This is a genomic window from Thermoanaerobacter sp. CM-CNRG TB177, from assembly GCF_018588165.1.
GTDB lineage: Bacteria > Bacillota > Thermoanaerobacteria > Thermoanaerobacterales > Thermoanaerobacteraceae > Thermoanaerobacter > Thermoanaerobacter thermocopriae.
The window spans coordinates 1-57671 of the sequence record NZ_JAFCAC010000065.1; the positions used below are offsets into that span (position 1 = coordinate 1).

At 34.2% G+C, this 57671-nt stretch carries 61 protein-coding genes, 2 pseudogenes and 1 riboswitch (1 of these 64 running past the window's edge); of the genes and pseudogenes, 8 read left to right on the forward strand and 55 right to left on the reverse strand.

Annotation, left to right across the window (positions count from 1 at the left end):
- Positions 1 to 51: 51 nt before the first annotated feature.
- Both I4N53_RS07555 and pdxS read right to left on the reverse strand, forming a co-directional pair.
- Positions 52 to 273 (reverse strand): annotated as a pseudogene (locus I4N53_RS07555) (pyridoxal 5'-phosphate synthase glutaminase subunit PdxT); the annotation flags it as partial.
- Between the two features lies 1 nt (position 274).
- Complete coding sequence (gene pdxS, locus I4N53_RS07560) at positions 275 to 1153, reverse strand: pyridoxal 5'-phosphate synthase lyase subunit PdxS (RefSeq protein ID WP_012995317.1); 879 nt, start codon at positions 1151 to 1153, stop codon at positions 275 to 277.
- A gap of 399 nt (positions 1154 to 1552) precedes the next feature.
- Between pdxS and hydE the strand changes: the two genes are divergently transcribed.
- Positions 1553 to 2590 carry a [FeFe] hydrogenase H-cluster radical SAM maturase HydE gene (gene hydE / locus I4N53_RS07565; RefSeq protein ID WP_012995318.1) on the forward strand — a complete coding sequence of 346 codons (1038 nt, stop codon included), beginning with the start codon at positions 1553 to 1555 and terminating at the stop codon, positions 2588 to 2590.
- Positions 2591 to 2612: 22 nt separating this feature from the next.
- On the opposite strand, the gene I4N53_RS07570 is transcribed toward hydE, so the two are convergent.
- From I4N53_RS07570 to pta, 23 genes and pseudogenes are all read right to left on the reverse strand, one after another.
- Positions 2613 to 3341: a hypothetical protein gene (locus tag I4N53_RS07570; RefSeq protein WP_012995319.1), complete on the reverse strand. Its 729-nt coding sequence runs from the start codon at positions 3339 to 3341 to the stop codon at positions 2613 to 2615.
- Positions 3341 to 4606: an NAD(P)/FAD-dependent oxidoreductase gene (locus I4N53_RS07575; protein ID WP_214495967.1), complete on the reverse strand. Its 1266-nt coding sequence runs from the start codon at positions 4604 to 4606 to the stop codon at positions 3341 to 3343. The genes I4N53_RS07570 and I4N53_RS07575 overlap by 1 nt, the downstream gene beginning before the upstream one ends.
- Entirely contained in the window at positions 4603 to 5052 is a 450-nt protein-coding gene (locus I4N53_RS07580) for a 4Fe-4S dicluster domain-containing protein (protein WP_013150361.1), read from the reverse strand. Before I4N53_RS07580 ends, I4N53_RS07575 begins: the two co-directional genes overlap by 4 nt.
- 11 nt (positions 5053 to 5063) lie before the next feature.
- Positions 5064 to 6569, reverse strand: a complete 1506-nt coding sequence (locus I4N53_RS07585; protein ID WP_013150362.1) for a glutamate synthase-related protein — start codon at positions 6567 to 6569, stop codon at positions 5064 to 5066.
- A complete protein-coding gene (locus tag I4N53_RS07590) occupies positions 6566 to 7690 on the reverse strand; it encodes a glutamine amidotransferase family protein (protein WP_214495968.1) in 1125 nt (374 codons plus the stop codon). Before I4N53_RS07590 ends, I4N53_RS07585 begins: the two co-directional genes overlap by 4 nt.
- Before the next feature lie 364 nt (positions 7691 to 8054).
- Positions 8055 to 8765 carry a type 1 glutamine amidotransferase gene (locus I4N53_RS07595; protein ID WP_214495969.1) on the reverse strand — a complete coding sequence of 237 codons (711 nt, stop codon included), beginning with the start codon at positions 8763 to 8765 and terminating at the stop codon, positions 8055 to 8057.
- Positions 8766 to 8784: 19 nt separating this feature from the next.
- Positions 8785 to 9046 (reverse strand): annotated as a pseudogene (locus I4N53_RS07600) (transposase); the annotation flags it as partial.
- A 124-nt stretch (positions 9047 to 9170) separates the two neighbouring features.
- Positions 9171 to 9509 carry a P-II family nitrogen regulator gene (locus I4N53_RS07605; RefSeq protein WP_013150364.1) on the reverse strand — a complete coding sequence of 113 codons (339 nt, stop codon included), beginning with the start codon at positions 9507 to 9509 and terminating at the stop codon, positions 9171 to 9173.
- A 46-nt stretch (positions 9510 to 9555) separates the two neighbouring features.
- A complete protein-coding gene (locus I4N53_RS07610) occupies positions 9556 to 10896 on the reverse strand; it encodes an ammonium transporter (RefSeq protein ID WP_013150365.1) in 1341 nt (446 codons plus the stop codon).
- 320 nt (positions 10897 to 11216) lie between these two features.
- Positions 11217 to 13316 carry a glutamine synthetase III gene (locus I4N53_RS07615; RefSeq protein ID WP_013150366.1) on the reverse strand — a complete coding sequence of 700 codons (2100 nt, stop codon included), beginning with the start codon at positions 13314 to 13316 and terminating at the stop codon, positions 11217 to 11219.
- Between the two features lie 398 nt (positions 13317 to 13714).
- Positions 13715 to 14455: a ribonuclease III gene (gene rnc, locus I4N53_RS07620; protein WP_028991679.1), complete on the reverse strand. Its 741-nt coding sequence runs from the start codon at positions 14453 to 14455 to the stop codon at positions 13715 to 13717.
- Entirely contained in the window at positions 14427 to 15656 is a 1230-nt protein-coding gene (fabF, locus tag I4N53_RS07625; protein ID WP_012995328.1) for a beta-ketoacyl-ACP synthase II, read from the reverse strand. The genes rnc and fabF overlap by 29 nt, the downstream gene beginning before the upstream one ends.
- Positions 15657 to 15719: 63 nt before the next feature.
- Complete coding sequence (gene acpP, locus I4N53_RS07630; RefSeq protein WP_012995329.1) at positions 15720 to 15947, reverse strand: acyl carrier protein; 228 nt, start codon at positions 15945 to 15947, stop codon at positions 15720 to 15722.
- A 42-nt stretch (positions 15948 to 15989) separates the two neighbouring features.
- Entirely contained in the window at positions 15990 to 16733 is a 744-nt protein-coding gene (gene fabG, locus I4N53_RS07635; RefSeq protein ID WP_012995330.1) for a 3-oxoacyl-[acyl-carrier-protein] reductase, read from the reverse strand.
- 4 nt (positions 16734 to 16737) lie between these two features.
- Complete coding sequence (gene fabD, locus I4N53_RS07640) at positions 16738 to 17667, reverse strand: ACP S-malonyltransferase (RefSeq protein ID WP_012995331.1); 930 nt, start codon at positions 17665 to 17667, stop codon at positions 16738 to 16740.
- Positions 17668 to 17671: 4 nt separating this feature from the next.
- Positions 17672 to 18613, reverse strand: coding sequence for an enoyl-[acyl-carrier-protein] reductase FabK (gene fabK / locus I4N53_RS07645; RefSeq protein ID WP_012995332.1), 942 nt, complete (start codon positions 18611 to 18613; stop codon positions 17672 to 17674).
- 12 nt (positions 18614 to 18625) lie between these two features.
- Positions 18626 to 19621, reverse strand: coding sequence for a beta-ketoacyl-ACP synthase III (locus I4N53_RS07650; protein WP_013150370.1), 996 nt, complete (start codon positions 19619 to 19621; stop codon positions 18626 to 18628).
- On the reverse strand, positions 19614 to 20612 hold the full coding sequence (plsX, locus tag I4N53_RS07655; protein WP_013150371.1) for a phosphate acyltransferase PlsX: 999 nt from the start codon (positions 20610 to 20612) through the stop codon (positions 19614 to 19616). Before plsX ends, I4N53_RS07650 begins: the two co-directional genes overlap by 8 nt.
- The gene (gene fapR, locus I4N53_RS07660; RefSeq protein WP_012995335.1) at positions 20596 to 21198 is read right to left on the reverse strand and encodes a transcription factor FapR; all 603 of its coding nucleotides are present in this window, start codon (positions 21196 to 21198) and stop codon (positions 20596 to 20598) included. Before fapR ends, plsX begins: the two co-directional genes overlap by 17 nt.
- 120 nt (positions 21199 to 21318) lie before the next feature.
- Positions 21319 to 21501: a 50S ribosomal protein L32 gene (gene rpmF / locus I4N53_RS07665; RefSeq protein ID WP_012995336.1), complete on the reverse strand. Its 183-nt coding sequence runs from the start codon at positions 21499 to 21501 to the stop codon at positions 21319 to 21321.
- A gap of 17 nt (positions 21502 to 21518) precedes the next feature.
- Positions 21519 to 22004, reverse strand: coding sequence for a DUF177 domain-containing protein (locus tag I4N53_RS07670; protein ID WP_013150372.1), 486 nt, complete (start codon positions 22002 to 22004; stop codon positions 21519 to 21521).
- 70 nt (positions 22005 to 22074) lie between these two features.
- On the reverse strand, positions 22075 to 23280 hold the full coding sequence (locus tag I4N53_RS07675) for an acetate kinase (protein WP_214495970.1): 1206 nt from the start codon (positions 23278 to 23280) through the stop codon (positions 22075 to 22077).
- A 25-nt stretch (positions 23281 to 23305) separates the two neighbouring features.
- Complete coding sequence (pta, locus tag I4N53_RS07680; protein WP_012995339.1) at positions 23306 to 24298, reverse strand: phosphate acetyltransferase; 993 nt, start codon at positions 24296 to 24298, stop codon at positions 23306 to 23308.
- Positions 24299 to 24431: 133 nt separating this feature from the next.
- Between pta and I4N53_RS07685 the strand changes: the two genes are divergently transcribed.
- Positions 24432 to 25637, forward strand: a complete 1206-nt coding sequence (locus I4N53_RS07685; RefSeq protein ID WP_013150374.1) for a nucleotidyltransferase — start codon at positions 24432 to 24434, stop codon at positions 25635 to 25637.
- 75 nt (positions 25638 to 25712) lie between these two features.
- Positions 25713 to 26894, forward strand: coding sequence for a sporulation integral membrane protein YlbJ (gene ylbJ / locus I4N53_RS07690; protein ID WP_214495971.1), 1182 nt, complete (start codon positions 25713 to 25715; stop codon positions 26892 to 26894).
- Here the strand turns inward: ylbJ and I4N53_RS07695 are convergent, their stop codons facing one another.
- The 8 genes from I4N53_RS07695 to I4N53_RS07730 all read right to left on the reverse strand — a co-directional run bounded on the left by I4N53_RS07695 (position 26895) and on the right by I4N53_RS07730 (position 33832).
- On the reverse strand, positions 26895 to 27359 hold the full coding sequence (locus tag I4N53_RS07695; protein ID WP_012995342.1) for a hypothetical protein: 465 nt from the start codon (positions 27357 to 27359) through the stop codon (positions 26895 to 26897).
- 18 nt (positions 27360 to 27377) lie between these two features.
- Positions 27378 to 27857, reverse strand: coding sequence for a pantetheine-phosphate adenylyltransferase (coaD, locus tag I4N53_RS07700; RefSeq protein WP_012995343.1), 480 nt, complete (start codon positions 27855 to 27857; stop codon positions 27378 to 27380).
- The gene (rsmD, locus tag I4N53_RS07705) at positions 27854 to 28408 is read right to left on the reverse strand and encodes a 16S rRNA (guanine(966)-N(2))-methyltransferase RsmD (RefSeq protein WP_214495972.1); all 555 of its coding nucleotides are present in this window, start codon (positions 28406 to 28408) and stop codon (positions 27854 to 27856) included. The genes coaD and rsmD overlap by 4 nt, the downstream gene beginning before the upstream one ends.
- A gap of 221 nt (positions 28409 to 28629) precedes the next feature.
- A complete protein-coding gene (locus I4N53_RS07710; RefSeq protein ID WP_214495973.1) occupies positions 28630 to 28857 on the reverse strand; it encodes an alpha/beta-type small acid-soluble spore protein in 228 nt (75 codons plus the stop codon).
- Between the two features lie 115 nt (positions 28858 to 28972).
- Positions 28973 to 29815, reverse strand: a complete 843-nt coding sequence (locus I4N53_RS07715) for a DegV family protein (protein WP_214495974.1) — start codon at positions 29813 to 29815, stop codon at positions 28973 to 28975.
- A gap of 17 nt (positions 29816 to 29832) precedes the next feature.
- A complete protein-coding gene (recG, locus tag I4N53_RS07720) occupies positions 29833 to 31878 on the reverse strand; it encodes an ATP-dependent DNA helicase RecG (protein ID WP_214495975.1) in 2046 nt (681 codons plus the stop codon).
- A 12-nt stretch (positions 31879 to 31890) separates the two neighbouring features.
- Positions 31891 to 33471, reverse strand: coding sequence for a DAK2 domain-containing protein (locus tag I4N53_RS07725; RefSeq protein WP_214495976.1), 1581 nt, complete (start codon positions 33469 to 33471; stop codon positions 31891 to 31893).
- A 10-nt stretch (positions 33472 to 33481) separates the two neighbouring features.
- A complete protein-coding gene (locus I4N53_RS07730) occupies positions 33482 to 33832 on the reverse strand; it encodes an Asp23/Gls24 family envelope stress response protein (protein WP_214495977.1) in 351 nt (116 codons plus the stop codon).
- A gap of 184 nt (positions 33833 to 34016) precedes the next feature.
- Between I4N53_RS07730 and rpmB the strand changes: the two genes are divergently transcribed.
- The gene (gene rpmB / locus I4N53_RS07735) at positions 34017 to 34205 is read left to right on the forward strand and encodes a 50S ribosomal protein L28 (protein WP_012995351.1); all 189 of its coding nucleotides are present in this window, start codon (positions 34017 to 34019) and stop codon (positions 34203 to 34205) included.
- A 35-nt stretch (positions 34206 to 34240) separates the two neighbouring features.
- Here rpmB and I4N53_RS07740 read toward each other — a convergent pair whose 3' ends face one another.
- The 21 genes from I4N53_RS07740 to I4N53_RS07840 form a co-directional block, all read right to left on the reverse strand.
- Positions 34241 to 34423: a hypothetical protein gene (locus I4N53_RS07740; RefSeq protein WP_012995352.1), complete on the reverse strand. Its 183-nt coding sequence runs from the start codon at positions 34421 to 34423 to the stop codon at positions 34241 to 34243.
- 60 nt (positions 34424 to 34483) lie between these two features.
- Complete coding sequence (locus I4N53_RS07745; protein WP_214495978.1) at positions 34484 to 35119, reverse strand: thiamine diphosphokinase; 636 nt, start codon at positions 35117 to 35119, stop codon at positions 34484 to 34486.
- Positions 35116 to 35766: a ribulose-phosphate 3-epimerase gene (rpe, locus tag I4N53_RS07750; protein ID WP_012995354.1), complete on the reverse strand. Its 651-nt coding sequence runs from the start codon at positions 35764 to 35766 to the stop codon at positions 35116 to 35118. The genes I4N53_RS07745 and rpe overlap by 4 nt, the downstream gene beginning before the upstream one ends.
- Before the next feature lie 3 nt (positions 35767 to 35769).
- On the reverse strand, positions 35770 to 36651 hold the full coding sequence (rsgA, locus tag I4N53_RS07755; RefSeq protein WP_012995355.1) for a ribosome small subunit-dependent GTPase A: 882 nt from the start codon (positions 36649 to 36651) through the stop codon (positions 35770 to 35772).
- A complete protein-coding gene (pknB, locus tag I4N53_RS07760) occupies positions 36652 to 38538 on the reverse strand; it encodes a Stk1 family PASTA domain-containing Ser/Thr kinase (protein ID WP_214495979.1) in 1887 nt (628 codons plus the stop codon).
- Positions 38535 to 39278, reverse strand: a complete 744-nt coding sequence (locus I4N53_RS07765; RefSeq protein WP_009052438.1) for a Stp1/IreP family PP2C-type Ser/Thr phosphatase — start codon at positions 39276 to 39278, stop codon at positions 38535 to 38537. The genes pknB and I4N53_RS07765 overlap by 4 nt, the downstream gene beginning before the upstream one ends.
- Before the next feature lie 7 nt (positions 39279 to 39285).
- The gene (rlmN, locus tag I4N53_RS07770) at positions 39286 to 40314 is read right to left on the reverse strand and encodes a 23S rRNA (adenine(2503)-C(2))-methyltransferase RlmN (protein WP_214495980.1); all 1029 of its coding nucleotides are present in this window, start codon (positions 40312 to 40314) and stop codon (positions 39286 to 39288) included.
- A 94-nt stretch (positions 40315 to 40408) separates the two neighbouring features.
- Positions 40409 to 41743, reverse strand: a complete 1335-nt coding sequence (rsmB, locus tag I4N53_RS07775; RefSeq protein WP_012995359.1) for a 16S rRNA (cytosine(967)-C(5))-methyltransferase RsmB — start codon at positions 41741 to 41743, stop codon at positions 40409 to 40411.
- Positions 41744 to 41761: 18 nt separating this feature from the next.
- Positions 41762 to 42445 carry a zinc metallopeptidase gene (locus I4N53_RS07780; protein WP_214495991.1) on the reverse strand — a complete coding sequence of 228 codons (684 nt, stop codon included), beginning with the start codon at positions 42443 to 42445 and terminating at the stop codon, positions 41762 to 41764.
- Between the two features lie 5 nt (positions 42446 to 42450).
- On the reverse strand, positions 42451 to 43203 hold the full coding sequence (locus tag I4N53_RS07785) for a DUF116 domain-containing protein (protein WP_214495981.1): 753 nt from the start codon (positions 43201 to 43203) through the stop codon (positions 42451 to 42453).
- 22 nt (positions 43204 to 43225) lie between these two features.
- Positions 43226 to 44155 carry a methionyl-tRNA formyltransferase gene (gene fmt / locus I4N53_RS07790; RefSeq protein WP_214495982.1) on the reverse strand — a complete coding sequence of 310 codons (930 nt, stop codon included), beginning with the start codon at positions 44153 to 44155 and terminating at the stop codon, positions 43226 to 43228.
- A 3-nt stretch (positions 44156 to 44158) separates the two neighbouring features.
- Positions 44159 to 44638 (reverse strand): peptide deformylase, encoded by a 480-nt coding sequence (def, locus tag I4N53_RS07795; protein WP_013150390.1) that lies wholly within the window; start codon positions 44636 to 44638, stop codon positions 44159 to 44161.
- 19 nt (positions 44639 to 44657) lie between these two features.
- Positions 44658 to 46856, reverse strand: coding sequence for a primosomal protein N' (gene priA, locus I4N53_RS07800; protein WP_214495983.1), 2199 nt, complete (start codon positions 46854 to 46856; stop codon positions 44658 to 44660).
- Between the two features lie 50 nt (positions 46857 to 46906).
- Entirely contained in the window at positions 46907 to 48106 is a 1200-nt protein-coding gene (coaBC, locus tag I4N53_RS07805; protein ID WP_003868206.1) for a bifunctional phosphopantothenoylcysteine decarboxylase/phosphopantothenate--cysteine ligase CoaBC, read from the reverse strand.
- A gap of 11 nt (positions 48107 to 48117) precedes the next feature.
- The gene (gene rpoZ, locus I4N53_RS07810) at positions 48118 to 48330 is read right to left on the reverse strand and encodes a DNA-directed RNA polymerase subunit omega (protein ID WP_003868205.1); all 213 of its coding nucleotides are present in this window, start codon (positions 48328 to 48330) and stop codon (positions 48118 to 48120) included.
- Complete coding sequence (gene gmk / locus I4N53_RS07815) at positions 48327 to 48950, reverse strand: guanylate kinase (protein WP_214495984.1); 624 nt, start codon at positions 48948 to 48950, stop codon at positions 48327 to 48329. Before gmk ends, rpoZ begins: the two co-directional genes overlap by 4 nt.
- A gap of 9 nt (positions 48951 to 48959) precedes the next feature.
- Positions 48960 to 49250, reverse strand: a complete 291-nt coding sequence (remA, locus tag I4N53_RS07820; RefSeq protein ID WP_003868203.1) for an extracellular matrix/biofilm regulator RemA — start codon at positions 49248 to 49250, stop codon at positions 48960 to 48962.
- Between the two features lie 12 nt (positions 49251 to 49262).
- Entirely contained in the window at positions 49263 to 50135 is an 873-nt protein-coding gene (locus tag I4N53_RS07825; RefSeq protein WP_214495985.1) for a YicC/YloC family endoribonuclease, read from the reverse strand.
- A gap of 45 nt (positions 50136 to 50180) precedes the next feature.
- Complete coding sequence (gene dapF, locus I4N53_RS07830; RefSeq protein WP_214495986.1) at positions 50181 to 51005, reverse strand: diaminopimelate epimerase; 825 nt, start codon at positions 51003 to 51005, stop codon at positions 50181 to 50183.
- A gap of 91 nt (positions 51006 to 51096) precedes the next feature.
- Positions 51097 to 52227: an MFS transporter gene (locus I4N53_RS07835; protein ID WP_028991657.1), complete on the reverse strand. Its 1131-nt coding sequence runs from the start codon at positions 52225 to 52227 to the stop codon at positions 51097 to 51099.
- Between the two features lie 15 nt (positions 52228 to 52242).
- Positions 52243 to 52770, reverse strand: a complete 528-nt coding sequence (locus tag I4N53_RS07840) for a Chromate resistance protein ChrB (protein WP_214495987.1) — start codon at positions 52768 to 52770, stop codon at positions 52243 to 52245.
- A gap of 198 nt (positions 52771 to 52968) precedes the next feature.
- Here I4N53_RS07840 and I4N53_RS07845 point away from each other — a divergent pair, with 198 nt between their 5' ends.
- On the forward strand, positions 52969 to 54681 hold the full coding sequence (locus I4N53_RS07845) for an NFACT family protein (RefSeq protein ID WP_214495988.1): 1713 nt from the start codon (positions 52969 to 52971) through the stop codon (positions 54679 to 54681).
- Between the two features lie 24 nt (positions 54682 to 54705).
- Here the strand turns inward: I4N53_RS07845 and thpR are convergent, their stop codons facing one another.
- The gene (gene thpR, locus I4N53_RS07850) at positions 54706 to 55254 is read right to left on the reverse strand and encodes an RNA 2',3'-cyclic phosphodiesterase (protein ID WP_214495989.1); all 549 of its coding nucleotides are present in this window, start codon (positions 55252 to 55254) and stop codon (positions 54706 to 54708) included.
- Positions 55255 to 55617: 363 nt separating this feature from the next.
- Positions 55618 to 55740: riboswitch (SAM riboswitch) on the forward strand.
- 70 nt (positions 55741 to 55810) lie between these two features.
- On the opposite strand from thpR, the gene I4N53_RS07855 reads away from it, so the two are divergent.
- The 3 genes in view from I4N53_RS07855 to I4N53_RS07865 are tightly spaced (at most 32 nt apart) and all read left to right on the forward strand, a layout consistent with a single transcriptional unit that may run on beyond the window.
- Positions 55811 to 56845 (forward strand): methionine ABC transporter ATP-binding protein, encoded by a 1035-nt coding sequence (locus tag I4N53_RS07855; RefSeq protein ID WP_013150400.1) that lies wholly within the window; start codon positions 55811 to 55813, stop codon positions 56843 to 56845.
- Positions 56838 to 57491 carry a methionine ABC transporter permease gene (locus I4N53_RS07860; protein WP_214495990.1) on the forward strand — a complete coding sequence of 218 codons (654 nt, stop codon included), beginning with the start codon at positions 56838 to 56840 and terminating at the stop codon, positions 57489 to 57491. Before I4N53_RS07855 ends, I4N53_RS07860 begins: the two co-directional genes overlap by 8 nt.
- A gap of 32 nt (positions 57492 to 57523) precedes the next feature.
- Positions 57524 to 57671, forward strand: the 5' portion of a protein-coding gene (locus I4N53_RS07865) for a MetQ/NlpA family ABC transporter substrate-binding protein (protein WP_003868193.1). The gene runs 689 nt beyond the window's last position; only the first 148 of its 837 coding nucleotides appear in the window; it begins with the start codon at positions 57524 to 57526; its stop codon lies off the right edge, out of view.

Below are 57671 nucleotides of genomic sequence, written 5' to 3' on the forward strand. Positions count from 1 at the left end.
CATCCATACCCCATTTTCCTGCTTCATCACCTACTGAAATTTTACACTATCTATGGGAATTTTCCTCTCATTTAGCTTTAAAATAACATCTTTGAGTCCAAAATCCACAATCATTTTCCCTATTGCAGTGCTTTCGCCCCCAGGTATAATCAATGCATCTAAACTTAGCAGAGTATTTTTGTCTTTTGCCAAAACAGCTTCTACACCCATAAGCTTTAATTTTTCAATATGTTCTCTAACAGAGCCTTGAATTGCCAATACTCCGACACGCAAACTACCATCCCCTTGAAGCATATAGATCTTTTTCATCAAGTTTTCTTATATCAATGCTCTGCATGGCTTCTCCCAATCCTTCTGAAACTTCTGCCAATATTTCTGGTTTGTCGTAATAGGTTACCGCTTTTACTATAGCTTCTGCCATCTTTTCGGGATTTTGTGACTTGAATATTCCAGAACCAACAAAAACACCATCTGCACCAAGCTGCATCATAAGTGCAGCATCTGCCGGTGTGGCAATCCCTCCTGCCGCAAAATTTACAACCGGAAGTCTCCCATTTTGTGCAACATATTTTACAAGTTCATATGGAGCTTGTAGCTCTTTAGCAGCAGCCATAAGTTCGTCTTCCCTCAAAGTAGTAAGCCTTTTTATTTCAGCATTTATTATCCTCATATGCCTTACTGCTTCCACGACATTTCCTGTACCCGCTTCTCCTTTAGTCCTTATCATAGAAGCACCTTCCCCTATGCGCCTTAGTGCTTCTCCAAGATTTCGCGCCCCGCACACAAAAGGTATCTTAAATGCCCACTTATCTATATGGTACATCTCGTCTGCAGGAGTTAAAACTTCACTCTCATCAATAAAATCTATCCCAAGTGCCTCTAAAATCTGTGCTTCCACAAAATGCCCAATTCTAACTTTTGCCATAACAGGGATTGATACTGCCGCCTTTATCTCCTTTATTATTTTAGGATCTGACATTCTTGCTACTCCGCCTCTTGCCCTAATATCAGCTGGAACTCTCTCTAAAGCCATAACTGCAACAGCCCCTGCCTTTTCAGCAATAACCGCCTGTTCTGGTGTTGTCACATCCATTATGACTCCACCCTTTAGCATTTGGGCTAAATTTTTATTTAATTCATACCTTTCATTCATTGTTTTATGCCTCCTTACAATTGTATTAATATTTTGCATATCTTAATATCAATTGTATCTATTAAATCATAACAAGTCAATCATAACATTATAGATACAAAAAAGAATGCATAATAATAGGATGCTGCCAACCATTGCTCATGCTTTGAAAGAAGTGGTAGAGGTAACGCCAAAAAATCCTCTTTTCTTTTAGAGCATTAAATGTTAAACTCATATTGTGAAAGTTTCGCCTTCTATCAATGTTTTTAATTTTAACAGTTAAACATTAGAGAAATGCGACACTTTTATAGATATTTCAAAAAAACTGCTCATCTTTATTTAGCCACAAAAAACTTCGCTTCTTTTTAACAATTTTATTTGCCAATTTGAAGCTTAAATTTATTGAGGTAGGTGAACTTTTTGTTAGAACTAATAAAAAAAGCTGAAGAAACACACACTCTCACTAAGAAAGAAATAGTTGAGCTTTTAAAGGATGATCAATATAACGATGAATTATTTAAAGCTGCGGATAGAGTAAGAAAAAAATATGTGGGAGATGAAGTGCATTTAAGAGGACTTATTGAATTTTCTAATATATGTAAGCAAAATTGCTTATATTGTGGTCTAAGAAGAGATAACAAAAATATAAAACGTTATAGATTAAAGCCAGAACAGATAATTAATTTTGCCAAAAATGCCCGCAATTTAGGATATAGAACTGTAGTATTGCAGTCTGGCGAAGATGATTTTTTCAATGTTGAAAGGATGACTAAAATTATAAAATCAATAAAAGAACTCGATGTTGCAATAACTCTAAGTATAGGCGAAAAAACAAGAGAAGAATATAAGGCATATAAAGAAGCTGGAGCAGATAGATATTTGTTAAGAATAGAAACAACGGATAAAGAACTTTATGAAAAACTCGATCCTAATATGAGTCATGAAAATAGAAAAAGATGTCTTAAAGATCTAAAAGAATTAGGTTATGAAGTTGGAACCGGATGCCTCATAGGACTTCCTGGACAAACTATAGAATCTATTGCAGATGACATTCTATTTTTTAAAGAAATTGATGCTGATATGATAGGGGTTGGCCCATTTATCCCGAATCCCGATACTCCATTAAAAAATGAAAAGGGAGGTACCTTTGAACTCAGTTTAAAAGTTATGGCCATAACAAGGCTTTTGATGCCCGATATTAATATTCCGGCAACTACAGCAATGGAAAGCCTCAATATTAATGGAAGATTGATAGCACTTCGCAGTGGAGCAAATGTTGTAATGCCAAATGTTACAGAAGGGGAATACAGAAAATTGTACGCATTATATCCAGGCAAAATATGTATAAATGACACTCCAGCCCATTGCTTTAGCTGTATTACTGGTAAAATAAATAGTATAGGAAGACCAATTGCGAAAGATTATGGTTATAGGAAAAAGGTTATGTCAAAAAAGTAAGGGACGGGGTCTTCCCCGTCTTTTATGCATACATATTTCCATAGGGTCTTTTGTCTATCGGATGCAATTTGATAAAAGAATGATTCATAATCTTTTGAAAATCATAATCAAAATATTGACAAAAATTTTCAACATACTTTTGGATAAACGCGTAATCCTTGTCATCTATTTTTTCTTTAATAACTTCTTTCCCAAGTTTATAGTCTTCTACATCTCCTCTCAAATATATAACTCCCCCGTGCATACCTGTACCACAATATTCTCCGACTATATCTTCATCATTTTTTAAGTTTAGTACAATCATGCATCCACCTGCCATATATTCACCAAAAAAGTCTCCCGCACTTCCTCCAATAACTATTACAGGAACTTTATCTTTGTATTCTTTCATGTGTATGCCGACTCTATAACCAACATTATCTTTTATATAGATAGATCCACCTCTCATCCCATAACCAATGACATCACCTGCATGTCCATGTATAATAATATTCCCATCGTTCATTGTATTTCCTATTGCATCCTGTCCATTACCAAAAACTTCTATTGTAAGTCCATCCATGAAGGCTGCCATGTCATTCCCAGGTGTACCTTCGATATTTATTTTGGTAGTCCCAGATAGATTATCTCCTATATATCGTTGACCATTAACATTTTTCAAATTAATTATATCTTCACCAGACCGAACTAACTCTTTAATTATTTCATTAAGGTCTCTATAATAAATTCCCGACGCATTTATGGTTTTCATCATACCACCTCCAGGTCAAGCATTTTTGCTCTTCTTAATTCTTTTGGCAAATATATAAATCCAAAATCATCATTTAAAAGATATTTCTTAAATGGAGTTATATCTGTTTCATTTTTTATAAATCCAGTAAATAATCCAGCCCTATCAATATCATTAATTAATATAAAACCTACTAACCTATTTTCTTTTACCACAAATTTTTTATAAGACCTTCTGTTATGATCAATTTTATAGATAATCTCAAATTCCTCCTGCTGGGGATTTGTTATACCAGCCGTTATCACATTTGTATTTTTATAACCTATTGAGTTCATAGGGAAAATCCCTTTAAAAGTTTTATTAATACCAATCATGTTGAGCCCTGCAATTTCTCCTTGCATGTATGCATTTGGCCATATTGGCACAACCCTATTTGACTCAACAAGCATATCATAACCTTCGGCTACGTCTCCTGCTGCATACACATCTTCAGCACTTGTTTTCATAGTGTTATCTACTAAAATACCACGGTTTATAGAAATTGATGTGTTTTTTACAACATCAACGTTTGGCACAACACCTATCGCGATGATAAGATTATCGGCTTCTAATTCCTGCCCATTTTTGAGCAAAACCCCTTTAACATATTCCTCTCCTATGATTTTATCCACTGTTGTTCCCGTAATTATTTTTATTCCGTCATTCTGAAGACTTTGAGATACCAAAGATGCTCCTTCTGCATCAAGAATTGTACTTAAAATTCTATCGGCAAGTTCAACTATTGTTACATCTACCCCTAAATGGCGAAGACCTTCTGCTGCTTTGAAGCCGATTAGGCCACCCCCTACAATTACAGCTTTTGAACCCGGCTTGGCAACTTCCTTTAATTTTTTAGCATCGTCCATTTTTATAAAAGTATGAACATTTTTTTTGTTCAATCCTTCTACTGGAGGTATTATAGGTTTCCCGCCCGTTGCAATGAGAAGTTTGTCAAAAGTTATGCTATCCCCGTTTTCAAGATAAACTTCTTTTTTTCTTTCATCAATAGAAACAGCTTTAATACCAAATATAGTTTCTACCTTATTTTTGCGATAAAAGTCTTTCTCTCTATATATCATTTTGTCCTCAGACACTAAACTTCCGAGATAATAAGATATAAGAGGCCTTGAATACACATGATAGGGTTCATCCGAAATAACAACTATTTCAGAACTTGTATCATATTTCCTTATTGCCTCTACTGCACCTACCATTGCAGCAGAATTACCAATTATTACTATTCTCATACAGAAATGCCTCCTTCACTATAGACAAGTGCCTCATTAGGACAATTCTTGACACACGCCGGTTCTCCTGTTTCAGCACATAAGTCACATTTTGATGCAACCTTATTATTTACATCTCTTATGATTGCGCCAAACTCACACACAAGCACGCAAGTCCAACATCCAACACATTTATCTGTATCACAAGTTACAACGCCCGTTAACGGATCTTTTCGCATTGCTCCTGTAATACATGATTTGACACATGGTGCATCATCGCAATGCCTACATTGGAGTGAAAAAGATACAGGTTTATTTTCTTCAATAACAATTCGTGGTGTCGGCCTCTGGGTTTCCAACTTATATGCTTTTAAAACATCTTTATACTTTGAATGAGATGTAATACAGTATACTTCACATAATCTACATCCAACACACACATCTTCTTTCACATAAACCTTTTTCACAAAAATCCCCCCTATTCGCCGGCAGCTAGAATGCCAAGTATATCAAGTTCCTTTTGTGTCATTCCTATGCCACGAAGCATTAACCTATTTCCTTTAAGACTTTCAATATCATTTATACCCATTCCACCAAGCATTTCTTTTATTTCATGACTCCATGCTTGAACAAGGTTAACAAGACGTTTATATCCGATTTCTGGGTTTAATCTTTTTACAAGGTTAGGATCTTGAGTAGCAATTCCCCAATTGCACTTACCAGTATGGCATTTTTGGCACATATGACATCCCAAAGCAATCAAAGCAGCTGTTGCAATGTAAACAGCATCTGCGCCAAGAGCTATCGCTTTGACTATGTCTGCACTGTTTCTAATACTACCCGCTGCCACCAAAGATATTGTATGTCTTATACCTTCAGATCGGAGTCTTGCATCTACAGCAGCTATTGCAAATTCAATTGGAATTCCTACATTATCCCTTATTCTTTTTGGAGCAGCCCCCGTACCGCCTCTAAATCCGTCTATTGCTATATAATCTGCTCCAGCTCTTGCTATTCCCGAAGCTATTGCCGCCACATTATTGACTGCTGCAATTTTAACACCAACAGGTTTTTGATAATTGGTAGCTTCCTTCAATGCATATATTAATTGTGCAAGGTCTTCAATTGAATAGATATCATGATGCGGTGCAGGAGATATAGCATCACTTCCAGGTGGTATCATCCTTGTTGCCGAGATATCTTCACTCACCTTTTCACCGGGTAAATGACCACCTATCCCAGGCTTTGCACCTTGACCAATTTTTATTTCAATAGCCGCTGCAGTATTGAGGTATTCTCTATCAACACCAAAACGACCTGATGCGACCTGTACAATTGTATTTTTGCCATATTTGCGAAAGTCCTTATGAAGTCCCCCTTCACCAGTATTATATAGTATTCCAAGCTCTTCAGCAGCTCTTGCCAAAGCTGCGTGAGCATTGTAACTTATTGAACCATAAGACATTGCTGAAAACATTATTGGTGTCTCAAGTTTGAGTTGTGGAGGCATTTTTGTTTTAACATTGAGGTTTTCGTCTATTTCTATCTTGTCAGGCTTCCTACCTATATATACCCTTAATTCCATAGGTTCTCTTAGTGGATCTATAGAGGGATTTGTAACCTGGCTTGCATTTATAACCATTTTATCCCAATATACGGGATAAGGCCTATCATTTCCCATGGATGACAGAAGAACTCCACCTGTTTCTGCCTGTTTGTATATATCTCTTATAGCATCGTAAGTCCAATTGGCATGTTCTCTAAATGTTTGAGGATGTTTAATAATTGTAAGAGCTTGAGTTGGACACAGCACGACACATCTTTGACAATTTACACAGTTCATATCATTTGAAACCATCTTATCTAAATGTTCGTCATAGCTGTGAACTTCAAATGAGCACTGTCTCATACAAACCTTACAATTAATGCATTTATCGTAATCTCTGAGTACTTTAAATTCTGGAGTAAGGTAGCTTAAACTCATGCAGTAACCTCCTTTGTAGAGTACATTTCTTTTTCATTATCACGTATGAGCTCAGCTATAACAGGTTCTCCACCTCTAGGAATCCATACGCTTTCAGGATTTTTGCATACTTGCCTTATTGCTGACTCTTCGCTGGCTACATATATCATATCGCCTTTTTTTGCAGCAGTAAGTGGCCTTAGTTTAATCCTATCGTTTATTGCTACAAAGCCATCTTCATATGCTATTATCATTGAAAATGGACCATTTAAAAGTGCTCTACCATAAATTATTTTCAGGTTAGTGTATAAAATTTTTTCTTTTGGTGACATCCTTTCAACCTGCTTCCACAAAGGCGATGCAACTACTTTGCATGCAAGTTCCATTGGCAAACCATGTCTTCTTAATAAAAGATCGAAAATGTATGCCGCAACTTCTGTATCAGTTTGCAAGGTGCAAATATATCCAAACTCTTCTAAATATTTACGATTAGTATCGTACGAAGAAAGCTCGCCATTATGAACAACAGAGATATTTAATAGATTAAAAGGATGTGCACCCCCCCACCATCCTGGTGTATTCGTTGGAAATCTACCATGGGCCAACCACATATATCCTTTATAAGATTCCAATTTATAAAAATTTGCAACATCTTCTGGGTAACCTACTGCTTTAAATACTCCCATATTTTTCCCGCTAGAAAAAACATATGCGCCTCGTATGTTACTGTTTATATTAAATACAAATTTAATTGTAAATTCATTTTCATCTAGTTCTGACAATTTCAATTTCTCTGGCTTTGGTATAGCAAAATATCTGTAAATTAATGGTGCATTTTTAATATGTGCCGTTTTTCGTGTGGGTATTTTTTCTTCTAAAGCGACTATATAATTTGCTTTTAAAATATTCTCTGTTTCCTGTTTAGCTATCAAATCATCATAAAACATATGAAATGCAAAGTAATCTTTAAAATCTGGATAAATGCCATATGCAGCAAAACCACCTCCAAGACCATTTGATCTATCATGCATTGTCGCGATGGAATCTGCTATAGATTGCCCCGAAAATAGACGACCAGTGCGATCAATTATGCCACTTATAGCACATCCCGAAGGTATTCTTACATAACCTTCCTTCAACATTTTATAACCCCCTTAAAAAATTTTTATATGCAATATTTTTTTTGAAAGTTGCATCAAGCGAAAATGTTTACTGTTTAAAATTGTCCTCAAATTGTGGCAAAATGCTTATCACTCCTAAATTACGAGTGTTATGTTAATTATAATATATTTTATTAATTTTGCAATACGTTAATATGAAAAATTCATAAATTATTTTTAGGTTAATTCTTCACTTAAATGTAGTGGGCAAAAAAAAAACAGTTAGATACTTTAACATCATAGGTAACTTATATGTAGAATGACAACACCCCCACTTTCTACGCATAAAAAGTGGGGGTGCTTTTTTATATCTGCAATGCTCTTTCTATTGTTCTCGTTCTTCTCCCTAAACATCCAAAAGTCGGCAAAAATTCGCCCAAAAACGGGAAAAAACTTCCTGATTCTTTTCCCACAGCCTTTTTGTCTCCTCTTTAAGTTGAGCCACTGCTCCTGGTCCAGCAAACTCTATAAGTTCTTCTTGATAAATCTCAGTCCAATAACTAACGATTATAGGTGTAACTTCTGGGTGAAATTGTAAAGCCCAGGCACAATCCTGATAAGCAAAAGCCTGGTTAGTACAAGTTTCACCTTCTGCAAGTAGAACAGCACCTTCAGGCAGTTCAAAAGTATCTCCATGCCATTGAAAAGCCCAAAACTCTTCTGGCAAATCCTGAAAAAGAAAGGCCTTTCCCCCTGCTTCTGTCAAATGTATTTTATACCACCCAATTTCTTTTACCGGGTTAGGTTTAACTGTTGCTCCCAACGCCCTGGCAATAAGCTGCCCTCCCAAACATATTCCTAATACTGGTATTCGTCTTTCTATCGCATCGCGTATAAGTTCTTGTACTTGATAAAGATATGGGTACTTTTCTTCTTCGTATGCTCCCATTGGACCTCCCAATATTATCACAGCATTATAGTCAGCCACCGTTTTAGGTAAAATAGCTCCAGGTTGATTCATTACGCGAATATCTAACTTCCATCCTTTCTTCGAAAAAATTTCAGCTATAAGACCTGGTCCTTCCTGTCTTACATGTTGGATAATTAAAACTTGCATTATCCCATCTCCTTTGCTAAACAATAGGGTCAAGACTTTTACAAAGCTCAGAAATTGTAGATTTTGAAAATTCAGTATAATAGAGTTCATAAGTGATTTCTTCAGCTTTTCGTGTAGATACTTCGTTAACCACCATCTTCATTAATGCCAATAAAAAAGCCTGTTTCTTAAATGGTAGCCATTACGATAGTTTTGCCTTTCTTCCGTTCTTTCATATGGTTCAGCTTCGATTTTTAAGTAGCTTGAGCTAGTAATATTTGATCAAGTACAGATTTTAAGAGTTTGTATAACTTTACATAAATAGACATTTTTAGAGGGGTGCAAGAGGCAAGGCAGACTATCTTTCATTTGGAGGTATTTTGAATGCCTCCTATTGCCAAATTGTAAGTATGGCTCCTCCAAACTTTAAATTGCGCTTTCACCTTTTTCGCCAGTTCTGATTCTGACAGCATCTTCAACATTGTATATAAATATCTTACCATCGCCTATATTACCTGAGCGGGCAGCTTTGATGATTGTATCCACAATTCTATCAACCTCAGAATCCTTTACAATCAGCTCAAGCTTTATCTTAGGTAAAAGGTTGATATTAATCGCAACACCCCTGTAATATTCTGTCTTCCCCTTTTGAAGACCGCATCCCATTACTTGGGACACTGTCATGCCCTTTATCCCAAGTTGATTTAAAGTATCCTTTACCTCTTCAAGCTTTTCAGGCCTGATAATACACTCAATCTTTTTCATTGACCTTCACCCTTTTCAAATAAAATTTATCATAAAACCATCAAATTTAGTTTACTGCCTCAGACTTCGTTACAAAGTCACCATAAGCTGTGGCACCATGTTCTGCAACATCCAGACCTTCTACCTCTTCCTCTTCGGAAACTCGCAAACCGACTGTGAGTTTGATTATCGCAAAGAGAATAAACGCTGTCACAGTAGTCCATGCAAACGTTGAAGCAACCCCAGCAAGCTGCGCCAAAAACTGCTTTATTCCACCACCATAGAACAGTCCTCCTTCTATTGCAAAAAGCCCAACCATCAATGTTCCAAACGCACCACAAACACCATGCACAGAAATTGCACCAACGGGATCGTCTATTTTGAGCTTTTTATCAATAAACTCAACAGAAACAACTACTAAAATTCCTGCCAATCCCCCTATTATTGCAGCACCCCATGTACTTACCGACGCACATCCTGCTGTGATTGCAACAAGCCCAGCTAAAGCACCATTCAGTGTCATGCTAACATCGGGTTTTCTGTACTTTAGCCATGTATAAATCATCGCGAGGGTTGCACCCATTGCAGCTGCTAAATTGGTATTTACAGCAATATCGCCAATTTTGTCACTCATACCTGAAAGTGTTGAACCTGGGTTGAATCCAAACCATCCAAACCATAAAATGAAGGTACCAAGCGCTGCCAATGTTATGCTATGCCCTGGAATCGCATTGACCTTTCCGTCTTTTGTGTATTTTCCTATTCTTGGTCCAAGCATTTTTGCACCAATCAACGCTGCCCAACCACCAACAGAGTGAACAACAGTAGACCCTGCAAAGTCGATAAATCCTAATTTGCTCAACCATCCTCCTCCCCATGCCCAGTGTCCTACAACTGGATAGATAATGAGTGAAATTACAGCACTATAAATACAGTAAGCAGCAAATTTTGTTCTTTCAGCCATAGCACCAGATACAATTGTTGCGGCTGTTGCTGCAAATACTGTCTGGAAAATTAAAAAGGACATCAAAGGAATTGAAAGCTCTAAATGTTCAAATGAATCACTGAAGAAAAACCCTGAGGTTCCTATAAAGCCACCTGCATCTTTTCCGAACATTATTGCAAATCCTATCAACCAGAACATAACTGAACCAATTGCAAAGTCCATTAGGTTTTTCATAACAATGTTGCTTGCATTCTTTGCTCTTGTGAACCCCGCTTCAACCATTGCAAACCCTGCTTGCATGAAGAACACCAAGAAAGCTGATACAAGTACCCAAACATTGTCAATAGCTGTTGCAACTTTTTCTGGTGTTATTTGGTCTGCTGCTTTTGCAGTGCAAATTCCGCTCGCTACTACAAAAATTAAAACCATAAAGCTTAAAAATATTTTCTTTACCTTATCCATTTTTATAAACCTCCTCATAATTGAATTAAGTTTTAAGAAGACTTATAAATCATTAAGTACACCTACTTGCACCCCTCTTTTCAAATTTGAATTGATTTGATGTGATAAAACGATCTACATGTTTTAAAAAGGTTTTTTAGGGGATAATATTTGTTATAGTTTGACAGAAATTTAAGGGTTAATGATTAAAAAAGGCAAAGACAACCTTTTTCTAAAGGCGCCTTTGCCTTTTTTTCTATTTACTTGTTTACTTTAAATTACAATTGCTTTTTTTCGATTTGTCATTTGTACTTTAAAATACTAATAATCACTATAAAAAGTTAAATGTTAAATAACATGTCGGCATATGTCGGTAATGGCCACAATTCTGCATCTACAATGGTTTCGAGTTTATCGCCGATTTCTCTTAAAATGCCCATTTTTGCAAATACTACATCTCTGTAATAGCAAGCCTTGCTATAAGAATCACCATTCATATTTGAAGCTTCATTAACTGCATTTTCAAGTTCAGAGATGTTTTTCTTAAATTCACTCATTAGTGTAGAAACTTCTTCTAATAATTCAGTTTGTGCACTTATATCAGCATTTAGACCTGTTGCTTTTACAGAATTTATTGATTCTGCAATTTTTGTAGCAAAAGTTATTACAGCTGGGAGTATTTGTCGTTTTGCTATGTCTAACATTGTTAAAGCTTCAATATTAATTGTTTTTATATAATTTTCAAGAGAAATCTCATATCGTGATTCAAGTTCAACTTTGCTTAAAACACCGTGTTTTTCCATGACTTTGATATTCTTCTCTTTAATTAAAGCAGGAATAGCTTCAACTGTTGATCGAATATTTGGAAGTCCTCTTTTTTCTGCCTCTTTTACCCATTCTTCTGAATAACCATTCCCATTAAATATAATTCTTTTGTGCTTCTTTACAATTTCCTTAAGCAACAGTTGCACTTCTTCATCAAAATTTGTGGCCTTTTCCAACCTATCCGCAATCTGAGATAGACTTTCAGCAACAATGGTGTTTAATATAAAATTAGCAGTTGCAATTGATGAAGAAGAACCAACCATTCTAAATTCAAATTTATTTCCTGTAAATGCGAATGGAGATGTTCTGTTTCTATCTGTAGAATCCTTTGGTAGTGCAGGAAGAGTTGATACACCTACTTTTAATACTCCTCCTTGTTTTGAAGTTGTTGCACCACCATTTTCGATCTGTTCAAGAATATCCGTAAGCTGTTCACCAAGGAAGACTGATACAATTGCGGGCGGTGCTTCATTAGCGCCAAGACGATGGTCATTTCCTGGTGTTGCAGCAGCTACTCTGACTAAATCAGCGTATTCATCGATAGCTTTGATTACAGCACACAGGAATACTAAAAATTGTGCATTTTCGTGGGGTGTATGTCCCGGATCTAAGAGATTTTGGCCATCATCGGTGCTCATTGACCAATTAATGTGTTTACCGGAACCATTGACTCCTGCAAAAGGTTTTTCATGCAAAAGGCATACAAGTCCATGTCTTAAAGCAATTTTTTTCATTAGATCCATTGTCAATTGATTATGATCTGATGCAATATTAGCTGTATTGTATACTGTAGCGAGTTCATGCTGAGCGGGAGCAACTTCATTATGCTTAGTTTTAGCAGGAATTCCTAATTTCCACAATTCCTCATCTAAATCTCTCATAAATGCTGATATTCTTTCTTTGATAGATGCAAAATAATGATCTTCCATTTCTTGACCCTTTGGTGATTTAGCACCAAATAGAGTTCTTCCCGTAAGTATAAGATCTTTACGCTTGTCATACATCTTTTTATCAATTAAGAAATATTCCTGTTCAGGTCCTACGGTTGTAATAACTTTCTTTGCTGTAGTATTACCAAATAATCTTAATACTCGAAGAGCTTGTTTTGATAAAGCTTCCATAGAACGCAGTAAGGGTATTTTTAAATCTAGCGCTTCGCCTGTATATGAGCAGAAAGCAGTGGGGATATATAGCGTATCATCTTTTATAAAAGCCGGCGATGTACAGTCCCATGCTGTATATCCTCTTGCTTCAAAGGTAGCCCTTAAACCACCTGATGGAAATGAAGAAGCATCAGGCTCACCTTTAATTAATTCTTTTCCTGAAAATTCAGTTATTACCCTACCATCTTGAGTAGGAGAAATGAAAGAATCCCGCTTTTCAGCAGTAATTCCAGTCAATGGCTGGAACCAATGTGTAAAATGAGTTGCTCCCTTCTCAATTGCCCAATCTTTCATTGCATTTGCTACAACTTCAGCAACTGCTGGTTCTAATGGAATTCCCTCATCGATTGTTTTCCTTAAAGCTTTGTAAGTTGCCTTTGGAAGGCGTTCTCTCATGACTGAATCGTTAAAAACATTTGAACCAAAAATGTCGCTTAGAGTGTTTTGTGCCATAGTAATTCCCTCCTCTTAAATGATTTTATAAATTAACATATTAACTTGATAAATAATTAAGGTATAATATTAAAAAATAAAACAAAGGCGTCACCTCTACAACGTGAAACGCCTTTGTTTCACTTACAAACTATTAACTTTACACATTTATATAGTTAATACTAGATTTATAATAACATATTATTATTCTGATTTCAAGTATTTTTTATGTAAGTCCGTGTTAAGATCTAGTAAGTAAATTTTTAAAAATATCTTCGTTTAAATTACCTCACCGTCAGCATATTATCGCCCTGTCCCCTTTGATATGCTAGAAGCAGCCTCTTCTCCTCTAGGTATCTTACCATATTTCAGACACACAGTCAGCAGACGCATATTTTCGTGGATTACCGTCTTTGTCTTCATTTTAATATACCCAATTTAACCAATGCTTCCATAGCAGCAGCTTGTTCAGCTTCTTTTTTACTTTTACCATAACCTTCTCCTAAAACTACATCTCCAATTCGCACTTTGGTGATAAAAGTTTTGTTGTGGTCAGGTCCTATTTCTTTTACAAGTTCATAAGTGATTTTCCCTATTCCCATACTTTGAACAACTTCTTGCAACTTGGTCTTATAGTCACGATAAATAAGTCCTTCTAATACTTCTTCAATGATATTTCTAAATAAATCTAAGATTATATTGCGAACGACTTCTAATCCTCCATCCAGATATACAGCAGCCAGCAGCGCTTCCATAGCATCTGCAAGAAGTGAATCTCTTTCTCTTCCTCCAGTCATTTCTTCTCCCTTACCAATGAGCAAAAAATTGCCTAACCCTATTTCTCTTGCACATCTAGCAAGAGAGGGCTCACAAACTATTTCAGCTCTATATTTAGAAAGAGAACCTTCTTCTAAATCTTTTCTATTCTTGTACAAATACTCACTTATTACAAGGCTTAGAACAGAATCTCCTAAAAACTCCAATCTTTCATTGCTAATCTTGCTATTTTTACCTTCGTGAGCCCATGAACTGTGAGTTAAAGCCTCAATAAGCAAATCTTTATTTTTAAAGCTATAATTAATTTTCTTTTCTAATTCAGACAAATTTTTTCTTTTCACTTCCATACCTCTTTTAAAATTTTTTAAAAAGTATTGTCCCATTATGTCCTCCAAAGCCAAAGGAATTAGAAATCGCATAATTTACTTCTTTCTCTATAGCCTCATTAGGCACATAATTTAAATCGCACTCTGGATCGGGAGTTTCATAATTAATAGTAGGGGGTATAATGCCATTTTTTATAGTCAAAACAGTAGCAACAGCCTCTACTGCACCTGCTGCTCCTAATAAATGACCTAGCATAGATTTGATAGAACTTACATAGAGTTTATACGCATGGTCTTTAAAGACCTTCTTTATAGCCATTGTTTCAAATTTGTCATTATATTCGGTGGAAGTTCCATGAGCATTGATGTAATCTATCATTTCAAAACTTACTTTTCCGTCCTTTAAAGCTGCCTCCATTGCACGAGCAGCTCCTTCTCCTTCTGGTGCAGGAGCAGTTATGTGATAAGCATCATCTGTAGCACCATAACCTATTATCTCTGCATAAATTTTAGCTCCTCTTTTTTGCGCATGTTCTAAAGATTCTAAAATTAAGCTGGCAGACCCTTCCCCCATTACAAAGCCATCTCTATTTAAGTCAAAAGGACGGGAGGCTTTTTTAGGGTCCTCATTTGTAGACATAGCTTTCATTGCACAAAAGCCTGCGAAAGACATTGGAGTTATAGCTGCTTCGGTACCTCCTGTAACTATAAGGTCTGCTTCTCCCCGTTGAATGGCTTTAAAAGCTTCTCCTATAGCATTAGTACTGGAAGCACAAGCATTTACTATAGTCTCGTTTATCCCTTTTAGTCCAAAAGTTATTGCAATTTGACCCGCTGCCATATTTGCTATCATCATGGGAATAAAGAAAGGACTTACTTTCCCGGGGCCTTTTTCATACATAATTTTTATTTGATTTTCAAGAGTTTCCATTCCTCCTATGCCTGTACCGTAAATGACTCCAAACCTGTTTAAATCAACTTTAGAAAGGTCAATTTGTGAATCCTCTAATGCCAACTTCGCGCTGGCAACGGCAAACTGGATAAACCTATCCATTCTTCTTGCTTCTTTTTTGTCTATATATAAAGTTGGTTCAAAATCTTTCACTTCTGCCGCTACCTTAGTAGGAAATTCTGACACGTCAAACTTAGTAACAGTGTCTATTCCAGACTCACCATTTATTAACGAATTCCAAAATTTTTCTACAGTATTACCCAACGGTGTAATGACTCCTACTCCCGTTACAACTACTCTGTTCATAAGTTAAACCTCCAACATAGGGTAAAAATATATGGTATAAAGTCCCGCAAGGCGGGACCTCAACTATTCAAGATTGCTTAAGTATTCTACTACATCACCTACCGTTTTAATCTTTTCCGCATCTTCATCAGGAATTTCAATATCAAACTCTTCTTCCAGAGCCATTATAAGCTCTACTATGTCCAAAGAGTCTGCTCCTAAATCATCTATAAAAGATGACTCCATCGTTATTTCATCCGGATCAATGCCAAGTTGTTCAGCTATTATGTCCCTTACTTTTTCAAAAATCATACCTTTTTCACCTCCTCTCAAAAATTATACATTATGATAATATTACATAACCATTCCTCCGTCAACATTTATTACTTGCCCAGTAATATAATCTGAAGCAGGACTTGCCAAAAAAGCAACCAATTCAGCAACATCCTCCGGTTTTCCAGCTCTTTTTAGAGGAATGCTCTTTAACATCTTTTCTTTTATTTCATCTTTTAACACACTTGTCATATCCGTTTCAATGAAGCCAGGAGCTACAGCATTTACTGTTATTCCCCGACTTGCCAACTCTTTTGCAACGGATTTGGTAAGTCCTATCATTCCTGCTTTAGAAGCAGCATAATTAGCTTGACCTGCATTTCCCATTAATCCCACAACTGATGTAATATTTATTATCTTCCCTTTTCTCTTTTTTATCATATACTTTGATGCAAATTTTATTACATTAAACGTACCTTTTAAATTTACATCTATTACTTGGTCCCACTCGTTTTCATCCATCTTCAAAATTAAATTATCCTTTGTAATTCCCGCATTATTTACCACAACATCTATACTACCAAATTCTTCTACAATTTTATCTATTGCTTTTTCTACCTCATCGTATTTAGAGACATCACATTTGATAGCCATTGCTTCTACTCCATACTCTTTTACTTCTCTTACCACCTCTTCAGCACTTCTGTCGCTTTTGGAATAGTTGATCACAATATTAAATCCATCTTTTGCTAAACGCCGAGCAATTGCTCGCCCAATACCCCGAGATCCCCCTGTTATAAAAGCAGTTTTTCTTTCAGTTTCCATATTCTTATCCCTCCAAAGCAGAGAGAGTCTTCAAAAGTGACTCCTCATCTTCAAAATTATAAGCATCTTTGGTTCTGTCAATCTTTTTAACAAAACCTGTAAGAGTTTTTCCCGGACCTATTTCAACAAAAATATCTACACCATCCTCAATCATTCTTTTTACAGATTGTTCCCATAGCACAGGATGACTTACTTGTTTTATTAGCAATTCTTTAACTTCTTCCCTTGTAACATAGTTAGCTGTCACATTTGATATTACAGGAATTTTTAACTCTCTTATTTCTATTTTTCCCAAATCCTTCTCCAAAAGTTCTCCTGCTTTTCTTAGCATGCTGCAATGAAAAGGGGCACTTACTGCCAATACTACTGCTCTTTTTGCACCTTTTTCTTTGGCTAGCTCCACTGCTTTTTCCACGGCTTTCACTTCTCCGGATATAACTAATTGTCCTGGACAGTTATAATTGGCAGGTTCTACTATTCCAACTTGTGATGCAATACGGCAAATCTCTTCTACTACTTCATTTTCAAGTCCCAGTATTGCTGCCATAGTACCCACTCCTTGGGGTACCACTCCCTGCATATATTTCCCTCTATTTTTCACAAGTCTAACTGCATCTTCAAAATCCAAAGCTTCAGCCAATACTAAAGAGGAATACTCTCCTAAACTCAATCCTGCAGTAACCTCAGCATTTATCCCTCTATTTTGCAAAACCTTTGTTAAAGCAACAGAAACTGTTAAAATGGCCGGCTGAGTATTTTCTGTTTTTAGAAGTTCTTCTTCTGGTCCTTCAAAGCAAAGTTTAGATATACTAAATCCCAAAGCTTCATCGGCCCTTTCAAAAATCTCTCTTGCTTCCTGGTATCTTTGGTATATTTCTTTGCCCATCCCAGCATATTGGGAACCTTGCCCTGGGTAAATAAAAGCTATTTTCATTTTTTCACCTCATTTTATACAAATTGCCAATAACCTCACTGGCTTGTTTCATTATGTCCTCTATTATCTCTTTTACAGGTTTAATGTCATTTATAAGGCCAGCAATTTGTCCTGCCATCACAGAGCCATATTCTACATCACCGTCTACTACCGCTGCTCTTAATTTTCCTTCTCCTAATTTTTCTAATTGTTCCTTAGAAGCTCCCATTTGTTCTAATTTTTCAAATTCTCTTGTCAGTTTGTTTTTTAAGGACCTGACCGGATGGCCAGTGCTTCTCCCAGTAACCACAGCATCTCTGTCTTTTGCCTTTAAAATATATTCTTTGTAACGAGGATGAGCAGTACATTCAGTAGAACATACAAACCGAGTTCCTATTTGAACTCCCGAAGCACCTAAGCAAAAAGCTGCAGCTAAACCGCGTCCATCAGCAATACCTCCTGCAGCGATGACTGGAATTTTCACAGCATCCACTACTTGAGGTACTAATGCTAAAGTTGTCAATTCCCCAATATGACCTCCCGATTCTGTTCCTTCAGCAATAACAGCATCTACCCCAATGTCCTCCATTCTTTTTGCTAAGGCTACTGAAGGCACAACAGGAATTACTTTGATACCCCGCTCTTTAAGTCTTGGTATGTACTTGCCTGGATTTCCTGCTCCAGTAGTTATGACATCTATTTTTTCTTCTAAAATAACCTCCATAACTTCATCAACAAAAGGAGACAAAAGCATTACGTTGACACCAAAAGGTTTATCAGTAAGTTCTCTTGCCTTCCGTATTTGTTCCCTTACAAAACTGGCAGGTGCATTACCTGCTCCTATTATTCCTAAACCTCCTGCATTTGACACTGCAGCAGCTAGTTCTGCAGTCGCTACCCATGCCATTCCACCTTGAAATATCGGATATTTTATATTGAGCATTTCTACTATTTCCGTTTTAAACATATCTTTCACTCCTTACTTACTCCATTTTATAACACTTGAGCCCCAAGTCAAACCTGCACCAAAAGCAACTGTAAGTATAATATCACCTTTTTTAATAAGTCCTTTCCTATATGCCTCATCTAAAGCTATAGCAACAGAGGCTGCAGATGTGTTACCGTATTTATCAAGATTTATATAAACTTTATCATCGCTAAGTTTTAGCCTTTTTCTTGCTGCTTCAATTATTCTTGTATTCGCTTGATGAGGTATAAGCATATCGATATCTTCTGGTTTTAGGCCACATCGGTTTAATGCCTCAATAGTAGCGCTATCCATTACTTTTACAGCAAACTTAAATACTTCTTGTCCTTCCATAAAAATAGTATGTAAATTTTTCTTTACAGTCTCTTCACTAGCAGGCATTCTTGAACCTCCTGCGGGCATGTACAAGTGTTTTCCACCAGTTCCATCAGCTCCCAAATAAGTACTCAAAATTCCATATCCGCTTTCTACTCTTCCTACCACAGCTGCTCCTGCTCCATCCCCAAAGAGGACACAAGTGTTTCTGTCTTTCCAATTAGTAATTTTAGACAAAGTTTCTGCTCCAATAACTAATATTTTGTTATACATACCAGTCTCTACAAATTGTTGAGCAATAGCAAGACCATATATGAAACCTGAACATCCAACAGAGATATCAAAAGCAGCTGCGTTGGATGCACCCAAATTAGCTTGAATTATGCAAGCAGTAGATGGAAAATTCATATCAGGTGTCACAGTTGCAACAATAATCATATCAATTTCTGAAGGGGCAATTTTAGCATCTTCCAAAGCTTTTCTTGCAGCTTCAATTCCTAAATCAGAAGCTGCTTGTGAAGGATCTGCAATGCGCCTCTCTTTAATTCCTGTCCTCGTTGTAATCCATTCATCAGAAGTATCTACCATTTTTTCTAAATCGGAATTAGTCAAAACTTTTTCTGGAACGTAACTACCCGTTCCTAAAATTCCTGCAGCAAATTTTTTACCCACTTAACTCATCTCCCATTGACTCAATTTCTTTTTTTATGTGATTTAACACATCATTATCTACAAAATTTTTAGCCTGTTTTATCGCATTAAAAATAGCCTTTGCTTTTGAGTTGCCATGAGCTTTTATGACTGGTTTTTTTATTCCCAAAAGAGGTGCTCCTCCATATTCGGTGTAATCCATTTTTTTAGTTATTCTCTTAAGTCCCCTCATTATTAAAAGAGCTCCTATTTTAGTAAAAATATTTCGTGTCAACTCTTCCTTTAAAAGTTGAGAAATTACAGAAGCGATTCCTTCCATAGACTTTAGTATAGCATTTCCCACAAACCCATCGCAGACTACAACTTCACAGACGCCGTAGGGAATATCTCTTCCCTCTACATTTCCTATAAAATTTAGTTTTGATTTTTTAAGTTCTTCAAAAGCCTTTTTTACTACTTCATTACCTTTTTCCTCTTCTGCTCCTATATTAAAAAGCCCTACTCTTGGGCTTTTAATCCCAAACATTTTTTGTGCATAAACATTTCCCATGACAGCAAATTGTATCAAATTTTGAGCATCACAATTAGTATTAGAACCTGCATCTAATAACACAGTAGCCCCATTTAAAGTAGGAAGTATTGGAGCTAGAGCAGGTCTGTCAATTCCCTTGATACGCCCTAAAGTAAGTAATGCTCCTGCCATTAAAGCACCTGTATTGCCAGCTGATAAAAAAGCGTCCACTTCCTCATCTTTAAGAAGCTGTAGGCCTATTACCATAGAGGAATCTTTTTTCCTTCTAACAGCCGTAACAGGCGCTTCATCATTTTCAATAACTTCTGAAGTATAGACGAGATTAAGCCTTTTATCCTTTCCTTCAAGACCACGTAAAACTTCATTTCTCCCAATAAGTACTATCTCTAAGTCTTGAAAATGCCGTAATGCCTCTAAGCTGCCTTTAATTATCTCCTCTGGGGCATAGTCACCACCCATAGCATCAATCGCTAACCTCAACAGTGTCACTCCTTTTTTTTAGAAAATCCTCATCAATGGCTACTAAAATGAACTTACCTCTGAATACTTCCCTGTCCTTAACTTTTATCTTAACCCAGACAAAATATTTGTTTCCTCTTTGACGTATCACTTCGGCTTTCGCCACAAGTCTATCTCCTACTTTAACGGGAAACTTGTACTTTATGTTTGCCACTCCAATTAAAGCAGCAGAGGCATCAATAACAGACATAGCTAAAGACTCAGCCTGTGAATAAATGTATTGCCCCTTCACAATTTTTGTTTTGACAAAAACCATATCTTCTGTAGGCTCAAAAATCGAAATACCCCTTTTACCTAATTCTAAGTCTATTAGTTCTCCAACTACTTCACTTCCTGTAATAGTTCTCACTTTTTGATAATTTTCTTCTGCAACACTTTTTATACGCTCTCTAACTTCGGGGATTCCTAATTCCATCCTGTCAAGTCTTATAGTTTGTACACTTACTCCAAACATTTCTGCTAACTCGTCATCAGTATAAAAGGGGTTAGTATTTATTTTTTCTTTTAGAAGTTTTTGTCTTTCTACTTTACTCATTCGCACAGTCATATTACCAGCTCCAGATATTAGTTGTTTTTATGACCTACCCAAAATTATAAATTATTTTTTTTGTAAAATCAACTAAAAAAAGTAGTAATAGGTCTTTTCCTATTACTACTTTTTTTAGTCTTATTCTTCTACTTTTATTACCTCTCTCCCTTTGTAATAGCCGCAATTAGGACATACTCTATGAGGGAGCTTAGGTTCATGGCATCTTGGGCATAAAACGTAAGCCGGTGCAGCTATTTTATAACTATTATTCCTCCTGGTATCTCTTCTAGCCTTTGATATTCTCCTCTTTGGAACAGCCATCTTAACACCTCCTACATCTATTGCAGTAGTTTAGAAAGGACGGTAAGCCGCGGATCAATATCTTCTCGCTTGCAACTACAGGATTGATGGTTTAAATTGGCACCGCAAACAGGACACAAGCCTTTGCAATCTTCTTTGCACAAAAATTTCATTGGTAATGACAATATGACAAACTGGACTACAAAAGTAGTTAAATCGAAATTTTCATAAAAACTGTCATCTACTTTGCCGTCTACTAAATCCTCTACATATTCTCTTAATTTAAGGTCTAGATTATAAATGAACTCTTTCAAACATCTGTCACATACAGCATTTATACTGCCTGTAATATCAAGTTCTGCAAAAAAACCTTCTTTTTGTGCCGTAATAGTACCTTTTACATGTAGAGGAATTATAATCTTATATTCTTCTCCTTTAAATCCAATGCTCTCAACGTCTTCCACATAGTCTATATTTATGCTGCGGCCAAGCTGTCCTTTGATTTTTAATAGATCGACTTTCATTTTTCTTCACACACCTTAAAATAATTGACATCCCTATTATACTAACCTCACAACCCGTTGTCAAGATTATCTACTTTAAACCTTTTACCAATTTTTCAGTATCTTTAGCTATCATATATTCTTCATTTGTGGGAATAACCATAACTTTAACTTTTGAATCTTGAGTAGATATAATTTCCTCTTTTCCTCTCACCTTATTTTTTTCTTTGTCCAATTTTACACCCAAAAACTCCAAATCCTCTAAAATAAACTCTCTTATCTCCGGTCCATTCTCCCCAATTCCAGCAGTAAATACAATAACATCAACACCACCCATAACAGCTGCGTAAGAACCTATTGTCTTTTTCACCCTATAAGCAAAAACTTTCAACGCCAGCATTGCCCTTTTATTCCCTTCATTAAAGGCTGCGTTTTCTAAATCTCGAAAGTCACTGCTTATTCCTGAAATTCCGTATACTCCTGATTTTCTATTGAATATCTCTATAATTTCTTCAGCAGTTAACCCTTCTTTTTCCATTAAGAAAGTTATAATTGAAGGATCAACATTCCCAGACCTTGTACCCATGGCCAGCCCTTCTAATGGTGTAAATCCCATACTTGTATCTATCGATTTACCGCCTTTAATTGCAGCAATACTAGAACCATTCCCTAAATGGCAAGTAATGATTTTTAGCTCTTCAATAGGTCTATTTAATATTTCAGCAGCTCTTAAAGAAACATATTTATGGGAAGTCCCGTGGAATCCATATCTTCTTATTCTGTATTTTTCGTAGTATTCATAAGGAATGGGATAAATATAAGCGTAATCTGGCATTGTTTGATGGAAAGCCGTATCAAAAACCGCTGCCATCGGCACCCCTGGCATTATCTGCTGACAAGCTTTTATACCCTCAATATTAGCAGGATTGTGCAAAGGTGCAAGGTCAATACAGGCTTCTAATTTTTTAATAACCTCTTCGTCAATCAAGACAGAATCAGTGAAAAACTCTCCACCGTGCACAACTCTATGTCCTACTGCATCTATTTCTTTCATATCCTTTAATGTTCCCATTTCTTTATCTGCTAAAGTCTCTAAAACAATTTGTATAGCTTCTTTGTGATTTTTCATATCTTTTTGTATCTTTATTTTATCTTTTCCCTCTACTTGATGAATTAAAAAAGAATTATTGATACCTATTCTTTCCGCTAACCCTTTTGCTAAAACTTTTCCATTATCCATATCCAATAATTGATATTTTAATGACGAACTTCCACAGTTCATAACTAAAATTTTCATATGTACTACCTCCTTAAAGTTATTTTTACACTCCTTGAGCTTGTACACAAGTTATTGCTATAACATTAACAATATCCTCTACACTGCAACCCCTTGATAAGTCATTGATGGGTTTGGCAAGACCTTGAGAAATTGGTCCAATAGCATTAGCCTTAGCAAGTCTCTGTACCAATTTATATCCAATGTTTCCAGCTTGCAAATCTGGGAAAACAAGCACGTTTGCATTTCCTGCAACAGGACTTCCTGGAGCCTTTAACTCTCCTACTTCTTTGACAATCGCAGCATCTAATTGAAGCTCACCATCAATTAGCAAATCAGGCGCCAATTCTTTTGCAATTTTTGTTGCATTTTTCACCTTATCTACTAATTCATGGTTTGCACTTCCTTTTGTAGAAAATGATAGCATAGCGATTCTAGGCTCAATTCCAGCAAGGACCTTTGCTGTATGGGCAGAAGCAATAGCAATTGCTGCTAATTCCTCTTCAGTAGGATTAGGATTTATTGCACAGTCAGCAAAAATAAACACACCATTGCTTCCATAAGTACAATTAGGTACTTCCATTATAAAGGCGCCAGAAACTACTTTGACGCCTGGAGCAGTTTTTACAATTTGAAAAGCCGGTCTGAAAACATCAGCAGTAGCGTGAATCGCCCCAGATACCATGCCATCCACATCATCTAATTTAACCATCATGACACCGTAGTACATCGGATTTTTCATAATTTGATATGCCTGTTCCTCTGTTACTCCTTTGTTTTTTCTTAAATTATAATATTCTTCAGCATATTTTTGTAAAAGAGGCGACTTTTCAGGGTCTATAATTTCTGCTTTCGAGATATCCAACCCCTTTGCTTTTTCTTTTATTTCTTCTTCTTTTCCCAACAAAACTACATCAGCGATACCTTCTTTAATAACCGTTTCGACAGCTTTTAAAGTCCTAGACTCACTTCCCTCAGGAAGCACAATTCTTTTTTTATTTGCTTTAGCTTTTTGTATAATACTATCCATTAGCGCCATTTAAAATCTCCTTTCCTTTTTTAATTTTAAAACTGTAATATTGTATACACGATCTTCCTTTTACATTTTATCATATTTTATGTAAAATAATAAGTATATCTTAAAAAATTTTTTGAAAGGATAAGAAAGTTATATGAAAATTTTGGGAATTATTGTCGAATACAATCCTTTTCACTACGGACACCTTTACCATTTGCAAACTTCAAAAGAATTAACCAAATGTGATTATACTGTAGCAGTAATGAGTGGAAATTTCGTACAAAGAGGAGAACCAGCAATTGTAGACAAATGGAAAAGGACTATGATGGCTTTAAAAGCTGGCGTAGACTTAGTAATTGAGCTGCCAGTAGTATACGCTACCTCCACTGCAGAAAATTTTGCTTATGGAGCAGTGAAATTATTAGACTCTTTAAAAATAATAGATTGTATTTCTTTTGGTAGTGAAAAAGGTGAGTTAAGCGAACTTATAAAAATTGCTGAGATACTTTTAGAAGAACCAATTCATTATAGAAAAGCATTAAAAGAATATTTAAAAACCGGTATCACTTTTGCAAAAGCTCGCGAATTAGCATTAAAAAAAGTTACGAATAATAATGAAATAGAAAAGATTTTACAAACCTCCAACAACATCTTAGCAATAGAATACCTAAAAGCGCTAAAAAAAATAGATAGTTCTATTACACCTTTTACCATAAAGCGAAGAGGCTCTTTGTATACTTCTTTAGAACTCAAAGGAGAATTCGCCAGTGCCTCTTCCATAAGAAAGCATATTTTTGAAAAAGGTCTAGAAGACTTAGAAAAATACATCCCAAATTTTTCAAAAGAAATTTTACAAAGCTCTTTTGAAAAAAAACAGGGGCCGGTATCCTTAGAGGATTTTTCTAATATTTTAATTTATCTTTTAAGAAATCACATTCCTCTTAATCACATATTTGATGTCTCGGAAGGTTTGGAAAACAAAATTTACAAAGCTTCTTATAAAACTAACAATATTGAGGAACTTATAAAACTTATAAAATCAAAGCGATACACTGAAAGCAGAATAAAGCATATATTGACTCATCTTTTACTTAAGATAGATAAACAAATTTTTGAAGAATTTGACGGTCCTAATTATATAAGAGTTTTAGGTTTTAACGAAAAAGGCAAAAAAGTGTTAAAAGAAATTAAGAAAAAGTCTTCTCTCCCTATCATCACAAAAGTATCACAATATAAAAGCAAACTATCTAATACCAAAATGTTCGAAAAAGATTTATTTGCTACTGATACCTATACTTTAGCTTATAAAAACTCTTCTATCGCTGGCTTAGATTTTATACATCCATTAATAAAACTTTAAATTCCCCACCATTCATTTTTAAAGAACTCTTTAAATAAGATAATAATAGACAACAAAACAAGGTGGGGATAAAACTTGAAAAACACCTTTTTAAATATTTTTATTTCTTTTTTAATTTTAATGGTACTATCTTTAATACTTTTCCCTAAAGAAGCATTAGAAGCAGCTAAAGGCGGCATAAACCTTTGGCTTTTTACTATTATCCCTTCTTTACTTCCTTTTTTCATAGGTTCAGAGCTTCTTTTACAATTAGGAGTAGTGCATTTTTTAGGCACTTTTTTAGAGCCTATAATGAGGCCCCTGTTTAATGTACCGGGAAGTGGTTCCTTTGCAATGGCAATAGGATATACTTCTGGTTATCCAGTAGGAGCCCAGGTAATATCAAGACTTTGGGAAGAAAATTTATGTAAAACAGAAGAAGCTGAAAGGCTCATGTCTTTTTGCAATAACTCAGGCCCCCTATTCATGTTGGGAGCTGTCGCAATTGGCATGTTTGGTAGCCCACAAGCCGGATACATGATCATGGCTTCTAATTATTTCGCAGCTATAACCACAGGACTTTTCTTTCGATTTTATAAAAAAAATTCTCACAAAACATCTCCCACAACAAAAAAATTTTTAAATGCTACTATCAAAAAAATAAATTATACACCAGAACAGAATAAAAAAAGTTTAAGCACTATACTGTCAGAAGCTGTCGTTAAATCAACAAATACTATTATCATGATAGGAGGTTATGTTGTACTTTTTTCCGTTGTGATAGAATTTTTAAAACTGTATAAAATTTTAGATTTCCTCTCTTACTTCTTATCTCCAATATTCGTATTATTAGGTTTTGATAAAAGTTTAATACCAGCTTTCATAAGCGGTCTTTTGGAAATAACGGTAGGTTCAAACTTAATAAGCCAAGTTTCTGCGCCTTTAGAACAAAAAGTTATATTAACAAGCGCCATAATAGCATGGGGCGGAATATCAATACATGGACAAGTATTAGGAGTAATAGCAAAAACAAAAATAAAATATTTTCCTTATTTCGTTGCAAAAACAATCCAATTTTTTCTTGCAGCTTTATACTCTCATTTGTTACTCACTATATTAAAATTTCAAGAGGACAATGAAATTTCCCATGTTTTTAATCCATATACTTACAAAAATTCCTGGGACATATTTCAATTTTCTTCAATAATTTTCATAATTGTTATTTTAACCATCCTATTTTTTGCAATAGCTTTAAAACAATATTTACAACAACACTAACTATTTGTTGCCTTTTAATTCTTCTCTATTTCTCTTAATAGTTTCTAATATTTCAGACACTTGCAACTCAATTTTAGCAAGCAATTCATCAGCATATTCTCTACTTCCTAGCCTTATTTCCCTTGCATTAGCTTGGGCAGTAGAAATTATTTCTGCTGCCGTCTTTTCAGCCTTTTTAACTATCTCACTTTCACTTACCATTTCCTTAATCTTTTGTTCAGCTTCTTTTATTATCATTTCTGCTTCCTGTTGTGCCTCTAAAAGAATTCTTTGCCTTTCTTGTTTGATCCATTCCGCCCTTTTAAATTCGTCTGGCAATTTTATTCTTATTTGCTTTATTAATTCCAAGACTTCTTCTTTGTTTATTAAAACTTTGCCAGAAAGAGGAATAGAAGAACTATTTTCTATAATGTCTTCTAATTCTTCTAAAAGATTAAGAACTTCTAAATCATTAATATTCGACAAAAATAAAACCCCCTTTAATTATCTTGAAAACTTTTCCTTTAATTTTTGAGCTACAATCTCTGGTACAAACTCAGAAAGGCAACCGCCAAACTGAGCGATTTCTTTCACAACACTAGAACTTAGATATCCATACTTTGCACTAGTCATCAAAAAAACCGTCTCAACAGAAGGATTTAATTTTTTGTTGATTAAAGCCATTTGAAACTCATATTCAAAGTCAGAGACCATTCTCAACCCTTTTATTATAGCATTAGCATTTACTCTTTTAGCATACTCTACCAATAAACCGTCAAAATAATCAATCTCAACATTGGGAATATCATAAGTTACTGCTTTTAAAAGCTCTATCCTTTCTTCCACCGAAAATAAGGGCTTTTTCGAAGGATTTAAAAGCACAGCTACAATTAGTTTATCAAACAGATTTGCTCCTCTTTTTATAATATCAATGTGTCCATAGGTGACTGGGTCAAAACTCCCTGGATAAATTGCAGTTTTCATGTTTCCTCCTTATAAAATGATAGTATTGTTTCTCCATACTTATTTTCTCTTATCTTTACTAGATTTCCATAAGTTTCTTTTACTTTATCATTTTTATGATGTTCTGCTATTATAATGCCGCCTCTTTTCAAAAGTTTTGCCTTTCCAAGCTTTATAAGAGTTTTTTCGGCAAGGTTTTGATAATAAGGGGGATCTAAAAATATTATATCAAACTTTGTATTATTTTGGTCTAATATTTCAATAACTTTTAAAACATCTCGATGGAGTATTTTAGCAAAAGGTATTAAATTTAATTCGGCCACATTTTCCCTTATACATTTTACACTTTTTAAACTTTTATCGACAAAATAGCAAAACTGTGCCCCTCTGCTTAATGCTTCGATGCCTATATTCCCTGTACCCGCAAACAAATCTAAAAAAACACTTCCTTCTATTTTGTTCATCAATATATTAAATAATGATTCCTTAACTCTATCGGCAGTTGGCCTCACTTCACTGCCTTCTATAGATTTTATTTTTCTTCCTCTTAGCTTGCCTGCTATTACTCTCAAAGGCAATCCCCCATTTCACCAATTATTTTAGCATATTTTTAAAAAATATCGTAAAAAATATGTATAAATTTTTTTCAAAATGGCAAATAATATTTATGGGAACAGAAATTTCCCCAAAATTCTTCCTTCAATTTCTCCTCTCCCAGTCCAGGTAGGCAACTACCTGGATTAAAATTTTAAAAGGGCAATCACAAGGATTGCCCTTTTTATTGTAAATTATCTTATTTCCAAGTTCCTTTACTGGCTATTTGGCTTTCTGCCATCTGTATCATTTTTCTTACCATATGGCCACCTACAGCACCGCAATCGCGAGATGTGAGGTTGCCCCAGTAGCCATCAGCTGGAGGAGTTATTCCTAATTCTCTTGCTATTTCATATTTCCATTGGCTCATAACCTGTTTTGCCTCTTTTACCACAAGAGGATTCTTAGTTTCTGATCCTGCTGCCATTTCAATCACCTCCATTTGTATTTGTATTATTAATTTAACCAAAATACTGTTTTATAAACTATAAATTTGTTTTCAAAAATGTATAAAAGTGATTGAAATGGCAAATAATAAAAATTTATTTTTCCTCAAAAAACACTCCTACTGCTGCAGGCCCTGCATGGGTACCTATTCCGCAGCCAGCTCTTGACCTTAAAAACTTAGTTATTCCTAACTCACTTCTTAAGGCGGCTTCTATTTCATTTAAAAATTCTTCTTTATCTGTATGAATTAATCCAACTTCTCTATCTGTAAAATCTATTCCTGTATTTTTCATATAATCAATCATCCAGCGAATAACCTTTTTTTGACCTCTAACCTTATCTACTATTTTTAATTCCCCATCATCATTCATTAAAATAGGCTTTATATTCAAAATATTTCCTATAAAAGCCTGTGATTTAGGTAGACGTCCTCCTCTGTACAGATAGTCTAAAGAATCAAAAGCCATTATATACCTAATTTTAGGGATTAAATCATACACTTTTTGAACAATTTCTTCCCTAGAAGCCCCTGCAACTGCCATTTTAGCAGCTTGAAGAACTAACATGCCATTTCCTAAAGAATAATGTCTTGAATCGATAACCTCAATTCTTTTTGGGTCCACCATATCTTTCGCAATCACAGCCGATTGATAAGTACCACTTAATTTTGAAGATAAAATTATGGCAATTATGTAATCATAACTTTTTAACAAATCTTTAAAAACTTCCATAAATTCTACTGGTGAAGCTTGAGTAGTTGTAGGCATTTTTCCCTCTTTTAAAAGCCCATAGAATTCTTCTTTTGTTATATCTACCCCATCTTTATAACTTACACCATCAATATTGATAGTCAGAGGAACTATAAATATCCTATAAGTTTTCACTAAATCCTCAGGTATGTCAGACAAGCTATCTGTAACAATTGCTATCTTTTCCATACTACTATTCTCCTTCTCTAATTTAATATTATTCCTTCTAATTTTTGATAAAATTGATTAAGTAAAATACTTCTTAGCTTTGGATAGTTTTCAAGTTTAGGGTCTTTTTCCAGTAACTCTTCTACATCTTTTTGCACTCTCTTTAAAACATCTATGTCTTCAAAAATGTTAGCAATTTTAAATTCAGGAAGTCCATGCTGTCTTAATCCTAGAAATTCACCTGGCCCTCTTATTTCTAAATCTTTTTCTGCAATTTTAAATCCATCAGAAGTTTGAGCTAAAACTCCCAGTCTTTTTTTAGCTATGTCAGAATTAGAATAACTAATCAAAATACAGTAAGACTGAAATTCTGACCTGCCAACTCTACCTCTAAGTTGGTGAAGCTGTGCAAGTCCAAATCTTTCTGCATTTTCTACAATCATCACTGTTGCATTAGGTACATTTACTCCCACCTCTATTACTGTAGTCGAAACTAAAATATCAATTTTTCCATTTACAAACTCTTCCATAACCTTCTCTTTATCGCTGTCCGCCATTTTACCGTGTAAAAGTCCTACTTTAGCTTCCTTAAAAGCATCTTTATAAATTTCTCTATATACTATTTCAGCAGACATCGCATTTATTTTATCCGATTCTTCAATTAGTGGACAAACTACATAAACTTGCCTTCCTTTTTTTACTTCCTTCATTGCAAACTCGTAGGCTTTTTCTCTCACAGAAGAAGAAATAACGTATGTTTTAACTTTTTTTCTTCCAGGAGGTAATTGGTCAATTATTGATATATCTAAATCTCCATAAAGAATGAGAGCAAATGTCCGAGGAATTGGTGTAGCTGTCATAACCAAAACATCGGGATTTTCACCTTTTTGTGTCAAAAGCGCCCTTTGTCTCACACCAAATCGGTGTTGCTCATCAGTTATACAAAGTCCTAAATTGTTAAAAATAACATTATCCTCTATTAGTGCATGTGTTCCTACTATAATATCGTAATCTCCCTTTTTGATTTTTTCTAATACTTCTTTTTTATTAGAAGGTGAAAGGCTACCAGATAAAAGTCCAATTTTTATATCAGTATTTTTAAAAAGTTCTTTTAACGTAGAATAATGCTGTTTTGCAAGTATCTCCGTTGGAGCCATCATTGCCACTTGATAGCCATTCTTGACAGCAATGTACATGCTGCAAGCTGCAACAACTGTTTTTCCGGAGCCCACGTCTCCCTGTACCAAACGATTCATCACCTTGTGAGAATTCATATCTGCAATTATTTCTTTTAAAACTTTTATCTGTGCTTGTGTCAATTTAAAAGGCAATCCCATAATAAAAGGCTTTAGATCTACCCGTTCAAATTTTATTCCTTTTTTTTCTTTCGCAGATCCTTTCATTAGAAATAAAGCCATTTGCAGCAAAAAAAGTTCCTGATATTTAAATCTGTATTTTGCCTGCTCTAAATATGCTTCATTTTGGGGAAAATTTATATTAATTAGTGCACTTTTTATGTCCATTAATCTTTTTTCAGATAGAAATTCTTCATCAAAAAACTCTTCTACTTCCTGTACATACTCCTTAAGAGCATTAAACATTATCTTTCTAATAGCATTTTGTGTCAATCCTTCTGTTAGTCCATAAATAGGAACTATCCTTCCTGTGTTTAACTTAAAATCTTCACTTTTTTCTATAACAGGATTTTCTACTATTAATTGTCCATATTTAAATCGTAATTTACCGTTTATTATATATTCTTCACCAATTTTTAAGTTATTCTTTATATAGGGTTGATTATACCACACTAACTCTACTGCGCCTGTTCCATCTTTTACAGGGACTTTAGTGATAATCACCCTTGAAGTCTTTATTTCTCTTGGACTACCTACAATATAGCCTTTAAAAGTTTGTTTTTCTCCAACTGTTAAGTCCTCAATTTTTAAAATACTGCTTCTATTTTCATAATCTTTAGGAAAATAAAATAATAAGTCCTCTACTGTTTGTATTCCCAATTTTTTAAGAAGTTTTGCCCTTTTAGGTCCAACTCCTTTTACGTACTGAATATCCAGATTTAAAGGCATTTCATTTCACCTTTACTCTATTGATATAACGTAATAGTAAAGCGGCTGACCTCCAAAATAAATTTCTACATCTGCCTCTACGGAAATAGAATTTTTCAATTCCTCCGCTTTTTCTTTTGTAACTTCTTCCCCATAATATATGCTAACTAATGAAGAATCCTCATCTAAAGCTTTATAAATCAATTCTTGTGCTACTTTATTATAATCTTTTCCTACTGATTCCAGGTTGTCATTTATAAAACCTAACACATCTCCTTTTTTGATTTCAAAACCATTTATTTGCGTGTCTCTTACTGAATAAGTAACTTCAATTGTCTTTATATTACTTAATATTTCTTTTATTTTAGCTACATTTTCTTCTAAACTCTTTTCAGTATCAATATTTAAAATAGAAGTTATAGCTTCACTAAAATTATTTGTTGGGATTATTTCTACTTTTTTATTTGATAAGGCTTTTGCTTGTTCACAAGCCATTATTATATTTTTATTATTGGGGAAAACTAAAATATTTTCCGCATTAATCTTTTTTATACCCTCCAAAATATCATTTGTACTCGGATTCATAGTTTGTCCACCATTTATAATAACATCACAGCCCAGCTCTGAAAAAAGATTTTTAATTCCTTCTCCATTAGCTACAACTAAAACTCCATATTTTTTCTCAGCCTTTTGCTCTTCACTTACCAAACTTTCATGTTGTATTTTCATATTGTCAATTTTCACTTTTATAAGTTCACCTATTTTAAGTCCTTCTTCTAATACTAATCCAGGATTGTTCGTGTGCACATGAACTTTTAAAATGTCATCATCTGAAACTATCACCAAACTATTTCCAAATCTTTCGAATTTACCTTTTAAAATAGCTTCTGCATAACTCTTTTTTGTTTTCACTAATATTTCTGTACAATATAAAAATCTTAAATCCTCCACAGTTTGCTTATTTGTTACTGTCCCTTTTAAAACTTCTATAGGTTCAATTTTGTTTCCTTTAAACCCTTCAAACATCCCCTTTAATACATACACAAATCCCATTCCACCAGAATCAACTACTCCAGCCTCTTTTAAAACTGGCAAGAGATTGGGAGTGTTTTGTAAAGACTTTTCTGCAGCTTCAATAATTTTTGCGAAAAATTCTTCAAAATTTTCAACCTTTTTACATATTTTTTCCGCCTCTTCTGCAGTTTCCCTACATACTGTGAGAATAGTACCTTCTACAGGTCTCATAACTGCTTTATAAGCTACCTCTACACCAGCTTTCAAACCTTCTGCAAAATCGCAAGGAGTTATCTTTTTTGTATCTCTAAGTCGTTTAGAAAAACCTCTAAAAATCTGGGACAAAATAACTCCCGAATTACCTTTTGCTCCCATTAAAGTACCTTTCGAAATAGCATCTAAAACTTCTCTTATCGTATCTTGTGATTTCTCTAACTCTTTTGCAGCATATTGCATTGTATATGCCATATTAGAGCCAGTATCACCGTCTGGAACAGGAAAAACATTGAGTTTATCAACTTCTCCTTTGTTGTTAAAAAGATAATTAGAACTTGCTATCATCATGTTCTTTAAAATTTTTCCATCTAAGTACTTCAACACAACTTCCTCCTCAATTATCAACTTTAATTCCCTGAACATTTATTATTACATTTTCTACCTTTACTCCTACAAATTTCTCGACAGCGTATTTTACTTTTTCAATAGCATTCGCTGAAACAGTTTTTATATTTACGCCGTATAGGACAACTATATAAACTTCCAGTGTTACACCATCTTCTGTGGCTAAAACTTTGACTCCTCTGCCAGAATTCTCTGTTTTAAATATTTCTATTAATCCATTTGCTCCTTTTCTGCCTAATCCTACTATCCCATAACACTCAGATACTGCTCTACTGGTTATAGCAGCAATTGCATCATTTGAAATATGTATTATGCCATATTTGTTTTTTATTTGAACCATTAATACCCCTCCAATCTTAATTTATATTTTACCTAAATCTCTTAATAACATCAACTAAACATTTGTTGCAAAGGTATTTACATTTATAAGAGATGGTGATAAAATAATATTGTTATTTTGATTTTTATTGTGCAAGTAATTAATTTTTGATAAAATATTACTGTCTTTCAAAGGAGGTGCAACTGTGCTTAAGTGCGATGTTTGTGGAAAAGGTCCTTTAGCAGGTTACCAATATAGCCACTCTCATAGAAAATCCATAAGAAAGTGGAAACCTAACCTAAAAAAAGTAAGAGCAATAGTAAATGGTACTCCTGTTAGACTCCATGTATGTACAAAATGCTTAAAATCAGGAAAAGTACAAAGAGCAATATAAAGAAAGACGTGCATTTTTGCACGCTTTTTTATTTTTCACTTAAAATATATGTTTACATAGTAACCAGCTATTACAAGAAAAATTCCCAAAAAAATCATCCATAACCAGTAAGGAATATACCTAATAAAAATCAATACACCTAAAGCAATCAATACATATCCTAACGAATAATTTAGTTGCCTATTTAATCGCTTCAGTTTATAAAAAAATTTGTCCATAAAAACACCCCTTTCCTCTTTAGTTACTATTATACTATTCACAGGAAAGGGATTTTGAAACTATTCTCTTGGTTTTATCACTAATAAAAGTCCTTCTTCTATTTTTATAGTTGCTTTATCTTCTATAAAAACATTGCTTATACCGTAAGGCATTTCTAAATCCATACTTTGACCTGAAAGACCATAAAACAAACCTTTAGTGTATATTCCTTTTACATCTTTAGAATATGGAATTAAAGATAACAATTCTCCTTTTTTCCCTTCAATCTCTAAAAATTTATCAATCAAATATATCTCATTTTTTTCATTTATAATTTTACCCTTGATATTGCGATTTAATAAATACAACAAAAGGGAAAGATTTGCATAAGAGTGATCAAATCTCTCTCCAAATACCCCTGTAAAAATAATTTCCTTCGCCCCTAATTCTATCGCTTTTATCATTGCCAATTGTGTATCTGTCTCGTCCTTCATAGGAGAATATTTTTCAATTTTTACCCCTTTGTTTTTATAAAATTCCAAAACTTCTTCTTTTATTGAATCTAAATCACCCACTATCAAATGAGGTTTTAGTTTCATTTGATAGGCATGATTCGCTCCACCATCTGCACATATAACTATATCTACTTCTTTTGTCAAATTTTTGTAAAAATTATAATCTTTTATATCCCCATTAGAAATAATTAAAACCCTCATCTTTTTACTGCCTTTCTAAATTCTTTTATAGTTTGGGCAGGATCCGAAGATTCAAAAATTGAAGAACCAGCTACAATTATATCAGTTCCTGCCTCAACTACTTCCTTTACATTATAAAGGTTAATTCCCCCATCTACCTCAATTTCAAAGTTTAAGCCTAAATCTTCTCTCATTTTCTTTATTTCTTCAATCTTTTTAAGCATTGAATCTATAAACTTTTGTCCTCCAAATCCAGGATTTACCGTCATAATCAGAACCATATCAATATCCTGTAATACATATTTTATACTTTCTAAAGGTGTAGCCGGATTTAAAGAAACTCCGGCTTTTTTACCATAGCTTTTTATTTTCTGTATCGTACGATGTAAGTGTATACAAGCTTCTTGGTGAACAGTTATAATATCCGCGCCCGAATTTACAAAATCTTCTATGTACAAATCTGGATTTTCAATCATCAAATGAACATCAAAGGGAATAGAAAAAAATTTTCTCAGGGACTTTACTACTACTGGTCCAATGGTGATATTTGGAACAAAATGGCCATCCATTACATCAATATGCAAAAGGTCAGCATCTTTTTCTATCTTTTTTACATCTTCTAATAAATTTGCAAAATTTGCAGATAATATTGAAGGAGCTATTTTCAATTTTTAGTACCTCCTCTTTTCTTTTTCCTTTAATTCTTTAAACAGAGAAATATAACTTACATATCTGTTTTTATCTATTAGTCCTTCTTCTACAGCCTTTATAACATTGCATCCCGGTTCTTGTATATGAAGACAAGAAGAAAATTTGCACCCTCCTTGAAACTCTAAAAATTCTCTAAAATAGTATCGAAGGTCTTGTTTTTCAATATCTAATGTTAATGCAGTAAAACCTGGGGTATCCAAAACATACCCTCCAAAATCAAGAGATAAAAGCTCTACGCTTCTTGTTGTGTGTTTACCTCTTAAAAGCTTTTCGCTTACCTCTCCTGTCTTGAGTTTTATATTTGATTGAATAGAATTAATCAAAGAGGACTTTCCTACTCCAGAAGGACCTGCAAAAAAAGAAACCTTGTCTTTTAAATAGGATTTTAATTCGTCAATTCCTTCTTTTGTAACTGTAGAAGTTGCAACTGCTTTATATCCTATTTTCTGATAAACACTCACCAAATCAAAAGCCTCTTTATCCTCTTTTAAATCCACTTTATTGATACAAACTACAGGCTCAATGTCATTACTCTCTGCCAATACAATCATTTTATCTAATAAAATTCTGTTAAGTTCTGGCCTAATAATAGCAAATACTATTATAGCTTGGTCTACATTAGCTACTGGAGGCCTTGTAAGCTTATTTTTTCGTGGTAAAATGTTTAAAATATACCCCTCCCTATCGTTTATCATTTGAATTTCCGCAATGTCACCTACTAAGAGAGTAACATTATCCTTTCTAAATTTTCCGCGAGCACGGCATTCTATAATGCCGTGCTCTGTAGCTACATAATAAAATCCAGCTATTCCTCCCACAATTTTTCCCACTACCCTCGTCAATTAAAATCTCGCCTCCACTGTGCTATACACTTCTCCATCTATATCCACCTCAATTGTAGCTTTACCTTTATATGCCGTTACAGGAACAGTAAGAGGGCTATCTTGATAAGTGTGTTGGGCAGAATATATTAAATTTTTTTGTCCGTTTTGTATTACATATACATCTACTTTCATAGTGCCCTGTTTGTTAGGCAATTCAATAATAACATTTTTGGTTCGGTGTTGTAAAGAACCCTGGGGCATCTGAGGCATCTTACTGACAATTAAATCTATCGGGCTTCCTTTTTGAATTTCACTATCTGGAGGAACACTTTGCTCTAAAACCACACCCTCTGGTACCTCAGTAGTCTCTTTATAAATGACTTTGCCTAACTTTAAACCAGCATTTTCTAGGGCAGTTGTTGCTTCCTCCAATGTCATATTAACTACGTTGGGCATTATCGCAGGTTGTTGACCCTTACTAACATATAGATCAATCGCTGTATTGTATTCTACCTGTACCCCTTGTCTTGGATTTTGATCAAAGACATATCCTTTAGCAAATTGATCATTGTATTGTTCTATAATGTTTGCTTTAAGGCCCATATTCTCAAGGATATTTTTAGCCTCTAAATAATCTTTGTTTATCACATTAGGCACCACAACAACTTGCCTGCCTTTACTAATTACTACATAAACTGTACTTCCAGCTTTTACTACGCTGCCTTGTGAAGGATCTTGAGATAAAATAGTATTTTCGGGTTTATCACTGTACTGTTCTTCGCTTATCTCCATATTCAAATTATGGTCTGATAAAATTTTGCTTGCCTGATTTAAAGACAAACCAACAATATTTGGAACTACTACATCATTCACTTTAAAAAAGTTATTAAGGACGTATATCGTGCCATAAGATAAAGAAGCCATCAACAAAAGAATTAATAAAGCAATTGTTATTTTCTTTATGACATTTCGTCTTTTCTTTTCTTTTTCTTTTTTTTGTGCTGCTTTTTTTAACTCTTCTACATCTTTAGAAGGAATCACCCGTGTTTTTGTAATTTCCTCTTCTTTGAAATTTAGCTCTTTAGGATTTCGCAAAAAAGTATCTAAGTCTTTAAGAAAATCTGCTGCAGTTTGATACCTAAGATTTACATCCTTCTGTGTAGCTTTTAAAACTATTTGATCTAATTCTTTTGGCACCTTCTCATTTAGCCTGGAAGGAGGAATTATCTCTTCTTGAATGTGTTTTAAAGCGACAGAAATAGGACTATCTCCCTCAAAAGGTACTTTTCCCGTTAGCATTTCATAAAGGACAATTCCTAAAGAATAAATATCCGTTCTTTCATCTACTATTCCGCCTTTTGCTTGTTCAGGAGAAAAATAATAAGCAGTTCCTACCACATCTCCGGTATAAGTTATGGTAGAACCATTGGCAGCCCTTGCAATTCCAAAATCAGTAACTTTCGCCACATCCTCTTCAGTAACAAGAATATTTTGTGGTTTTATATCCCTGTGAATTATTCGATTTTTATGAGCGTGATCCAAGGCTTTGCAAACTTGTCTTGCTATTTCTATTGCTCTACCTACTTCTAACGGTCCTCCATTTTCACTTATAAGCTTTTTTAAAGTACGTCCCTTTACATATTCCATCACAATGTAGTAAATATCTCCTTCTTGCCCAACATCGTATATACTCACTATATTAGGATGAGAAAGACTTGCCGCTGCCTGAGACTCTCTTCTAAATTTTTTCACAAAATCCTCATCTGCTGCAAATTCAGGCCTCAAAATTTTGATTGCCACTATTCTGTTAAGGAGATGACACTTTGCTTTGTAAACCTTAGCCATTCCCCCTGCGCCAATTTTCTCTAATATTTCATATCGGTTACCTAATATACGTCCAATCATGATGTCACCTCCTTAACAGCGATAAGAGTTATATTATCGTATCCGCCGTTAGCCTTTGCAATATTTACTAAATTAATACAGGAGGTATTTATATCTTCATTTTTAGTAAATTCATCTAAAATTTGTTGGTCTGTCACCAAATTAGTAAGCCCATCTGTACACAAAAGTAAAATATCCTCTGGCATAACAGCGTCATGGAATATATCGACTTTTACTTCCTCATCAACTCCCAAAGCCCTTGTTATTATATTTTTTTGAGGATGAATCCGGGCTTCTTCATGAGTTATTTTACCCATTTTTACAAGTTCTTCTACAAAAGAATGGTCTTCTGTAATTTGCTTTATGCTGTTATCTCTTATCAAATAAGCCCTACTATCTCCAATATGTCCTATAAAAAAATGATTTTTTTCAAAAAATAACAAAGTAAGAGTAGTACCCATCCCTGTCAATTCACATTCTGAACAGGCTTGAGAATAAACAATTTTATTAGCATATTTAATTGATTTCTCTATAAAACCTTCTATAGAGGAAATTCCTCTATCCTGTAGCTTAAAATAATTCTTTTTAAAATAATCAACAATGGCTTCAACTGCAGACTTACTTGCAATTTCACCCCCATTATGGCCTCCCATTCCATCAGCCACAATAAACAGTGGCAAATCTTTTTCTTCCGAAGCATAATAATAATCTTCATTTTTTTCTCTTACATTGCCAATATCAGTTAGGGCAGCTGCAATCATAAAAACCCTACCTTTCCTTTAAATACTTTCTCCTCAGCTGTCCACAGGCAGCTTCAATATCGCTACCCAATTCCCTTCTCACCGTACAAGATATCCCTGCATCTTCAATAATTCTTTTGAACATCATCACCTTTTCATTGTTTGCCTTTTTAAAACCTATTTCTCTTACGTAATTAATAGGTATTAAATTAATATGACACAACATACCTTTTAATAAATCAACCAATTGATACGCATGTTCTTTTTTATCATTTACTCCTTCAATCAACGAATACTCAAAGGTTATCCTGCGCCTTGTTTTATCTACATAATATTTACAAGCCTTCATCAATTCCTCTAATGGATAAGCTTTATTTATTGGCATTAGTTGAGTTCTCAATTCATCATTAGGAGCATGTAATGAAATAGATAAATTCACCTGTAGTTTTTCATCTGCAAATTGATAAATTTTAGGAACTATTCCACAAGTAGAAATAGTTATATGTCTGCTGCCTATTCCTAAACCGTGGGGGTTATTCACTATTTTTATAAATTTCATCACTTCATCATAATTGTCAAAAGGTTCCCCACTTCCCATCAAAACAATATTAGAAATCTTGCCATAGTCGCTGTCTATAGCCATAACTTGGTCTACCATCTCTGAGGCTTTTAAATCTCTAACTTTACCTCCAATAGCAGAAGCGCAAAAGCTACATCTCATATTGCATCCTACTTGAGTAGAAACACAAGCAGTATTTCCAAATCTGTATTTTATGGCAACTCCTTCGATGATATTTTTGTCTTCCAGCAAAAAAAGGTATTTCACAGTGTTATCTATTTCAGAAACCCTTCTCGCTTCTACCTTTAATTGAGAAATATAAGCAATTTCTTTTAATTTTGATCGCAAATTTTTAGAGATATCTGTCATCTTGTCAAAATCTGTAATTTTTTTACCGTAAATCCACTTGTAAATCTGTTTAGCTCTATATCTACTCTCTCCAATATTTACAAAAAATTCTTCCATTTCTTCTAACGTCATATTTTTTAAATTGTACAACTTAATATACCTCCGTGTCCATGTTGAAATTTCGTAGGTTTCTTATCCCCATAAGTTTACTTGATAAATTCATACATGGCTATCGTTTTGCACGTTATTTTATTCTTTTTAACTTGCTTATAAAAAAGCCATCGATTCCATGCTCTAAAGGTGTAGTTTGTATATATCCTAAAGAAGCAGTTTCAATATTCAATCCACTTGGCATCTCAGCTTTTATATCAACCAATCTAAAATTAGGGTGTTCTTTTAAAAATTTCATTATTACATTGTGATTTTCTTCTACTCCTATAGTACAGGTGCTATACACTAAAAATCCATCTTTTTTTACATATTTTGAACTGGAGTCTAATATTTTATATTGCGTTTCAACTAATTGTGAAATTTCACTTTTCGTATAATTCTTTAACTTAATATCAGGTTTTTTTCTGATTATACCTATACCTGTACAAGGGACATCTGCTAAGACTTTATCTGCTTTTTCCAGATACTTGTCATTAACAAAAGTAGAGTCAAAGGCTTCTGCTTTTACATTTGTAATTCCTAATCTTTTACAATTCTCTTTTATCAACTCTAATCTATGAGGATGTAAATCAAAAGCTACAACATTACCAGTATTTTTCATCAATTGCGCTATATGGGTCGTTTTACCACCAGGAGCAGCACACACATCTAATACCGTCTCTCCTTCGTTAGGATTTAAAATTTTAGAAACCAACATAGAAGCCTCATCCTGAATGTAAATAAGCCCTTCTTTGTACAATTGATGACTTTCAGGGTTTTTAATATCTATATATAGCGCTTCTTCTAGATAATAACCTTTTTTATAAACAATACCGCGAGAAACTAATAGCTTTTTCAAATCTTCTATATCAATCTTTAGTGTATTAACTCTGTAACAAATTTTGGGTTTTTCATTTAAACTTTTTAAAAGAGCTTCTGCTTTTTCTTCATCATAATTATTTAGTAATCTTTCCACAATCCAATCAGGATAAGAATATGTTACCATTAAATATTTCCTTAAATCCCTCTCTTTATCAGGGAAAATTACTTTTTCTTTTTCTCTTTCATAGCTTCTTAGAACTGCATTTATAAAGTTTGCCCTTTTTATTCCCAATACGTTTTTAGCTATATTAACTGTTTCATTTATAGCCGCATAAGATGGAACTTTATCCATGTACAAAAGCTGATATAATCCCATTTCAAGGAAAATCTTACTTTTTTCATCCGCGGGCTTCTTTACAAAAAAAGAAAGTATAAAATCTAGCGTGTACTTTCTTTCAATAACACCAAAGACCAGTTTTTTAATAAAGTCTCTATCTACTTCTTTTAATTCTCGTCCTTTTAAATGCTTATTAAAGGAAATATTCGCATAAGCTTCTTTTGACAACACTTCTTGAAGTATTTTATAAGCTATTTTTCTTGGTTTCATTTATCTAAATTTTCTCCTTTACTCTCTGCTGTTTCTTATAATAATTAGTCTTAATAATTGCATAATGGAAACCAATGCCGCAGCTACATAAGTCAAAGCAGCAGCTTGTAGTACCCTCCGGGCAGGTTCAATATCTTCTCTTGTAAAAAGTATATTTGATTGAAGAAGTGTTATTGCTCTATTGCTTGCATCAAATTCTACAGGCAAAGTAATAACCTGAAAAAGTACTGCTGCACTAAAAAGGAGTATGCCTATGTTTATCAAATGTAGTCCCGGCGCCCCCATGAAAAATCCTAAAATGACTAAAGGCCAAGCTAAATTAGCACCTAAATTAGCCACCGGAACAAGACTGTTTCTTACAGTCAAAGGTACATAACCTTTTGCATGCTGTATAGCATGCCCTGCTTCATGAGCAGCTACTCCTATTGCTGCTATAGAGTCACTTCCATAAACAGATTCAGAAAGTCTTAACACTTTTGCTCTTGGATCGTAATGGTCAGTTAAATTCCCCGGTATCCTTTCAATTCTTACATCATAAAGCCCCATACCGTCTAATATCTTTCTAGCTATTTCCTCTGCGGTATACCCATATCTATTTCTGACGCGAGCATACTTGCTAAAAGTGCCCTGCACCTTAGCTTGTGCATACATAGCAAATATTAAAGCAGGTATTAAAAGTATTACCGTAGTATCCCAAAACATATTATTCACCCTCCATTTAATATTTTTTTTATGGTCTCTTCAATCTTTGATACCTCTACACGAGTATTAAAACACGGCCCATTAGGTCTGTCATTTATTATACCATACACAGGGATTTTCTTCACATCCTGCATGCCACTTGTCAAATCTCTTTCACAGGCAATCGCTATTATAACTTTTGGCCTTGTATCTTTCACTACCTTTCTCGCCATAGTACCACCCGTAGCAACTGCCACATTTACGCCATATTTCTCCTTGAAATTTACCAAATCATTGATTTGGCACTTTCCACATCGTCTACAATTATCTATATCATAAGTCACTTTAAATTTACAGTTGCTATTTTGTATGCAATGAGGTGACAATATCAATATGTCTTGTGGGGCATATCTCTTTATATTTTTATTAAATAAAAAATTCTTTATTTCAATGTAAGACTGCTCTACCTTTTCAATTTTTAAATCCAAAACTCTTGCTACAAAGACCACCAAAGGATAAAAAAGGTCTAAAAAATTTGCTATGAAAGAGTTTAAAATTTTGTTAGATTTTTTACCAACCACCACATAAAAAGTCGCTCCAATAACAGCCACAATTATAGCCATCAAAGATAGAACAAAAATCATTAACGTAATAAACAAATATCTATAAAGTTCAATTTTCCCTCTATTTATTACGTATAAAATTCCCAAAACGACTAAAGTAAAAACCAAAAAGGTAACTGCCAATATCCCCAAAAAAATTCTTTTTTTCCCCTTCAAAAGTTATTCTCCTTTTTAAAAATTATCTTAAAATTGTCCCTTCAGGTATATTGTGACCTATTAAATATTCCCTAATACTCATTTTTTTAGAACCTTCTTGTTGCATCTCTACTATCTTTAGGGCGTCTTTATCGCATTTCACAATTAAGTCGCCTTTTGACTTTAAAACTGTTCCATTTTCTTCTTTCCCATTGTATTCGACTATCTCTCCTTTCCAAATTTTTAACATCTTATCTTTATAAAACGTGTAACAGCCAGGCCAAGGTTTCATTCCCCTTATCAAATTTCGGATTTCTTCCGCCGTTTTATTCCAATTTACGTGCCCCATTTCTTTAGTAAGTATTGGGGCATAAGAAGCCTCCTCTTCATTTTGTTTAACCGGCGTCAAAGTGCCTTTTTCCAATCTTTTTAACGTTTCTATTAAAACTTCTGCTCCTAATCGAGAAAGCTTATCATGAAGTGTTTCCGCATCATCTTCCTCTAAAATAGGAATAGATTTTTTGATAAGAATATCTCCTGTATCCAATCCCTTATCCATAAGCATTGTAGTAATACCCGTTTCTTTTTCACCATTGATTATAGCCCAATTAATGGGAGCTGCTCCTCTGTATTTTGGCAAAAGAGAAGCATGGACATTTATACAACCGTACTTAGGAAGAGCCAAAATTTCTTCGGGTAAAATCTTTCCATAAGCTGCAACAACTATGACGTCTGGATTTATCTCTTTTAATCTTTCTAAAAACTCTTTATTGTTTTTTATCTTTTCTGGCTGTAAAATTTCTACTCCCTTTTGCAATGCCACTTCTTTGACAGGAGAAAATCTAAGTTTCATCCCCCTTCCTTTCTGTTTATCTGGCTGCGTAACCACTGAAGCTACATTGTATCCTTCTTCAAAAAGTTTTTGCAAAGAGGGGACGGCAAAGTCAGGCGTCCCCATAAAGACAATTTTCAACAATCATACCTCCTTGACATTTTCTTTCTCTTCTTCATCTAAAAATCTTATAGCCTTATCTATAAAGAGAACTCCGTTTAAGTGGTCTATTTCATGGCATAAAGCTCTTGCCAATAAATCCTCTCCTTCGATCTCCCTCTCTTTACCTTCTCTATCTAAATATTTTACTTTTACTTTTTTAGGCCTTTTAACTTCTCCTACTACTCCTGGAATGCTCAAACATCCTTCTGCTCCTACTTGTTCACCTTCTTCATACACAATTTCAGGATTTATAAGTTCTAAAAGTCCTTCTCCTATATCTATCACTATTAGTCTTCTCAAAATACCCACCTGATTTGCTGCCAAGCCTACCCCTTCGTTGAGATACATCGTTTGTACCATATCATCTAATATAGTCAAAACATGAGAATTTATCTCTGTAACAGGTTTTGCTTTTTTTCTTAAGACCTCATCCCCAATTTTTCTTATATACCTTATTGCCAAAATTAATACCTCCTTAAATTTACATTATATTCAAAGGGTCAATGTCTATTGATATTCTTATATCTTTAGGATATTTCATCTTCTGGATTTCTTCTGCTATTTCCGCCAAAATACTTCTATCTTCACTTTTTAAAATGACCTGCCATCTATATCTATTGTTTATCTTACTTATAGGAGCAGGAGCAGGTCCTAGTATTTTATTATAACTCTTATTTTGAAGTTTGTTAATAAGTTTTTGACAAGTTAAATAAGCATTTGCGGCCATATTTTTAACCTCTTCATCCTTTTCTCCTGATATCACTACATTCATCAGATGTGAAAAAGGAGGATATTTAAATATTTCTCTGTATTTAATTTCTTCGTTGTAAAACTTTCCATAATTTTGCTGTTTTGCAGCAATTATGCTGTAGTGGTCTTCTTCATAAGTCTGTATAACAACCCTCCCAGGCTTTTCACCTCTTCCTGCCCTTCCAGCTACTTGAGTGAGCAGCTGAAAAGTCCTTTCACTGGACCTAAAATCAGGAAGATTTAAAGTTATATCTGCAAGTATTACTCCCACCAATGTAACATTTGGAATGTCAAAGCCTTTAGATATCATTTGCGTACCGATTAAAATATCTGCCTTACCATTTCTAAAATCATAAAAAATTTTCTCATGAGAACCTTTTTTCCTTGTAGTATCTACATCCATCCTCAAAACTCTTGCATTAGGAAAAAATTTTTTTATATCGTTTTCTACCCTTTCGGTCCCTATACCTAGATACCTAATTCTTTTACTCCCACATTTAGGACAAGTATCTTTCATAGGCTCTTCATAACCGCAATAATGACAAACTAATTTTTTATCCTCAAAATGATAAGTTAAAGAAATATCACAATTGGGACATTTAGGCACATAGCCACAATCTCTGCAGGAAACAAATGAAGAATATCCTCTTCTGTTTAAAAAAAGAATAGTTTGCTCTCTCCTTTTAAGATTTTCTTTTATATAGGAAAATAATTTACGACTAAATATTGAAGTATTTCCACTTGCCAATTCCTCACTCATATTGACAACTTCTATCTTCGGCATAGAAACATTAATCCTTTTTGTAAGCCTTATAAGTTTATATTCTCCTTTATTAGCTTTATAATAGGTCTCTAAAGAAGGAGTAGCACTTGCCATAACCAGAACTGCTTTTTGTATTTCACACCGCTTCTCTGCCACTTCTTTAGCATTATATTTGGGTCTTAAGTCTGATTGTTTATAGGTAGTCTCATGCTCCTCGTCAATTATAATAAGGCCAAGATTATTAAAAGGAGCAAAAACTGCATTTCTCACACCAACTACTACGTCCACTAAACCATTTTTTACTTTTCGCCATTCATCGAAACGTTCTCCCGGTGAAAGGCCACTGTGTATTACAGCTACCCTATTGCCAAATCGGCTTACAAACCTTTCAATTGTCTGAGGCGTCAATGAGATTTCTGGTACTAAAACTATAGCGCTTTTGCCTATTTTTATAGCTTCATCTATCAATTGAAGATAAACTTCAGTTTTGCCACTTCCCGTAACTCCAAAAAGCAAATATTTATCAAAAGTACCTGTCAAGATAGATTTTTTAACTTCTTCTACAGCTCTTTTTTGTTCCTCTGTCAAAGATAAAGGTTTAGTCCTTTCAATATCTTTTATATTAAATCTCAAAACTTCTTCCTCATAAACCTTTATATACCCTTTATTTTGTAAATTTTTTATAACTGAATAATCTATATTCAGGACTTTGACAAGCTCAGAAAGCCTAATAGGACTTCTATTTTTTAAATATTGTAAAATCTCGTATTGCTTTGGCGCTCTTTTAGAAAGTTGGAAAGGTATCTCATCAATATTTATTTTCACAACCTTTACCTTCTTTTCCCCTTGCTTTATCCCTACAGGCATTATAGTCTGAAGAGCTTCAGAAAAATAACATTTATAATAATCCTTCATCCACTTAGCCAGTTCAATCATTTTTTCATCAAATATGCTATAGCTGTCTAAAATCCTATGGATATCCTTTATTTTATCCACTGAATAAGACGCCTTGTCAGTAATACTTATTACATATCCCTCTATAAACCTATTATTAAAGGGGACAGATACCCTCATCCCAATTTTTACATTCATTCCTTCAGGAATACGATAAGTATATACCCTGTCAGTATTAGAAGATTTAATGTCTACAACGACCTCGGCAAACATGGCAACCTCCGCCTGTTAAATATTTACCAAATAAAAAAAGCCGAAAGGCCTTACAACAATTTAGCTATTTCATCTAATATCACATGAGAAGCTTCTATCTTTGTCATCAAAGGATACTCCTTTACGTTTAAATCTCTATCTATGATTTTTATTATATTCGTGTCTACTTCAAAACCTGCTCCCTTTTGAGTTACATCATTTGCAACTATTAAATCCATATTTTTCTCCTTTAACTTTCTTTGTGCATATTCTACTAAATTAGTAGTTTCAGCAGCAAAACCTATCGAAATCTTGTTTCCTTTTTTCTGTCCTACTTCATACATTATGTCTGGATTTTTAACTAATTCAATAGTTAATTTCTCTTCATCTTTTTTTATCTTTTCTTTTTTCATCTCTTTAGGTCTGTAGTCAGAAACAGCTGCAGCCCCTATGACAATGTCTACTTCATTAAGGTGCATCATGACAGCATTGTACATATCTACCGCTGTTTCTACAGGAATAAAAGTCACATCTTTAGGTACCTCTATATAAGTAGGCCCAGAAATTAAAATCACTTGTGCCCCTCTTTCCACTAAAGCTTTTGCAATCTCATAGCCCATTTTACCCGAAGAGCGATTTGTAATGTATCTTACAGGATCAAGAGGCTCTCGAGTAGGCCCTGCTGTTACTAACACCTTTTTCCCTTCAAAATCTCTTTTTTTCTCATTGTCCAATAACTCTAAAATAGCTTTTTCAATCTCCTCTACATCAGCCAATCTTCCTGCGCCATAAGTTCCACAAGCAAGCCTTCCGGCAGCTGGCTCCACAAATAAAAAACCATATTCTTTTAAAATTTTAATATTCTTTTGAGTCACAGGATTGGTATACATGTTTGTATTCATGGCGGGAGCAATTAGTACAGGACTCTTTGTAGCAAGAATAGTAGTAGTTAACATATCGTCTGCAATCCCATGAGCAATTTTAGCAATAATATTTGCGGTTGCAGGAACTATTGCAAATACATCAGCTTTTTTTGCTAAAGAAATATGCTCAATTTCCCAATATTTCCTATCCTCAAACATATCAACAACTACTTTATTGTTAGTTAAAGCCTCAAAAGTGAGAGGATTTATAAAATTTGTAGCTTCCTTTGTCATTATGACATCCACATTTATGTCTTTTTTTACGAGTCGAGATGTAAGGTCTGCAGCTTTATAAGCTGCTATACCTCCTGTAACCCCTAATACTACATTTTTTTTGCTTGTATTCATTTCAACACCCTCTATTTTATTCCATATTTTTTCGGTCTTTGATAAGTAATAAGTCCATTGTTTACTTCTTCTGTAGCAATTGTTACAGGTTTATCAGAATCTATGTCTACTAATTTAGTGTCACCAGCAATAAGCTGTCTTGCTCTTTTTGCAACTAAAGAACACAAAGTATATTTGCTATCTACTTTTTCCATTAAATCTACAATTGATGGATATAAAATCATACCAACCCCTCCTTGATTTCTAAGTACAAATCCTTATTTCTATCAACTCTGCATTTCTCTGCAATAATTATAGCGTTAATTTTTTCAACCGCTTCTTCTACACTATCATTTATAACTACATAATTGTACCTGGAAACATAGTTTAATTCCTCATAAGCACTTTTAAATCTTTTTATTATCTCCTCTTCTGTCTCTGTCCCCCGTTTTTTAATCCTATTTTTTAATTCTTCCATTGAAGGAGGCAATATGAAAATAAACACTCCTTCTGGAAACTTCTCTTTTATTTTTAAAGCTCCTTGAATATCTATCTCTAAAACCACATCATTTCCTTCATCTAAATTTTTTAATACGAAATCCTTCGGTGTACCGTAGTAGTGGCCATATACCTTTGCCCATTCTAAAAAAGAATCATTTTCTATCATTTTCTCAAATTCCTCTTCCGATTTAAAAAAATAGTTTTTCCCTTCTATTTCTCCGCTTCTTGGCTGACGGGTAGTAGCAGATATACTCAATTTTAAATCTTTCTCTTTTTCCATCAAAGCTTTGCATATCGTCCCTTTTCCTGCCCCTGAAGGCCCAGAAAGTACAATAAGTAACCCTTTTTTCTTTTTCGACAACACAAATTCCCCCTACTCTTCCTCTTCTTCCTCTTCTTCTAAAGTATCTTCTAATATCTCCTTGTTAGAATTGAGACGATTAGCTACGGTCTCTGGTTGAACAGCAGAAAGTATTATGTGGTCACTATCAGTAATTATAACGGCTCTTGTTCTTCTACCATATGTAGCATCGATAAGCATACCTCTATTTTTTGCCTCTTGAATTATTCTTTTTATAGGTGCAGATTCTGGACTAACTATTGCCACCAATCTATTAGCCGAAATTATATTGCCAAAACCAATATTTATTAATTTAATCGACATACTTTTTCCTCCCTACTCAATATTTTGAACTTGTTCTCTAATTTTTTCAATCTCATTTTTCAAGTCAATGACTTTATTAGAAATTCTATAGTCTATTGACTTTGAAGCAATCGTATTAGCTTCACGATTCATCTCCTGAACTATAAAATCTAATTTTTTACCTATAGAACCTTCTTCTTTTAAAGAATCTTTAAATTGAACAATGTGGCTTTTAAGCCTTGTTATTTCTTCAGCAATACATGACTTGTCAGCAATAATTGCTATTTCCATTGCCATCCTATTAGGATCTATATCTACCCCCAATTCTTTTATACGCTGTTCCAATCTTTTTCTATAATCTTCTACCATTACAAAACTCAAATCTTCAATCTCTTTTACTATATCTGAAATTTTGCCCATTCTATTAACTATATCATCGTATAATTTTATACCTTCTTTGTTTCTCATGTCAATGAGGTTATTAATAGCTTCTCCCAATGGCAGTTTTAATAACTCCCATATTTCTTCTAAATCCAAATCCTCATTCTTTACCCTGATAACTTCCGGCAGATACACTAAATCACTTACCTTTATAAATCCTTCTAATTCAAATTTAGACTTTACATCAGTAAAAACTCTAAGATATTCTGACAAAAGATTCTCATCAATTTCTATAACAGTAATACTTCTTTCATACACTTCAAAACCAATATTTAATTCTATTCTCCCTCTCGCAATCTGCTTTGAAACAAATTCTCTCACTTTTTCTTCAAGTCCACTTAAAAGTTTATTCATCCTGCAATTTATGTCTAAAAATCTGTGGTTTAAAGATTTAATTTCCACAGTTATATAATAGCCTTTTTCCTTAATCTCACCTCTTCCATAACCGGTCATGCTTTTTATCATCATATCACCTTTTTCTTATTATAGTCAAATTCTCACTGTATTAAACTAAAGCTCTATTTCGCCCCTGAAGACTTCTTCCACACTTCCAGATAAATAAATACTATTGTCATCCAGCCATTCTACTAAAAGTTTACCACCTTTAAAATGGACATTGACATTTCGCTCCGTCTTACCTAAAACTGCTGAAGCTACTGCAGAGGCACAGGCACCACTTCCACAGGCAAGAGTAAGCCCCACACCTCTTTCCCAAGTCCTTACAAAAATATTTTCTTTATCTTCTACTTTTACAAAATCCACATTTGTACCTTGAGGAAAAATGGAAGATTTTTCAATTTTAGGACCTAATTCTTTAATCATATTTTCATCTAAGGATTTTACAAAAACAATAGTATGAGGCACTCCTACTCTTATAGAAGTTAATTTATAAACTTTCCCATCTATTTTTACCGGCTCATTTATAAATTTTTGCTTATCAGTTTTTACAGGTATTTTATTAGCCTCAAAAATAGGACTACCCATGTAAACTTTTACACTTTCTACTTTCCCATTTTCTACAAAAACTTCTGGCATAATCACTCCAGCTAAGGTTTCCACTGTCATTTTCTCTTTTTTTACTATCCCTCTTTCATAAACATATTTTGCAAAACATCTAGAACCATTGCCGCACATTTCTGCTTCGCTGCCATCTGCATTAAAAATTCTCATCCTAATATCTGCAATTCCTGAAGGCTCAACAACTAAAAGGCCATCAGCCCCTATGCCAAAATGCCTATCACAAAGTTTAACAGCTAATTCACTATAATCTACATTTTCTAGAGCCTCAATTACTATAAAGTCATTCCCCAATCCATGCATTTTAGTAAATTTCACCTATATCACTCCATTTTCTAATCTTCAAGGATATTATAACACAAAAAAGGCTAATTTGGTTAGATATTTTAAGAAAATGTGAGGAAAACAATCATAAAACGATCATAAGGCCAATAGCAGCCAAAACTCCCATAATTCCGCCAAAATAAAAAGGTGCAGTTACTCCCAATGTATCCCAAAGTATTCCCGCTATAAAAGACGCCGGTAAAAGTCCAATACCTGTAAAAGTAGCATGAAGCCCTATGACTGTAGCTTTTAAATGGGATGGAGAAATTTCCGCAACTAAAGCTTTTTCAACCCCTTCAGTCAAGGCTATGTACAAGCCGTAAACAGAAAATAATATCCACATAGCACTTTTAAAGCCAAAAACAGCAAATCCCAAATACACTATTCCGTAAAGGAAATAACCGATAATGAGAAGTTTCTTTCTCCCTATTTTATCAGACAACCTTCCCATAGGATACGAAAAAATCATATAAACTATGTTGTACACCAAATACAAAAGTATAACATCTGACTCGCTAAATCCCACATTTTTCGCCCTTAAAAGCAAAAACTGATTAGAAGAATTACCTAAGGCAAAAATTAAAATAACTATTAAAAACATTTGAAGGCGTCTATCAAGACTTCTCCAAGAAAATGAAAGCTTTTTTGAAAGTTCACGTTTTACTGTGCTTTCCTTAGCAAAAAACAGCACAAAAACTCCTAAAAAAGCTGGTATCAGAGAATACATAAAAACCGCTTTATAATCTCCTCTATAAAAAGTCAAAAAATAATACGCCAAAGCAATTCCAATCGTCGCACCTAAAGTATCCAATGCTCTATGAAGTCCATATGCTCTTCCAATGTTTTCTTTATCTACAGCTTCAGCAATCAAAGCATCTCTTGGGGCTGTCCGTATTCCTTTTCCAAATCTGTCACTGGTTCTACCTAAAAACACCCATCCCCACGAAGTAGCAAAATACAAAAACATTTTTCCTATAGTAGAAAAAGAATATCCAGCTATAGCTAAAGGCTTTCTTTTACCTACTTTATCAGATATGTATCCTGAAAAAACCTTAAGTATACTAGCTAAACTTTCTGCAAACCCTTCAATGATACCTACTATTGTAGGGCTTGCCCCAAGTTGAGAAGTGAGAAAAAGTGGAATCAGAGGATATACCATTTCAGTAGATATATCTGTAAGAAGACTTGTCAACCCCAAAATAATTACATTTAACAATTAAAATGCCTCCCTTCACTCTTTATTATTTTCATAAACCAATGAAGCAAAATATTCAAAGTCTCGACTGGCTTTTTCTAATAAATCCTTAACCTCTTTTTTCATTTCACACTCAAACACATCTCTTTGGGCTACTTTTTCAAACCACTTATATAACTTATTCAGCTCATCTTCATTTTCTTCTAATTCTGCAAAAGTAAAATTTTTTCTCGCTATCTCTTTTTCAATCTCTTTAAAAAACTCTTCACATTGTTCCTTTATTTCACTATATTCTTCCATTCTTTGATGATTAAATTGTTTTACCACATCTTTCTCTATTTCTTTATCAAGGGCCACTACTTCAAAGGCTTTAAAATCTCCTCCAAAACCTTTAATTTCGTACTTTAACTTCTCTATTTCTTTTAAAAACCTTTCCATGTAAGGCACAATACATACAGACTGTTGTAAATACAAAGCACCAATTTTTTTTATTCTTCTCCATATAGTAACCCTAGCTGTTGACGAATCACTTGGGACCTTATACACAAAAAGTAACCACTTCAACTTTCCACCTCCTCTATCTTTCTTTCTCTTGCTTTTCAATTTTCTACTTACGGCAATTAAACTTTAATTCCTATTTTTACATCTTGTTTTATTGTAACAAATGTTACAACCAAAATCAATACAATTAATTTTTCCCTATTAAACCCTTCGATTTCATGGTATACTTTTTATATACAATAAAATCTGGAGGTTATAACTATGGCTTTAGACGGCATAACTTTACATGCGATAACAAAAGAATTAAAAGAAGAAATTGTTGGCGGAAGAATTGATAAAATATATCAACCTGAAAAAGAAGAATTAATCTTTATAATACGAAACAAAGGCAAAAACTATAAACTGCTATTGTCTGCTAATGCAAATTATCCAAGAATATATCTTACAGAAGAAAATAAAGAAAATCCTGCTGAGCCTCCAATGTTTTGTATGCTTCTGAGAAAATTTCTTCAGGGTGGTAGGATAATAGATATAAAACAAGTAGAATTTGACAGGATAGTAAAAATTGATATAGAAACAAAAGACGAATTAGAAAATCAAACAATTAAAACTCTAATTATTGAAATAATGGGAAGACACAGCAATATCATATTAATTGACAAAGCTAATCAAACGATAATAGATAGCATAAAAAGAATATATTCCGATATGAGTAAAGTAAGAGAAGTACTACCTGGGAGGCAATATGTCTACCCACCACTGCAGGAAAAGTTAAATATAAATAATCTCTCGCTACCTTCTTTTAAAGAAGCTGTTAATAATTACAAGTCAAAAAAAATTGAAAAAACTCTAGTAGATATTTTGCAAGGATTTAGTCCCACTTTAGCAAGAGAAGTTGCTTTTAGATGTAATGTATCTGACAGATTTGTAGAATCATTAGAAAATGAGCAAATCGAAAATCTATATCAACACATAAAAAAAATATATGAAGATGTTTTAAGCTTAAATTTAAAACCATGCATTGCTTTTCAGAAAAATGAAGTTATTGACTTTTCTTGTGTTGATTTGACTCAATATATTACAAAAACTTATTTCCCTACAGTAAACCAAGCTGCTTGTAAATTTTTCAGTGAAAAAGCAAATATAATAAATTTGCAAGCAAGGTCCTCGGATTTAAGAAAAATCATCAACAACAATTTAGAAAAACTTTATAACAAACTAGATAAACTTCAACAAGAATTAAACGAAGCAAAAAACGCTGACACTTTTAGACTTTACGGCGAACTTATAACAGCAAATATGCACCTTCTAAAAAAAGGAATGGAAAACTTGAAAACTATAAACTATTACACTGGCGAAGAAATTGAAATACCCATTGACAAAAAATATTCCCCTTCAGAAAATGCCCAAAGATACTTTAAAAAATACAGCAAGTTAAAAAATGCCAATAAAATAATAGAAAAACAAATATCCGATACTCTCGAGGAAATAACTTATTTAGAGGGTCAATTAGTGAACCTGGAAAACTGTACATTGCCATCAGAAATAGAAGAAATAAAAAATGAACTATTTGAACAAGGGTATATACATAAGCAACAAAAGAAAAAAATATCACGACAAACTCTTTCTCAACCATTGCATGTAGTATCCTCAGACGGGTTTGACATATATATAGGAAAAAATAACACTCAAAACGATTATCTAACGTTAAAATTCGCAAATCCTAACGATATATGGCTTCATACAAAAGACATACCAGGGTCCCACGTCATAATCAAGACAAATAACAAACCAGTTCCTGAAGCAACACTTATAGAAGCTGCAAAATTAGCCGCTAAATATAGCAAAGCGAAACATTCTTCAAATGTACCCGTTGATTATACCTTAAAAAAATATGTAAAAAAACCTTCTGGTGCAAAACCGGGCTTTGTAATATACACAAACCAAAAAACCCTTTATGTAAATCCAGAGTAAGATGCTTTTTAAGCATCTTACTTCTTATCTTAAAGGCACACTAAATATAGGAATATATTTTCTTCTATTTTCTTGTATAACACTCTCATACAAAAAAACTGTATCGACCAAAATATCATTTTTCTTTTGTTTTTCAAAAAGATTATTTACTTCTTCTATTCCAATGTTTAAACGTATATCTCTGGCAATGGTAATGTGGGAAGTAAATTTTCTCTCATCTTTTTTAAATCCAATTTTATGCAATTCCTCATCTATATTGTCATGCAATTTATTAAGAAAAGGATTTTCTTCTGTACCTACCCACAATACTCTCATGTCTTTATTACCTTTAAAAAAACCTACTTTATCAAATTTTATATAAAAGGGGTTAATACTTTTTGCAGCAACTTTAACAGCATCTTCTATTTCGGTTATGCTTTCCGCCTCGACTTCTCCTAAAAACTTTAAAGTTATATGGAAATTATCTTTATGAGTCCATCTTCCTTTTATCGTATAATTTTTCAGTACCTCCTGAAATCTCGATAATTCATCTGTAGCTTTTTCACCTAACTCGATCCCAATAAATGTCCTCATGTTACTCCTCCTTTGCCTATTTCCTTGGAAATAATTGTATTGGAATTTTTGTTGTGCTTATTAAAATTATAACAAACAATAACAGAAAAAAGTCCATCCTAATGGTCTACTGCTACTTTCTTTTTCACAATTTATTCTTCTGGCATATGTCTAAATATTTCCATTATATCATTATTGAAATCTAATTCAAATCGTAGTATAATGCTATTCAGATTATCGTTCATAAGAGGCAATCTCTTTCTTTGATTTTTGATTTTTACAAAAAATTTGCACTTACACCATGATTTTTTGACCTATTGACAAAAGTCCAGGACAATGCTAATATTCTAATTAAATTGTTTAAAGTGAATAATAATATAAAAACTCTTATCGAGAGCAGGTGGAGGGACTGGCCCGATGAAACCCGGCAACCGGTGGCCGAAAGTTTTATACTTCCGGCTGCACGGTGCTAATTCCTGCAGAACGTTGAGTTCTGGCAGATAAGAGGATTTCAAAAACCTCTTCGCGCTGTCAGAAGAGGGTTTTTTATTTTTATTTTGGAAAAGGAGGGCTTTCTTTGATCCGTATCAGAAATCTCACAAAAATTTACCACTCAAGTTCAGGAAATGTCAAAGCGCTGGAAAATGTCAACCTCAACATAGAAAAAGGTGATATTTTTGGAATTATAGGCCTTAGCGGCGCAGGCAAAAGTACTCTTCTGCGTTGCATAAACATGCTTGAAAAGCCCACTTCCGGCTCGATAGAAATAGATGGTGTTGAAATGACTCGGCTTTCTCCCTCTGAATTAAAAGAAATGCGGAAAAAAATAGGCATGATATTCCAGCATTTTAATCTGTTATCATCCAGAACTGTCAGAGGCAATGTAGCTTTCCCTTTAGAAATTGCCGGCCTGGACAAAAGGACAATCGATAAAAAAGTAGATAATCTTCTGGAGCTAGTAGGGCTTTCCGACAAGTCTGACAACTATCCTTCTCAGCTTTCAGGCGGTCAAAAACAGCGGGTAGGCATAGCACGAGCCTTAGCAAATGATCCAAAGGTTCTGCTGTGTGATGAACCAACTTCAGCACTGGACCCGGAAACAACTCTTTCTATTTTGAACCTTTTAAAGGATATCAATAGGCAGCTGGGAATTACCATAGTGCTGATAACTCACGAAATGAATGTCATTAAACAAATTTGTAACAAAGTGGCAGTCATTGAAAAAAGCCGTGTGGTGGAACAGGGTCCTCTTCTCGAAATATTTAAAAAACCTCAGACAGAAACCGCTCGCAATTTTTTGAAATCTATAACTTTATCAGAAATTCCTAAAGAACTAAAAGATAGGATTAAAAATCTGTCTCACGGGTACTTGGAAGGCAAGATTGTTAAAATTGGCTTTTTGGGAGAAATTACAGCAAAGCCCATTATATCCAATATTGTAAGAAAATTTGACGTTGACACCAACATACTTTACGGAAACATTGACCACATCCAAGGCACTCCCTACGGTACTCTCGTGGTTGAACTCCGAGGAAAAAACAATCGAACAGATGATGCCCTGGAATATCTAAAAAAGCTGGGACTCGATGTGGAGGTGATTGAAAATGTCTGAAACTATAAACTTATTGCTGGTCGGAACGTGGCAAACTATATACATGGTAGTGGTATCAACGTTCATAGCAACGATTTTCGGGGTACCCCTCGGAATCCTGCTGATGGTAACCGACAGGAATCAGATACTGCAAAACGAACTTTTAAACAAAATACTAGGCACTATTGTAAATATTTTTCGCTCTGTGCCTTTTGTAATACTTTTAATCGTGCTTATACCTTTTACACGATTGCTTGTAGGGAAAGCTATAGGGACCACCGCAGCGATTGTTCCCCTTTCGGTAGCGGCTATTCCCTTTATGGGAAGGCTTACCGAAACAGCATTAAGAGAGGTAGACCGCGGTATCATTGAAGCAGCCCAGTCTATGGGAGCTTCACCCCTTCAAATCATAACCAAGGTGCTAGTCCCCGAGGCTTTACCTTCAATAGCCGCAGGGATTACCATAACTACTATAAATTTAGTGGGATATTCTGCCATGGCAGGTGTTATAGGAGGTGGTGGGCTAGGAGATTTAGCAGTAAGATATGGATATCAGCGATTTATGCTCGACATTATGCTTTATACCGTAGCAATTTTGGTAGCTATGGTACAGCTAATTCAACTCATAGGAGATGTACTAGTAAAACAGCTGTCAAAAAATCGGTAAATTTTACTTTTTTAATAAAGGAGGAGATTGATGTGAAAAAGTTCTTAACTACACTTTTATTACTGAGCCTTCTAACAATTTTTATTGCGGGATGCGGAACAAAACAAGGACCCACTTCCGACAAACAAACCCAAAACCAGGGCGTATCAAAAACAACCATCAAAGTAGGAGCTACTCCAG

Bases quoted from the DNA above. Each gene is read 5' to 3' on its own strand.
- pdxS (WP_012995317.1), bottom strand. From the start codon at position 1,153: ATGAATGAAAGGTATGAATTAAATAAAAATTTAGCCCAAATGCTAAAG.
- I4N53_RS07570 (WP_012995319.1), bottom strand. From the start codon at position 3,341: ATGAAAACCATAAATGCGTCGGGAATTTATTATAGAGACCTTAATGAA.
- I4N53_RS07575 (WP_214495967.1), bottom strand. From the start codon at position 4,606: ATGAGAATAGTAATAATTGGTAATTCTGCTGCAATGGTAGGTGCAGTA.
- I4N53_RS07585 (WP_013150362.1), bottom strand. From the start codon at position 6,569: ATGAGTTTAAGCTACCTTACTCCAGAATTTAAAGTACTCAGAGATTAC.
- I4N53_RS07590 (WP_214495968.1), bottom strand. From the start codon at position 7,690: ATGTTGAAGGAAGGTTATGTAAGAATACCTTCGGGATGTGCTATAAGT.
- I4N53_RS07595 (WP_214495969.1), bottom strand. From the start codon at position 8,765: ATGCAAGTTTTAATTATCCAACATGTAAGACAGGAAGGACCAGGTCTT.
- I4N53_RS07605 (WP_013150364.1), bottom strand. From the start codon at position 9,509: ATGAAAAAGATTGAGTGTATTATCAGGCCTGAAAAGCTTGAAGAGGTA.
- I4N53_RS07610 (WP_013150365.1), bottom strand. From the start codon at position 10,896: ATGGATAAGGTAAAGAAAATATTTTTAAGCTTTATGGTTTTAATTTTT.
- I4N53_RS07615 (WP_013150366.1), bottom strand. From the start codon at position 13,316: ATGGCACAAAACACTCTAAGCGACATTTTTGGTTCAAATGTTTTTAAC.
- rnc (WP_028991679.1), bottom strand. From the start codon at position 14,455: ATGGGACAATACTTTTTAAAAAATTTTAAAAGAGGTATGGAAGTGAAA.
- fabF (WP_012995328.1), bottom strand. From the start codon at position 15,656: ATGAACAGAGTAGTTGTAACGGGAGTAGGAGTCATTACACCGTTGGGT.
- acpP (WP_012995329.1), bottom strand. From the start codon at position 15,947: ATGATTTTTGAAAAAGTAAGGGACATAATAGCTGAACAACTTGGCATT.
- fabG (WP_012995330.1), bottom strand. From the start codon at position 16,733: ATGGAAACTGAAAGAAAAACTGCTTTTATAACAGGGGGATCTCGGGGT.
- fabD (WP_012995331.1), bottom strand. From the start codon at position 17,667: ATGAAAATAGCTTTTATTTACCCAGGGCAAGGTTCCCAATATGCTGGG.
- fabK (WP_012995332.1), bottom strand. From the start codon at position 18,613: ATGTTTAAAACGGAAATAGTAGAAATGCTCAATATAAAATATCCGATA.
- fapR (WP_012995335.1), bottom strand. From the start codon at position 21,198: ATGACTGTGCGAATGAGTAAAGTAGAAAGACAAAAACTTCTAAAAGAA.
- rpmF (WP_012995336.1), bottom strand. From the start codon at position 21,501: ATGGCTGTTCCAAAGAGGAGAATATCAAAGGCTAGAAGAGATACCAGG.
- I4N53_RS07670 (WP_013150372.1), bottom strand. From the start codon at position 22,004: ATGAAAGTCGATCTATTAAAAATCAAAGGACAGCTTGGCCGCAGCATA.
- I4N53_RS07675 (WP_214495970.1), bottom strand. From the start codon at position 23,280: ATGAAAATTTTAGTTATGAACTGTGGAAGTTCGTCATTAAAATATCAA.
- pta (WP_012995339.1), bottom strand. From the start codon at position 24,298: ATGGCGCTAATGGATAGTATTATACAAAAAGCTAAAGCAAATAAAAAA.
- I4N53_RS07685 (WP_013150374.1), top strand. From the start codon at position 24,432: ATGAAAATTTTGGGAATTATTGTCGAATACAATCCTTTTCACTACGGA.
- coaD (WP_012995343.1), bottom strand. From the start codon at position 27,857: ATGAAAACTGCAATTTATCCAGGGAGTTTTGACCCAGTCACCTATGGA.
- I4N53_RS07710 (WP_214495973.1), bottom strand. From the start codon at position 28,857: ATGGCAGCAGGATCAGAAACTAAGAATCCTCTTGTGGTAAAAGAGGCA.
- I4N53_RS07715 (WP_214495974.1), bottom strand. From the start codon at position 29,815: ATGGAAAAGATAGCAATTGTTACAGATAGCTTGTCTGACATACCTGAG.
- recG (WP_214495975.1), bottom strand. From the start codon at position 31,878: ATGCCTTTAAATCTGGATATTCAGTACGTAAAAGGAGTTGGACCTAAA.
- I4N53_RS07730 (WP_214495977.1), bottom strand. From the start codon at position 33,832: ATGGTTCAAATAAAAAACAAATATGGCATAATACATATTTCAAATGAT.
- I4N53_RS07740 (WP_012995352.1), bottom strand. From the start codon at position 34,423: ATGGACAAATTTTTTTATAAACTGAAGCGATTAAATAGGCAACTAAAT.
- I4N53_RS07745 (WP_214495978.1), bottom strand. From the start codon at position 35,119: ATGAGGGTTTTAATTATTTCTAATGGGGATATAAAAGATTATAATTTT.
- pknB (WP_214495979.1), bottom strand. From the start codon at position 38,538: ATGATTGGACGTATATTAGGTAACCGATATGAAATATTAGAGAAAATT.
- I4N53_RS07765 (WP_009052438.1), bottom strand. From the start codon at position 39,278: ATGATTGCAGCTGCCCTAACTGATATTGGCAATGTAAGAGAAAAAAAT.
- rsmB (WP_012995359.1), bottom strand. From the start codon at position 41,743: ATGAAACCAAGAAAAATAGCTTATAAAATACTTCAAGAAGTGTTGTCA.
- I4N53_RS07780 (WP_214495991.1), bottom strand. From the start codon at position 42,445: ATGTTTTGGGATACTACGGTAATACTTTTAATACCTGCTTTAATATTT.
- priA (WP_214495983.1), bottom strand. From the start codon at position 46,856: ATGTTTGCCGAGGTCGTTGTAGACATTAAATCTTCTAATACTGACAGG.
- coaBC (WP_003868206.1), bottom strand. From the start codon at position 48,106: ATGAATACAAGCAAAAAAAATGTAGTATTAGGGGTTACAGGAGGTATA.
- rpoZ (WP_003868205.1), bottom strand. From the start codon at position 48,330: ATGATTTTATATCCATCAATTGTAGATTTAATGGAAAAAGTAGATAGC.
- remA (WP_003868203.1), bottom strand. From the start codon at position 49,250: ATGTCGATTAAATTAATAAATATTGGTTTTGGCAATATAATTTCGGCT.
- I4N53_RS07825 (WP_214495985.1), bottom strand. From the start codon at position 50,135: ATGATAAAAAGCATGACCGGTTATGGAAGAGGTGAGATTAAGGAAAAA.
- I4N53_RS07845 (WP_214495988.1), top strand. From the start codon at position 52,969: ATGGCTTTAGACGGCATAACTTTACATGCGATAACAAAAGAATTAAAA.
- thpR (WP_214495989.1), bottom strand. From the start codon at position 55,254: ATGAGGACATTTATTGGGATCGAGTTAGGTGAAAAAGCTACAGATGAA.
- I4N53_RS07860 (WP_214495990.1), top strand. From the start codon at position 56,838: ATGTCTGAAACTATAAACTTATTGCTGGTCGGAACGTGGCAAACTATA.